We start from the raw sequence: 54,474 nt of genomic DNA, 5'->3' as shown, positions 1-54,474 counted from the left end.
AGTGACGGGCATCCACGCCCCCGCCTCGCTCAAGGGTTATGAGGACGTGCTGCTGTCCGAGCGCGAGCGCCTGTTCATCGAACAGGGCGGCCCGCGCTCCAAGTTCACGCTGGGCTTCGACTACGTGACCGGCGCGCTGGACACGGACCTGAAAGTGATCCACTACGGCCCGCAGACGCTGGGCACCTTCGACGGCACGGCCGCCGGCGTGCCCAACGCCCACTACGAAGCCAAGACCTCGGCCGACCTGGCGTTCACCTACACCATCAACAAGAACACCAAGTTCACCTTCGGCGGCACCAACATCTTCAACGTCAAGCCGACCGCGCAAGATCCGAACGAAACCGACAACGGCTTCAAGTACGACAGCGTGCAGTTCGGCCTGAACGGCGCTTCCTACTTCGGCCGCCTGTGGGTCAAGTTCTAAGCTGAACCGCGAACGGCCCCAAAATCGGGGACGGACTCCTATTTTCCCGCCAGGGAAAATAGGAGTCCGTCCCCGATTTTTTTAGTAACATTTGCTTACATCTTCCTAACTCAAGGCAACACCGGGCCGTCATACACTCGGCGCATGTCGGGGTCGTGTCGTACCCCGGCCCCCTGGAATACCTGGAGTTCTCATGCGCCGTACCCTGCTACCTTTATTCCTGTCGCTGTGGCCATTGCTGGCCTGCGGCTACGCCTACGCCGCCCTGGGCGGGGCCCCTTCCCATTTCGGCGCCACGCCAGCCCGGCTCACGGCGCGCAGCCTGGCCGCCGCCGGCGCGCCCGCCGCCTGGACCGTGAGCACCACCACCCTCGATAGCGGCACCGTGGTGCGCGAATACGTGAACCCGGCCGGCGCCGTGTTCGCCGTCAGCTGGAACGGCCCCTTCCTGCCCGACCTGCGCACCCTGCTGGGCCAGCATTTCGGCACCATGACGGGCGCCGCCGCCCAGCGGCCCAAGGCCGGCCACTCGCAACTGGCGGTCGAGCGGCCCGACGTGGTGATCATTGCGAACGGCCACATGCGCGCCTTCAGCGGCCGCGCCTGGATACCGGGCGAACTGCCCGCCGGTTTCAGCCCCGACAGCATCGAATAAGGAAGCGCGATGACGACACCAACGAGTCCACTGGTGCGCGCGCTGTCGTGGCGCGCGCGCGCCGCCGCCATGCTGGCCGCCGCCGGCTGCGCCCTGGCGCTGGCCGCCTGCGGTGGCGGGGGCGGCGGCACCAGCGCCGCGCCGGTCACGCCCACGCCCACGCCCGCCCCCACGCCGGCCGTGGTCAGCATCAGCGCCTCGCCCAGCACCGTCACGCTGGGCCAGGTGGTCAGCGTGACGTGGAGCGCCACCAACACCACCAGCAACGACTGCACCGCGTCCGGCGCGTGGAGCGGCACCCTGCCCACCAGCGGCACGGACGCCGTCACGCCATCGGCCGTGGGCACGGCCAGCTACACCATCACCTGCAGCGGCGTATCCAACACCACCAATGTGACGGTCAACCCGGCGCCGCTGCAGCCGACGGTGAGCCTGGCGCTCACCCCGGCCAGCGTGAGCAGCGGCCAGAGCGCGCAGCTGAACTGGTCGGCCACCAACGCCACGGCCTGCACGGCCAGTGGCGCCTGGAGCGGCAGCAAGGCCACCAGCGGCGCCGTGGCCGTGGCGCCCACGGCGGCGGGCACGTATCAATACGCGCTCAGTTGCAGCGGCGACGGCGGCAGCGCCACCGGCAGCGCCACCCTCACCGTGGCCGCCGGCTCCGGCGGCAACAACAGCACCGCGCTGCTGATCGATAACGGCCCGGCCGGCGCCGGCGGCGCCATCAACATCCCCTATGTGAACGTGACCGTCTGCCGTCCCGGCACCAGCGTGTGCCAGACCATCGACCACGTGCTGGTCGACACGGGCTCCTACGGCCTGCGCCTGCTGGCGCCGCTCGATCCCGCGCTGGCGCTGCCGCAGGTGACGACGGCGTCCGGCGCCAGCGCGGGCGAATGCAGCAAATTCGTCAGCGGTTACACATGGGGCGCCGTGCGCCAGGCCGATGTCAAGCTGGGGGACGAGACGGCGTCCGGCATCTCGATCCAGGTGATCGGCGACAGCGCGGCCAGCTTCGCCACCGTGCCCGCCGATTGCACCAGCAGCGGCAACAACCTGGGCACGCTGTCGGCGCTGGGCGCCAAGGGCATCCTGGGCGTGGGCCTGTTCAAGCAGGACTGCGGCGCCGGCTGCACGCGCTCCACGGCCGGCGGCATGTACTACGCGTGCACGCCGGCCGGCTGCACGGCCAGCACCATGGCGCTGGCGCGCCAGGTGAGCAACCCGGTGGCCTCGTTCGCCGCCAATAACAACGGCGTGCTGCTGGTGCTGCCGGCCGTGAGCGCGAACGGCGCCACCTCGATCAACGGCACCCTCGTGTTCGGTGTGGGCACCCAGGCCAACAACGCCATCAGCGGCGAGAGCATCTACCGCGCCGACAGCAGCACGGGGGACTTCAACACGACGTACAAGGGCAAGACCTACAGCGCCAGCTTCATCGACAGCGGCTCGAACGCCTACTTCTTCGCCGACACCAGCATCCCCGGCTGCACCACCAGCAGCGGCTTCTACTGCCCGCTGGGCACCTTGAGCCTGACGGCGACCAACGCCTCGTACGACGGCAGCAACGCCGGCGCCGTCAGCTTCATCGTGGTCAACATGGACGGCCTGTCGAACAGCATCACGGCCGCCTCCATCGGCGGCACGGTCGACAACCGCGGCAGCGTCTCGATCAGCAATGGCTTCGACTGGGGCCTGCCGTTCTTCTACGGCCGCCGCGTGTTCGTCGTGTTCGAAGGCAGCAGCGCCACGGCGGGCAACGGACCTTACTGGGCCTACTGAGTGTGTCACGTCCCCAATTGAAATCGGGGACGTAACACAACCACGTGCGCCGTTAGCGGCTGGCGCCCGTCTGCGCGTCCGGCGCGCGCTTCACGCGTGGCGCCGCCTGCGCCAGCGTGCCCGCGCGCGCGGCGCGGCCGCCGGCCCGCACCACCTCATCCTCGCTGAGCACCAGCGCACGCTGCTGGTGCTGCAACACGCCCATGCGCCCCTGGTCCAGCAGGAACAGGTCACGCAGCTCGAACGGGCCGCTGGCGCCGGCGATCAACTCCGGTGCGAACGTCAGCGCGATGTTGCCGCCGCCCGCTTCCAGCCACTGCGCCGCATCGGCCACACCGAGCGGCGCCAGCGCGCCGTTGACGGTCCCGTACAGCAGGCCGCGCACTTCATAGCGTCCAGCCGCCGCCGTCTGCACGCCCACGTCCAGGCGCACGCCGCCAGCGCCGTCCACCAGCGTCACATTGCGGTCCAGCTTCGCCACCGGCATGGCCACCGGGAACGCCAGCCGCAGCGAGCGTTGCACGGCCTGCCCCTGGACCGTCGCCTGCGCTTCGGCGCGCACTTCCCACAGGCCGGGCGCGGGCGCTTCGTTGGCGTCCAGCGCCAGGGTGGCGCGCAGGCGCCCGCCCGCGCCGGGCTGGAAGGTGACGGGGAACTGGCGTCCGGCCGGCGACACCACCACGCCCGTCAGCTTGCTCACGGGATGACGGGTGGGCGCGTTGGCGTCGCCTTCGCGCAAATCGGCCTGCAGCGTCAAGGTCTGGCCGTGCAGGTAGTGCGTGGCGCCGGCCTGCATGGTCAGCGTGTAGGGGCTGTCCGGTTCGACCACGTTGACCAGGTAGCGCTGCTGGCCCGACACGCCGTCCGCGCTCAGCTTGAACGTGCCCTTGCCCAGCGATGGGTGCAGCCGGAATGCGGAGGTGCCGGGCGCGAACGGCAGCTCGGCCTTGATCAGCTTATCGTCCGTCACCAGTTGCTCCATGCCGGCGCCCGCTTCGTAGCGCTTGCCGGCGCTGTCGGTCAGCGTCATCGACAGCGGATGGATGGCCAGCGCTTCGCGCGGGCTGGCCGCGTCCAGCGCCTGCACCCGCACCAGCGCGCGCGGCGAGGTGGTATGCAGCGGCACGCCGGCCGCCAGTTGGGCGCCCGTCACGCTGACGTAGGACTGGCGGCTTTGCGCCAGGTGCGGCGCGGGCAGCGGCGCCACGGCGTCGGTGGAGGCCCAGCTCAAGGCCACCGCCTCATGCGATGGCTGGGGCGCGCCGGCCAGCGAGGGCGCGGCGGCGGCGGTGGTGGGCGCCAGCACGGCCGCTGGCGACAAATCGCCCGCCTGTTCGGGCAGCAGTTCGCGCGGCGCGGCGCCGGCGCTGCCACTGGCGGCGGCCACGGCGGCCAGGGCCGACAGGTTCAGCAGGATGGTTTTCAGTTTCTTGGTGCGGTTCATATGGTGGTTTCCTCGGCGTTCACAGGTCGTTGCGCAGGATGACGTCCAGGCCGAAGCACTGGCGCCGGCTCTGGTTGTGCGACAGCGTCTCGGCGCCATCGGTGCGGTCCTTGTCGGAGAACCAGTGGCTGCCGGCCCCCTGCTGGCTGGTGCAGTTGAGGAAGCCATCGGAGCAGCTGTCGAGCCAGGCCTGGGTGATCTCCAGCCCCAGGTTCAGCGTGTAGCCGCCGCAGTAGCTGTCGCTGGCGAACGGGTTGCTGTGCACGTCCGTGCCCACCACGTTGTAGAAGCCCTTGGGCAGGGCCGGCCGGCCCGGCGTGCCATACAGCCAGGCCGCGTTGTAGCTGGCCATCCAGCTGGTCTGCTGCTGGCGCACGGCGTCCGTCTGGTAGCCCAGCAGCCAGCCGACGGCGTTCTCAAAGATGTTGCCGCTGATGGCCGCATCGGCCAGCGGCGTGCCCAGCGACGAGGGCGCCAGCGCGTTGGCCCAGCGGATGGCGTTGATGATGGTGGGGTAGCGGCTGTCCTGCGTGGGGTTGGACATCATCCAGCGCAGCACGTTGCCGCCGTTCGAGTGCGTCTCCACCACCAGGTCGGTGATGTTGTTGTTGACGATGAAGGGATACAGCTGGTCGGCCAGGCAGCCCACGGCGGGCGCCGTCCACATGTACTGGTCGAAATCGCAGTTGATCACGACGTACAGGTTGGGGTTGGGCAGCCCCTGGCGCACCGAGTTGATCATGTCCCAGGTCCAGTAGTTGGTGGCGGCGTCGGTCTGGTGTCCGGTGCCGTGCACAAACGCGACGCCCGTGTTGCCGGCCATCGCCGGCAGCGCCGCCGTCAGCGCCAGCGCGCTGCCCAGGGCAGCCCATCGCTTCGATAATTTCATGCCTTTGTCTCCATTATTGGCTTGTTATAGGAAAGGCGCGCTGCCATGCGCGCCGGCGGGCTGGCCCCGGAACGCAGCGACCAGACTAAGCAAGGTACGGGCGCCGGTATTGATCGAACATGACAGGAGCATTGTTAAATCGCGCCAACGAGCAGGCCCCGCGAGCCACAGCCCGGCGCGCCGGATTGTGTCTTGCAAGTGAGTTTTGCCACTGTCATCACCTTGTCATTTCGGCTAGTTAAAGTCGCCAGCTTTCTATCCCTGCGAGGTAACGATGAAAACGAATCTGGTCCTGTTGGCTGCCCTGACCGCAGCCGGTTTGGTGGCATGCGGCGGCTCCTCGACGCCGGACAACAGCGCCACCTCCCCCGTCGGCCCCACCGTCCCGGCGATCCCGGACGGCACCACCGTCACCCTGGCGCTGCTGGAGACAACCGACCTGCACTCGAACGTGATGAGCTACAACTACTACGCGCTGGCCGACGACACCAGCCTGGGCCTGGAGCGCACCTCCACCCTGGTGCAGGCCGCGCGCGCGGAAAACCCCAACAACGTGCTGCTCGACGATGGCGACGTCATTCAAGGCACGCTGCTGGCCGACCTGCAGGCCGTGGCCAAGCCCGTGGCCTGCTCCGACACGCTGGCCATCCACAAGGCCATGAACGCCCTCAAGTACGACGGCGGCGGCATGGGCAACCACGAATTCAACTACGGCCTGCCGTTCCTGAGCCAGATCACCAACACCGACTTCGGCATCCCCGGCGTGAGCAAGCCGGCCGGCAACTGCGGCGCGCCCACCTTCCCGCTGGTGCTGACCAACGTGACGGGCGTGACCAGCCAGAAGCCCATCCTGCCGCCGTATGCCCTGCTGCCGCGCGACTTCGCAGCCGTGGCGCCGGACGGCAGCAAGCTGACCGTCAAGCTGAACATCGGCATCATGAGCTTCGTGCCACCGCAAATCCTGGAATGGGACCAGAAGAACCTGGCCGGCAAAGTGGCCGTGACGGGCGTGCAGGAAGCGGCCAAGCAGTACCTGCCGGAACTGCGCAACAAGGGCGCCGACCTGGTGGTGGCCCTGTCGCACGGTGGCCTCGACACCAGCCCCTACAGCCCGAAAATGGAAAACGGCAGCTACCACCTGAGCACCACCGGCATCGACGCGCTGATGATCGGCCACTCGCACCTGGTTTTCCCCAAGGGTAAAGAGACGGGCGCGCCGGCGCTGGACGCCTCGTTCGCCGCCATTCCCGCCAGCGCCAACGTCGATGCCATCAACGGCTTCGTGAACGGCGTGCCAACCGTGATGGCGCAGAGCTGGGGCCGTCGCCTGGGCATCATCAAGATGACGCTGGCCCGCCAGGGTGGCAAATGGGTGGTGCAGCCCACCAAGACGACGGTCGAATCGCGCGGCTTCAAGTACACCGATGGCAGCACCGTGGTGAAAGCCGATCCGGCCATCGCGCCGCTGGTGGCGGCCGAACACGCGGCCACCATCGCCTACGCCAAGCAGCCGCTGGGCGTGGCGACCGACTTCGAAATGTCGGCCTACTTCGCACTGGCCGGCGACGTGAGCGCGATCCAGCTGGTGAACCAGGCGCAGATCGACTACGTGAAAAAATTCATCGCCGCCAGCACCGACGCCACCATCGCCAGCTACAAGAACATCCCCGTGATCTCGTGCAGCGCGCCGTTCAAGGCGGGCCGCAACGGCGCCTCCGACTTCACCGACGTGGCGCCGGGCGCCAGCGCGGCCGCGCCGGTGGGCCTGCAAGTGCGCAATCCGGGCGACCTTTACCTGTACAGCAATAACAACCTGCAGGCCGTGAAGATCAAGGGTTCCGACCTGAAGGCATGGCTGGAGACGGCCGCCAGGCAGTTTGGCCAGATCGATCCCGCCAAGACCACGGAACAGGACCTGGTACCGAGCTACGGCACCATCTACAACTACGACGTGTTCTACGCCGAGAACAACGCCCTCACCTACCAGATCGACGTGACCAAGCCGGTGGGCAGCCGCATCGCCAACCTGACGTACATGGGCAAGGCGGTGGCCGACACCGATGACTTCATCGTCGCCACCAACGACTACCGCGCCGGCGGCGGCGGCAACGTGCCCGGCATCGACGGCAGCAAGACCATCATCAAGTCGCCGGACGCGAACCAGGCCGTGGTCAGCAACTACCTGATCGCGCAAGGCCAGGCTGGCGGCAAGGTCACGCTGGCCAACAACGGCAGTGCGCGCAGCTGGAGTTTTGTGAAGGTGACGACGGCCGGTCCGGTGATCCTGCGTTCGGCGCCGGGCCACCTGGCGCTGGCGCAAAGCAGCGGCATCAAGAACATCGTGGCGGAAGGCGCGCAGGATGCGAACGGCTTCGCCAAGTATGCGGTGGACTTGAGCAAGTAAGCAACCCGCGCATCGACCAGAGTCAGACCCTCGCGCCCGCGCGAGCGGTCTGGCTCTTCGTTCAACGACGAATACTGAACCAGCCATGAACCACCACACCCGCAAGGCAAACGGCGGCCGCGCCGCTTACCTGTCCCTGTCCACGCTGGCGCTGACGCTGGCGCTGTCGGCGTGCCAGCTGAGCAAACCCGTGCCGGCAGCGGCGCAGATCGAGAGCATGTCCATGCGCGCCGCCCAGCAAGGCGACGTGGTGGCCGAAAGCCGCTTGCGCGATTGGGCGCAACGGCAGGTGCCCGTGGCCCAGCGCGAACTGGGGCTGCTGTACCTGGCGCGCCCGGACCAGCGCGCCGAAGCGCAGCGCCTGTTCATGCAGGCCGCCCGCGCGGGCGATACGGAAGCGGCGTTCCAATTGGCGCAGATGCTGCGCAACGGCGCGCCCGGCATCGCGGCCGCGCCGGATCAGGCGATTCCATGGTATCGGCAAGCGGCACAGCAAAAGCACGCCCGGGCGGCGCTGATGCTCGGGATGCTGTTCAATAACGGCGAAGGGGTCGGCGCGGATCAGGCGCAAGGCGCCCGGTGGCTGAGCGTGTCCAGCGACCTGGGGAACGCGCACGCCATGTTCCTGCTGTCGAACGCGTACCGCGAGGGCCGTGGCGTGGAGCGGAATGAAGCGCACGCCCGCCAGTTACTGGAGGAAGCGGCTGAACATGAATACCCGCCCGCCATTCAGGAACTGGCGATGGCGGTACAAACGGGCGATGCGCTCAGCGCCAGGGACGAACTACGCGCCGCCCACCTGCTCAAGGAGGCGGCCGAGCATCGGCATAACAACTGGAACCGCTTCTGAGCACCGCCATATGGCCCGCGCGATTCGCCGCGGCGGGCAACGTGACTGATAACAGGCGAAACGGGCCGGCAGCTTAATTGTCGTGTTGAACGTAACGCGCGAAGTTCTGCAATATCATGAGCGACAGTTGTTGCTCATCTGCGATGGAGTCTTCCGACTCGGCATTAAACACGACAGTGACGCCCACATTCTCCCCCAACCTCTCGAACTGCACGGAAGCCGTGCGGTCACCAAGCGAGAGCTCCAGCAGACTGTGAGGAACCAGCTTTGTAATTGTTCCTTCGAAATTTGAACCGGGGTCCTCCCCCTGAGACTTCATGCGCAGATGAAATTTCCCTCCCTCGCGCAAATTGACAGTGCATTCTGTCGCCTGTGACTCGTCGGACAGCGCGCTCCACCGCTTGATGTCGGCAGGCGTGGTGAATGCGTCCCAGACCGTGGCGACGGGGGCGGTGATAATCACTTCGGTCGTGATAGAGGTATCCATGATTTTCCCCATTTATTGCTCAATCAATAATTAAGCCACTGTACATGACTTCGGGGGCGTAAAAATACGTGCTTTGTAACGCACGCGCCTGCCAGGTCCTGCTCACCTCAGCCATCCGGTTACGCCGCCCCCCGCGTCATGTCATTCCTTCTGTGCCCCGTCAACGTCAGCAATTCGCGTCGATGCGATGCTGATCCAGGCCAGCAAAACTGGAATGGAGATCAATCATGTCAAGGCACGGACACACGCTTGCTCAAACGCACACGCATACCCGCTACCCCAAGCGACAGCCAGCTTACGTCGCCCACTTTGTAGCGCTACACGTCTACGACGCGAAAATTGTCGCTGCTCGTACTGGCATCCCAGCCGAAGTCGTACTTGCGCAGTCCGCGCTTGAAAGCAATTGGGGCAGAACGGTCAAGGGCAACGCTTACTTTGGGATAAAGGGCAAATCCGCATCAGGACGGTCGACGAAATTTTCCACACATGAGGTCACGCTATCCGGAAAACGAATCAGCGAAATCGATGAATTTCGTGCCTACAAGGGCTATGGTGAGGCGGCCGCCGATTACGCATCTCTGATACAGAAGAAATATCCGACCGCTTTGGCCTCTCGCAGCGATCCAGAAAAATTCGCCGAGACCGTTGCCAGGCATGGCTATGCGACCGACCCGTTGTATGCAAAGAAGTTAAAGTCAATCATTCGTTCGCACATCGCGCCACTGCTTAACGACAAGCAATTGAATATGCCATGAAGCCATTTCACTGGTTGCCTGCACTTGTTCTTTTTGTGTCGACAGTGGCATTTGCCGGACAAGTAAGAACCGCTGATGAAGCAACAAGGCTCGCCGCAGAAGCCATACACAAGTTCGCCTTAACGACGGTGAAAGATGAATGCGGAACCATCGTCGCGATTGAGAAGTCGTCCTACTTCGAAATCACTGTGCGCGAACGGCACACGCAAAACTGCGGCGGCACACCTGAAACCGGGCCACGTCTGTTTAACGTGCGAGTACGAAAGCAAGATGGTCGCCTGACCAGCGACGTTTACGATGGAACGACCTACAAGCCGGTCGATCACAAGCCGTAAGCTGCAAGCCGGGAGTCGCTGCCATCGATGAGGAAATACTGTTTATCGAGTTGGTCGAAGTGGCGATAGCTATACAGGCGGCGCTTGGCACAGCAGTCCACCTCAGCCCCCAAGTTGCCTCAATTCCCGCGTCATATTCTCGATCGCCCGCTCATTGTACTGGTCGGCGAAATACGCATTGCCGAACAAGCGCCCCTGCTCCGCCTTGCGCCGCAGATGGGCCAGCGCGCCGCCGCGCTGTTCGCGGTATTTCGCCTCCGTCAGGTGGATGTATTCCTGGCGGATGCCGCGCGCATAGTTCTGGTACACCTCCTCGTCCTGCCCCAGGATGGCCAGGTCCACGCTGAGCATGATGTCCTTCAGACGATGCTCGATGGCCGCTTCCTGGAAGTGGTCGGTGGCCCGTATCAGTTCGGCCGCGTCGCCCATGTCGTGACACAGGCTGCTGCCCAGCCATAGCTGCACGCTCGCTTCCTCGTTCGACACGTCGCCATGCACGGCGCCATATTCGGCGTCATGGAACCAGAACGCCTGCTTGATGATGTCCACATCGCGCGGGTCGGGCTGGGTGTTGGCGGCCCACACGCGGATCTCGCACAGGCCATGCACCAGGTGGTCCAGGTTGTGATAGTGGCGCGCAGGACCGCCGTAGGCCGTGCTGCCCGTCAGGCGCACGAACCACTGGTCGGCGTGCGCGATGGACGGCGCGTCCGCGTGCGCGTAGTCCCACAGCGCCTCCCACTCCTTGCGCAACCAGCTCAGCACCCAGGCGTGGTAGGCCGGACCGGGCACGAATTTTTTCATGATCCAGTTCCAGCCTATCGGCCCTTCCAGCGCCTTGACGAAACTGGAACTGACGGAGCCGAGGTCGCGCGGCGGCATCACGAAGATGGTCTTGGCGCCTTGCAGCACGTCGACGTTGGTTTGCTGGATCAGGTTTTCGTAGTCGAAATCGGCGGTGGTGCGGATGCCGCGGATCAGGCAGTCGGCGCCGTGCTTCTTGGCCGCGCGCGCCGTGTAGTCGCCCTTGACGATCACCACCTGCACGTTGTCCCAGCCCTGCTCGGCGCAGCTCAGGGCGATGATGCTCTTGCGCTCCTCGGCGGTGAACTTGGGCTTCTTGGCCGGATTCTCGGACAGGAACACCACCACCTCGTCCGCCAGCGAACGCGCTTCGCCGATCACCCACATGTGGCCGTTGGTGATCGGGTCCAGGGTCCCGGAAAATCCGATTTTCTTCATTCGCCGCTCCGCCGCATGTCGCGTATCAAAAGCGACATTCTAGCCGGAGCGGCAACTCAGGCCGCAGGAAATTCTATCCGCACCCGCAACCCGCCCAGGCGCTCGGACTGTTCCAGCGCCAGCGTGGCGCCGTGCCGTTCGGCGATGGCCTTGATGATGGCCAGCCCCAGGCCACTGCCACCGGCGCTGGCGCCGGGCACGCGGTAGAAGCGGTCAAATACGCGCTCGCGTTCCTCGGGCGAGATGCCGGGGCCACTGTCGTCCACGCACAACGTGACGGCGCCGTTGCCGGCGCGCCGCAGTTCCACGTCCACCGTGCCACCGGCCGGGGTGTACTTGATGGCGTTGTCCACCAGGTTACGCAGCAGGATGACCAGCGCGTCCGGATGGCCCGCCACGCTCACCTGGTCCGCGTGGTGCAGGCCCAGGTCGATCTGGCGCGCCTGCGCCAGGCCGGCCACGTCGCCCAGCGTGCGGCGCGCCAGTTCCGTCAGGTCCAGTGGCGCCAGCTTGCTGTCGTCCGCTTCCTGGCGCGCCAGCACCAGCAATTGTTCCACCAGGCGCGTGGCCCGTTCGATGCCGGCCGTGAGCCGGCCCACGGCCACGGCGCGGGCGCTGTCGTCGGCGGCCCGCTCCAGGCTCAGGACCTGCAGCTTGAGCGCGGCCAGCGGTGAGCGCAGTTCATGCGCGGCATCGGCCACGAAGTGCTGCTGGGCGTCGAACGCCGTCTTCACGCGGCCAAACAGCAGGTTCAGTTCCTGCACCAGCGGCCGCACTTCGTCCGGCAGGTCGGCGTCGGACACGGGCGACAAATCGTCGGCCCGGCGCGCCGCCACTTGCCGCCGCACCCGCGCCACCGGCGCCAGCGAGCCGCTCACTACCCACCACACCACCAGCATCAGCATCGGCGCCATGACGGCGATCGGCCCCACCGTGCGCAGCGCCAGCGTGCCGGCCATGCGCTGGCGCACGGCCATGTCCTGCGCCACCTGCACCGTCTGGTTGCTGGTGGCCACGGAGAAGATGCGGTAGGTGGTGCCGTTGGCGCGTACGTTGGAAAAGCCCAGCACGGCGCGCTGCGGCAGGTCGGCGTGCGACTGGGAGCGGAACAGCTGCACGCCGTCCGGGGTCCACACCTGCACCACCAGGTCGTCGTTGTCGGGATCGTTGTTGGGCGCACCGACGCTGTTGGCCAGCGGTGCGCTCGATCGCAGCGACAGCGCCATCTGCTGCATGTGGTAGTCGAAGATCTGGTCGGCGTCGTACAGCGCGCTGCGGTAGGCGATCATGGCCTGGGCCACGGCCGCCATGGTGATGGCCGCCAGCAGGAACCACAGCAGGCGGCCGCGCAGCGAGTGCGTGACGGGGACGCGCGGCACTTTCACCTTCATTCCTTGGGCACCATGTAACCGAGGCCGCGCACGTTCTGTATCAGTTCGCTGCCCAGTTTCTTGCGCAAGCCGTGGATGTAGACTTCCACCGCGTTGCTGTTGACTTCATCCTTCCAGCTGTACAGCTTTTCCTCCAGCTGGTGGCGCGACAGCACGATGCCGGGGCGGGCGATCAAGGCTTCCAGCACGGCCCATTCGCGGGCCGACAGGTTCACCAGTTTGCCTTCCACCGTCACTTCGCGCGTTTGCGGGTTGACCGTCACGCCCTTGTGCTCGAACACGGGTTCGGCCCGGCCGGCCGAACGGCGCAGCAGCGCGCGGATGCGGGCCAGCAGCTCGTCCAGGTCGTAGGGCTTGAGCACGTAGTCGTCGGCACCGGCGTCCAGGCCGGCGATGCGCTGTTCCTTGGCGTCGCGCGCCGTGGCCACCAGCACCGGCGTGAGCTCCTTGCGCGCGCGCATGGAGCGCAGCACTTCCAGGCCATCCTTGCGCGGCAGGCCCAGGTCCAGCAGCACCAGGTCGTAGGTCTGGGTTTGCAGGGCCGTGTCGGCCATGTCGCCATCCTTGACCCAGTCGACGGCGTAGTGCTCGGCCCGCAGCAGGTCGAGCACCACTTCGCCGATCATCGTGTCGTCTTCCACCAGCAGAAGCCGCATGTTTGTCCTTTCTGTTTTTGTTGTCGCGCCCCGCCGGTGGCGGAATCAGCCCAGTCGCACGGGAATGAAGATCTTCTCATCCCCGCGCTGGATCAGCAAGGCCACCGACTTGTCGGACTTGGCCACCACCTCGCGCACCTGCTCGATGCTGTTGACGGGTTTGCCGTTCACCGACAACAACACGTCGCCCGGCTGCACGCCCGCGTTGGCGGCCGCGCCGCCGGCGTCCTCGATCACCAGGCCACCGGCCACGCCCGCTTCACGCCTTTCCTGCGGGTCCAGCGGACGCAGGGCCAGGCCCAGTTTCAGCTTGCCGCTGGCGCCATGGGTGGGCTGGTCGGCGTCGGCCGTCTTGTCGGCGGCGTTGGCCAGGGTGGCCGTCAAGTCCACGGCCTTACCCTGGCGCCAGACTTGCAGCGTCACCTTGTCGCCCGGCGTGGACAGGCCCACGATGGCGGGCAGGTCGCCCGAGCTGACCACGGTCTGGCCATTGAGCTTGCGGATCACGTCACCGGGCTTGATGCCGGCCTTCTCGGCCGCGCTGCCGCGCTCCACGTTCGACACCAGCGCGCCTTCCGGCGTGGGCAGGCCGAACGAGTCGGCGAAGCCCTGGTTCACTTCCTGCACCGTCACGCCCAGCTTGGCGTGCACCACCTTGCCGGTCGAGACGATCTGGTCCTTGACCTTGTTGGCCACGTCGATCGGAATGGCGAACGACAGGCCCTGGTAGCCGCCCGTCTGGCTGTAGATCTGCGAGTTGATGCCCACCACTTCGCCGCGCGTATTAAACAGCGGGCCACCCGAGTTGCCGGGGTTGACGGCCACATCGGTCTGGATGAAGGGCACGTTACCGTCGGGCAGCGAGCGGCCCTTGGCGCTGACCACGCCGGCCGTCACCGTGCTCTCCAGGCCATACGGCGAACCGATGGCCAGCACCCATTCGCCCACTTTCAAGTCATTGGTCTTGGCCAGCGGCACCACGGGCAGGTTCCTGGCGTCGATCTTCAGCACCGCCACGTCGGTCTTGGGATCAGAGCCGAGCACCTTGGCGCGAAATTCGCGGCGGTCCGTCAGCTTCACGCTCACTTCGCTCGCATCGCGCACCACGTGGGCGTTGGTGAGGATCACGCCATCCGGGCTGATGATGAAGCCGGAGCCGACGCCATGGGTGGGCACTTCGCGCATGCCGCGCTGCTGGCCCTGGAAGCGGCGGAAGAATTCGAAGAACGGGTCGTCACCGAACGGGTCGCCACCACGGCGGCTGGCCTGGTCACCCATGTCCACGGCCGTCCTGGTGCTGCCGGTGACGCTGATATTGACCACGGCCGGCCCGTTGTGGGCGGCGATCACGCTGAAGTCCGGCAGCGTCATGACGGGCGCGGCCACGGGAGTGGCGCCCATGGGCGCGGCGGTGGACGCCACGGTCAGGCCGGGCGCGGCGGCGGCCACGGCATTGCTTTGATGAACAGCGATGGCACCTCCCGCGGCAAGCACGCCCGCGGCGGCCAGTGCCAGGGTAAGACGCTTGACGGTCATCGATCCGAACAGAGTAGGTTGAGACATTGCGGCACTCCTGAATTGAATGAGGTTGTTGACGTATCCAATATGGAGCACAAGACTTAGGCGCCGCTTAACCTTGAGCACCATCCGTTGCGGCCATGCAGGCCGGCGGCGGCACCAACGGCGCTGGCCGGACGAGCCGGCCAGGGTCTTGCTGCAAATTGTGGAAGGGGCACGGAGCGCCGTGCCCCGGCCTCGTCAGGCGGCCTGGCGCGGCTGCTCCAGCGAGGTCACGTTGTCGCCGCCGATGACGATCTTGCGGGGTTTGTGCGCCTCTGGCACTTCACGCACCAGCTCGATGGTCAGCATGCCGTTCTCGAACGCGGCGCCGGTCACCTTGACGTGGTTGGCCAGCTGGAAGCGCTGCTCGAAGTCGCGCGCCGCGATGCCACGGTGCAGATAGGTGCGCTCGACGCCGTCGCGCTGCTTGCGGCCCACGATATGCAGGGTGTCGCGTTCGGCCGTGATGTCGATCTCGGCGCGGTCAAAACCGGCCAGGGCCATCACGATTCGGTACTTGTCTTCCGACACCAGCTCGATGTTGTAGGGAGGATAGCTGGGCTGGCTGTCGCCACGCTGTGCGTCGTTGAGCAACTGGGCCAGACGGTCGAAGCCAATGGCGGAACGATACAGGGGAGTCAGGTCGAAAGTACGCATGGTGGATATCCTTTTCAAGTTAAGCGATATAAGGGAGCGGTCCCCTGCTGGGCGACCGCTGAGTCCCATATACGGCGTGCGGCGGGGGTTTCAAGATCTTGAAAAACGGCGCCACCATCCCCAGACGGCGAAAAATTTTCAAAAAAATTTACGTTGACCGCCGGCCATCATGATTGCGAGATTTATCAGTTTCTCCCGTGCTACACTCGCCAGCTTTCCATGCCGCCACCGTAACAACCATGACTGCGACCAAGACAGTATCCCCGCCCCGTCTGCCCCGCCCGCGCGCCACCGCGCTGCTGGCAGCCTTGCTGGCCACTGGCCTCGCGGCGCGCGCCGACACCATCCCGGCGCCCGCGGACCAGCCCTATCCGGGCACCATCGTCCTGCAAGTGGACGCCAGCAATACGGCCCAGCAAATTTTCCGCATCCATGAACGCATCCCCGTTCATGCCGGCAAGCTGACGCTGCTCTATCCTCAGTGGGTGCCGGGCAACCATGGCCCCAGCGGCCCGCTCAACCAGTTCGCCGGCCTCAAGCTGACGGCCGATGGCAAGCCACTGGACTGGCGGCGCGACACGATCAATGTGTACGCTTTCCATGTCGACGTGCCGGCCGGCGCCACCACGCTGGAGGCGGAGTACCAATACCTGTCGCCGGTGGAAGCGAACCAGGGCCGCACCACGATGACCGGCGACATCCTCGGCGTGCAATGGCACGCGATGGCGCTGTACCCGGCCGGCTACCGCACGCGCGCCATCACGGTCCAGCCCAAGCTGACGCTGCCGGCCGGCTGGCAATACGGCACGGCGCTGGAGACGGCCGAGCGCACCGGCGACGAAGTGGCCTTCAAGCCGCTGGACCTGGAAAAACTGGTCGACTCGCCCCTGTTCGCGGGCCGCTATTTCCGCCGCTTCGACCTGGCGCCGGGCGCCAAGGTCCCCGTGCACCTGGACGTGGTGGCCGACACGGCCGAGGCGCTGGACGCCAAGCCTGAACAGATCGAACTGCACCGCGCCATGGTCACGCAAGCGCTCAAGCTGTTCGACTCGCAGCATTACGCGCACTACGATTTCCTGTTCGCGCTGAGCGACGAATTCGGCGGCATCGGCCGCGAACACCACCAGTCCAGCGAGAATGGCTTGAAGACAGGCTACTTCACGGACTGGGCCAAGAACGAAGGCGAGCGCGGCCTGCTGCCCCATGAATTCACCCATTCGTGGAACGGCAAGTTCCGCCGTCCGGCCGGCCAGGATGTGCCCGACTTCAACACGCCGCTGCAAAATTCCCTGCTGTGGGTGTACGAAGGTCAAACACAATACTGGGGCGAGGTGCTGTCGGCCCGCTCCGGCCTGATCAAGCTGGAACACATGCGCGACCTGTTCGCCGCCATGGCCGCCCGCTACGACACGGTGCAGGGCCGCAGCTGGCGCGCCGTGCAGGACACAACGAACGACCCCATCATCAACGCCCGCCGTCCGCAGCCGTGGAACAACTGGCAACGCGCCGAGGATTACTACTCGGAAGGCGCGCTGATCTGGCTCGACGTCGATACCAAGATCCGCGAAATGTCGAACGAGCACCGCTCGCTGAACGACTTCGCGCGCAGCTTCTTCGGCGTGGACGATGGCGTCAGCGTGGCCAAATACTATACCTTCGAGGATGTGGTGCAGGCGCTCAATGCCATCCAGCCCTACGACTGGGCCAGCTTCCTGCGCGCGCGGCTCGACGGCCACGGCCCCGGCGCCCCGCTCGACGGTCTGGCCCGCGCCGGCTGGAAACTGGTGTACACGGACAAGCCGACCGACTTCCTGAAGATGCAGGAAGAGCTGAGCAAGTGGGCCAACTTCCAGTATTCGCTGGGCTTCTCGGTCAGCGCGGACGGCAGGATAGAGGCGCTGCGCTGGGAAGGGCCGGCATTCCGCGCCGGCCTGTCGGGCAACACGACGCTGCTGGCCGTCAATGGCCGCGCCTACAAGGCCGACCTGCTGCGCGCCGCCATCACGGCCGCCAGGGATGGCAAGCAGCCCATCGAACTGCTGGTCAAGAAGGGCAATCTGTACCACACCATCGCGCTCGACTACCGCGACGGCCTGAAGTATCCGCGCCTGGAACGCATCCCCGGCACGCCGGACCGGCTGAGCGCCATCTTGCAGCCGCTGAGGTAAGCAGCGTGAAACAGCCCGGCGGCGGCGCGGCCTGCGCCGCCGCCGGATGGTGTATGCTAGCAGCATGAACAAAGACACCGACATCCAGCTCAGCGGCCCCTTCAAGGCCACCGACGGCTCCGGCCGTGCCCACGACATCAAGGCCATCCGTATCTTCGACGAAGGGTATGGCGCCATCGATGTGTACGTGGATTTCGCCGGCTCCATCGCCGGCCTGCACAAGGACAAGACGCTGATCGCGGCCATCGTGGCGCAGTTGCGCACCACGGGCTACCAGGGCCCCCTGCTCACGCCGGGCGACGCCGTGCTGCAGGAAAACAAGCTGATGGTGCTGGAAGCGCCCGACGAATTCAACGCCTACGCGGCCGGCAAGGGTTGGAAAGACCTGGCCGAGGAATTTAACGACGACGAATAAGCACGACGGTATGCAGCGCACGGCGCAGCGCGCAGGGTATCCATGCGCGTCCGTGCTTCACTTGCCATGCCGTTGCAGCACCTCCCACGCGGGCGCCATCGGCCCCCGCGCAGCATCGCTCTCCCCCCTGTCACTACCCAAACAAGCCGTGCAAATACCAGCGCGGCTCGGCCTGCCCGTCCGCGCTGGCCAGGCGTTCACGGTAGACCCAGTAATGCGCGTGGTCCTGGCCTTCGGCGATGAAATAATCGCGGGTCTGGGTCTGGCTCCACCAGCCCGCCTCGATGCGCTCGCCACTCGACATCATTTTCAACGGTGAACCGTAGAACGGCCGGTGGTCGCGCATCAGCAGCGCGATCGGCTTGGCCAGCAGCCACGCCGGCCGCGGCAGGCTGGGCATGTCCGGCGGCAGCTGGGCGCGGGCGTCGGCCGGACGTATCTTTTCCTGCACGCTGACCCACTGGTTGGCCAGCTCCGGCCGGTAGTCGGCCAGCGGCGCGGCCTGCAGCACATTGTCCGGCCCCAGCCGTGCCACCAGCAATTCGAACAGCCGCTGCCGGTCTTCCTTGCTGCCACCCGGCTCGGGAAACAGCGATGCGTTGGGCGGCATCATGGGCCGCACTTGCGGCGCTTCCAGGCACAGGCCAATCACGGGCGCCTCCAGCACCAGCTTGCCCAGCCGCTCCTTGAGCAGGCGCAGCAGGTGCTCGGCGCGCCAGGTGGGTTCGGCCAGCACGATCTCCAGCATCGTGGGCGGCCGCGCCACCCTGCCCCGCTCATGCTCCAGCGCCAGACTCACGCGCTCGACGGCGAACTGGCGCGCGCACAGCCAGCCCGTCATTTGCAGCAACAGCCGGTGCGCGCCGAACAACAACGCTTCCGCGTGCTCGACCCGGTCGAACAGTTCCACCCTGGCGCGAAAACTGTCCGGCGCGGCCAGCCATTCGAACAGCTCGGCCGTCTGCCCATGCGCGCCGTCGAGCATGTCAAGCAAGGCCCGGCCGCAGCGGCGCTGCAGGCCGGGACGGGGCAGGCGGCGCAGCTCGCCCACGGTCAGGCAGCCGATGCCTTCCAGCCAGGTCAGGTAAGGCCGCGCGGGCGGCAACAGACTGCACGGCAGCCGCGCCAGGCGCCGTTCCAGCGTCGCCATCTTGACACTGCGCCCGCCGCCGCTGCGGGCCAGCAGCCAGGCGCCGCGCGCCGTGGGCGCGCAGCCCAGCGCGGCCGTGAAGCCCAGCGCCTGCAAGCTGGCCAGCACTTGCCGGCACAGGGCGCGCACGCCGCCGAACAGGCGCAGGCTGGCGCCCACATCCATCAACAACGTCGCCTCCTCGCCCTCGGCCACCTGGGGCGTGAATTGCAGCAGCGCCATCGCCACGGCCTGCAAGGCCTCGGCCTCCAGCGTGGGCGCGCGCTGGTGTAACTGGGCCTGCGGCGCCAGCATCAGCGCCCCGCCGCGCCGCATGCCCGGCAGCACGCCGGCCGCCTGCGCCTGCGGCGAGGCGACCAGCACGCGCTCCTGTTCCAGCACCACGCTGCCCTGGTCAACCGACCAGCGCGGGCAAAACACTTCGAGCGGGAGCCGGGGCAGGTAAAGGCCGATCCAGAGACGCATGGCGCTGCAACAAGGAAGGAGTGAGGGGCAGGAACAGCGGCGCATCGCGCTGCGGTCCCCGGCGCTTGACGAAGCCGAGCTCGATGCCGCCGGCCGCCGGGCGCAGCGACAGCCGCAGCGGCGCCGGTGACGCATCCTGCGCGGCCGCCAGCGGACGCAGCATGCAGAACAGGGTGTCGCCGCTCTGGGCCGCCAGATGCAGCCGGCGCAGCGTCTCGCCGCGCGCGTGGGTCTGCCACAGCAACAGCGCGCCGCAGCAGCCGCTGCGCAGCACCTGCTCCGCCGCCCACAGCGCATCGCCGCTTTTGGCGCCGCTGCGTATCCAGATCAGCTGCGACGGCGGCAAGCCCAGCGCGGCCAGCGCCAGCGCCTGCGGCACATGGGGCGGCTGCAGCAGCACGATGGAACGCTGGCCCAGGCTGGCCAGGGCCGGGCGCAGCAAGCGCAACTCGCCGCTGCCGGGCTGCTGCACCAGCAAGTCGATCAGCGTACCCAGCGGCCAGCCGCCGCCGGGCAACTGGGCCGACAGGGCGGCGTAGCCCGTGTCGACGCAGCGGGTGCTGCTGTGCGCCAGTTGCGAAGCGAGCCATAGCGACGGGTGCACGGCTTCGGGCGCGGCAATGGGAGCGGAGCGTGACATGGGATGTGAGGAGTGGAACAAATATGAGTCAAATGTGGGGCAAATTCAAAAGCAAAAAACTACTGTATAAATACACAGTACTATTTGCTCCGCATTTTGGCAAGGACTATCTGCGGCCGAGTGTGCTTCGGTATTGGCAAGCTTATCCATGCTGTAACATGCTGGCGATATCCTTGACCAACAAATCAACCATGAATACGATGCAACTGATCGGCGCAGCCCTGTTCGGCCTGGCGCTGCTGCACACCTTCGCCGCCAAGTCATTCGAGGTGCTGGCCCACCGCCACCCGCGCCACGCCGGCCTGTTCCACCTGCTGGGCGAGGTCGAGGTGGTGTTCGGCTTCTGGGCTTTCGTGCTGGTGGCGGCCATGGCCTTGCTGCAAGGCGGCCAGGCCGCCATCGATTACGCCGAAACGCGCCAGTACACGGAACCGCTGTTCGTGTTCGTCGTCATGGTGGTGGCCGCCTCGCGGCCCGTGCTCGACATCGTGCAGCGCACGCTGCGCGCGCTGGCCCGGCTGCTGCCGCTGCGCACGGAACTGACGCTGGTCTGGTTCGGCCTGGCGCTGGTGCCGCTGACCGGTTCGCTGATCACGGAACCGGCCGCCATGACGTTGGCCGCACTGATGCTGGCGCCGCTGGTGTTCCGCCAGGGAATGCCGGAATGGCTGAAGTATGGCGCGCTCGGCGTATTGTTCGTCAACGTCTCGATCGGCGGCACGCTGACGGCCTATGCCGCGCCGCCCGTGCTGATGGTGGCCGCCACCTGGCAATGGGACAGCGCCTTCATGGCCAGCCACTTCGGCTGGAAGGCCGCCCTGGCCGTGCTGTGCAACGCCACCGCCGTCACCTTCCTGCTGCGCCGCCATGTGGACGGCGCCACCGCGCAGTCGGGCGACGCGGCGCCGCCGGTGCCGCTGGCCGTGGCCGCCATCCACCTGGCCTTCCTGGCCGCCGTGGTCGTGCTCGGCCACCACCCGGTGCTGTTCCTCGGCATCTTCCTGCTGTTCCTCGGTTTTACCCAGGCGTATGAACGCTACCAGCAGCCGCTGATCGTCAAGGAAGGCTTGCTGGTGGGCTTCTTCCTGGCCGGACTGGTGGTGCTGGGCGGCATGCAGCAATGGTGGCTGCAACCGATCGTGTCGAGCCTGCCGCCGGTGGCGCTGTTCTTCAGCGCGCTGGGCCTAACGGCCGTGACCGACAATGCGGCCCTGACCTACCTCGGTTCGCTCATTGCCGGCATCTCGCCCCAGTCGCAGTACATGCTGGTGGCCGGCGCCGTGGCCGGCGGTGGCCTGACCGTGATTGCCAACGCGCCCAATCCGGCCGGCGTGGCGCTGCTGCGGCGCGGCTTCCAGGATGCGTCGATCGGCGCGCCGGGCCTGCTGCTGGGCGCGCTGGCGCCCACGGCCGTGGCGGCGCTGGCGTTCCTGCTGTAGCCATCACGCGGGCGCGCGCCGGTGGCGCGCAAAGAAATCGAGCATCATCTGGCCCGCGTCCGGGCCACCGCCGGCATGGAACGGCACGGCCGGGTCGCCCCCGCTCCAGGCATGCTCAAGCTGGGCGATCCGCGCCACCCTGAGCACCAGCGAGCGGCCCGCGTAATAGTCCTGGATCTGCTGCGCCTTGCGGCTGCCGGCACGGCCGCCCGGCACACTGCCGGCCTTGCCCGCCATGCCAGCCGGCAGCCCGTTCAGCAACAAGCCCTGCTCCAGCAACTGGCCCTGATTGATGGGCCGGACCACGCGATCCCCCTCGCCCTGGATCAGGATGGTCGGCATGCCCGGAAACCCCGGCCGCCGCTGCAATATGTCGTGAATGGCGCGCTCGCCGCGGGCGCCGGCGCCGTGCTGCAACACCCCCAGCGCGCCCATCACGCTGTGGCCGGCGCCGAACGCCGGGCCGGAATGCAGGCCCACCGCCGCAATCAGATCGGGATGGTTGAGCGCGACGATATGCGCCATGCCCGCGCCGGCCGACATGCCGGCGATATAGATGCGGCTACGGTCGAACCCATACTGGCGCTGCACCTTGTCGATGATGCCCACGATCATGGGCACATCACCACCGCCCAGCTGGGTGGCATGGTCGAACCACTTCCAGCAACGCTGCGCGTGGCTGCTGACGCGCTGCTGTGGATACAACACGGCGCAGCCGCTGCGCTCGGCCAACTGGTTCATCCGCGTCCCTTGCGCCAGCTGGGTGGCCGTCTGCTGGCAGCCATGCAGCAGCACCACCAGCGGCAAGCCGGCGCCGCTGGCCGGATCAGGCATCCGCTCGGGCAGGTAGAGCCAGTAGCTCATGCGCCGCGCCGCGCCCGCGCCGGCCAGCGCAGGCGCCGTGAAATGCGACGCCAGCCATTTGCCGGGCGACGCCGGCACATGGGGCGCCGCCACTTTTGCCGGCACCGATGCCGGCGCGGCGGCCGCCTTCCGCGCCGGCCGCACGGTCGACTTGGCCGTTGGCCTTGGCTTGGCCTTGGGCGCCGCAAACAGCTGTGCCACGACCTTGCTGACGACGCGCTGCTGTGCCTTACCCGACCGCATCAGACTACGCAGCAACCGCAAGCCAGCGGCACGTTTGACCATCATGTTCACCGCCGCATGCTGTAAGGAACAGGCAATGTAACGTGGACCCGGCACCGCCGTCCGTACGCTGGAGCACTTACCGCCGCGCTAACGTGAGCACGATTGAACGAATCAAACGCGCGCCAGGCTAGCGGCGTATCCTGACCGAATCCGCTGCATTCCGGAGCGGTATATTGCACATAAGGAGACCAACATGAGCTACCTCGACCGTGACGTTTTCGGTATCTACAAGCACTCGGACAAGAGTGGCCCCGGCCCTCGCCTGATGGGTGCAGACACGCTGATTGGCGAAGACGTGTACAACCAGAACGATGAAGACCTGGGCGACATCAAGGAAATCATGCTCGACATGCAGACCGGCGAAGTGGCGTACGCCGTACTGTCGTTTGGCGGCATTATCGGCATCGGCGAAAAACTGTTCGCCGTACCATGGGACAGGCTGTCGCTCGACACCGTCAACAAGCGTTTCGTGCTGGACGTGGACAAAGAGACGCTGAAGAACGCGCCCGGCTTCGACAAGGACAACTGGCCCGACATGACCATGGATGACTGGGCCAACCAGGTGCACACGTTCTACGGCACCGGGCCAGGCACCAGCCACCACTGATGCCCGCACCTCCGGCGCGCCCGTATGTGACAGGGCGCGCATGCCGGTGACCAGCGGCGCCATGGCTGGCGCCGGCGCTTAACGCTGCATCGACTCCCACACTTTTTGCAGCCGCTTGACGGACACGGGCATCGGCGTGCGCAACTCCTGCGCGAACAGCGACACGCGCAATTCCTCCAGCATCCAGCGGAACTCGACCATCTTCGGGTCCGTGTTCTTGCCCGCGTGGCGGTCCTTGCTGGCCCGCAGATAAGGCGTCGCGGCGAGCTGCCACTCGGCCATCAACTTGGCGTCGCGTGCCGGATCGGCGCGCAGCTTTTCGATGCGCACATTGATGGCCTTGAGGTAGCGCGGGAAATGCGCGAGCTGGCTGTACTCGTTCTCGGACAGGAAGCGCTTGTGCACCAGGCCTTGCAGCTGGCTTTGCATGTCAGCCGCCGCTTGTGGCTGCAAGCCTTGCAGGCGCTTGGGCAGGCCATGGAATTCCGTCAGCACTTGCGCCAGCAGGCGGGCGATCTCGTTTACCAGCAGCACCAGCCGAGACTTGCCCTCGTCCTTGCGCTTGGCGAACGAAGCGGCGTCAATCGGCAGCGGATCCTGCAGGCAGGCGATGTCGAGCGCCTTGTTGATGATCTCGTCGCGCAACTCTTCCTGCGTGCCCATGGCCATGTACTGCATGCCCATCTGCTGGAGACCGGGGATGCTTTTTTCGATGAACTTGATCTGGTCCTTGAGCTGCAAGGCGAACAGGCGGCGCAAGCCCACGCGATGGGTGCGCGCGGCCACGGTCGGGTCGTCGAACACTTCCAGGTCGCAGTGGGTGCGCTTGTCCACCAGCGCGGGGAAGCCGATCAGCGTCAGCTTGCCTTGCGCGATTTCCAGCAGCTCCGGCAATTCGCCAAAGGTCCAGCTGGTCAAGCCGGTCAGCGTGATGCCGTCGGTGGAAGTCCCTTGGCCTCCACCGGCCGCATCCGCCGCGCCAGCGGACGCGCCGCCCTTGCCGGCGCCCGGTGCGGCCGAACCACCCGCTCCACCTTGGGGCGGCTTGCCAGCGCCAGCACGTGCGCCCTGCCCCGCCGCTGGCGCGGAGCCACCCGTGCCCAACGCGCGCATGCTTACGCCCTGCGCGCCGGACGCTTCGGCCATCTTCTGGAAGCTCTCGCGCGCCTGGGTACCGAACTCCGCCTGCAACGTGGCCAGGTTGCGGCCCATCTCCAGCTGGCGACCATGCTCGTCGATCACCTTGAAATTCATGAAGTGGTGGGCCGGCAGCGTTTCCGGCTTGAAGTCCGTGGTCAGCACGGAAATCGTGATCTGCGCGCGGATGTCGGCAATGATGGCGTCGATCAGGTCGCCGCGCCCGAAGGTGCCCGCCTCCTGCACCCGCTCGCAGAATTTGGCCGCATACTCGGGCAGCGGCACGCAATGGCGCCGCAGCTTTTGCGGCAGCGACTTGAGCAGCAGGTGCACCTTCTCTTTTAACATGCCCGGCACCAGCCATTCGCAACGCTCGCGCGGCAACTGGTTCAGCGCGTACAGCGGCACGGCCATGGTCACGCCGTCGCGCACGCTGCCCGGCTCGAAGTGATAGGTCAGCTGCATTTCCAGGCCCGTCACCGCCATCGTTTTCGGGAACAGGTCGGTGGTCACGCCGGCCGCCTCATGGCGCATCAGCTCGTCGCGGTTGAGGTACAGCAGCTTCGGTTCGGCCGCCGTGGCCTCCTTGTGCCATTTTTCGAAACCGGCGCCGTTGACCACGTCGGCCGGGATCAGCTTGTCGTAGAAGGCGGCGATCAGTTCATCGTCCACCAGCACGTCGAGCCGGCGCGACTTGTGCTCCAGGTTCTCGATCTCCTTGACCAGCTTGTGGTTGTGCGCAAAGAACGGCGCGCGCGTGTCATAGTCGCCGCCGACCAGCGCATCGCGGATGAAGATTTCGCGCGCCTCGGCCGGGTTGAACTGGCCGTAGTTGATGCGGCGCTGGCTGTACACCACCAGCCCGTACAAGGTGGCGCGCTCGGACGCTGTCACCTGCGCGGAACGTTTTTCCCAGCGCGGCTCGCCCCACGATTTCTTCAGCAGGTGGCCGCCCACCTTTTCCAGCCACTCGGGCTGGATCTGGGCCACGCAGCGCGCGTACAGGCGCGTGGTGTCGACCAGCTCGGCGGCCATGATCCACTTGCCCGGCTTTTTCAGCAGCGAGGAACCGGGCCAGATGTGGAACTTGATGCCGCGCGCGCCGAGGAAACCGGCGCCCGGCTCGTCCTCGGACTTGAAGCCGATATTGCCCAGCAAGCCGGTCAGCAAGGCCAGGTGCAAGTTTTCGTAGGTGGCCGGGGTATCGTTCAGGCGCCAGCCCTGCTCCTTGACGATGGTCAGCAGCTGCGAGTGCACGTCGCGCCACTCGCGTAATCGCAACTGGGACAGGAAGTTGCTGCGGCAATTGTCCTGCAACTGGCGGTTGGTCTTCTTGTGTTCGATGGCGGACTCGAACCACTTCCAGATCTTGATGTAGCTGAGGAATTCGGACTTCTCGTCGGCGAACTTCTTGTGCGCCTCGTCGGCCGCCTGCTGGTATTCCAGCGGCCGGTCGCGCGGGTCCTGCACCGACAGGGCCGAAGCCACGATCAGCACTTCGTTCAGGCACACGTTGTCGAGCGCGGCCAGGATCATGCGGCCCACGCGCGGGTCCAGCGGCAGCTTGGCCAGCTTCTTGCCCAGCGCCGTCAGCTGGTTGTACTCGTCGACCGCGCCCAGTTCCTGCAGCAACTGGTAGCCGTCCGCGATCGCGCGCGCCAGCGGCGGCTCGATGAACGGGAAGGTCTCCACGTCCGTCAGGTGCAGCGACTTCATGCGCAGGATGACGGAGGCCAGCGACGAGCGCAGGATTTCCGGCTCGGTGAACTTGGGCCGTTGCAGGAAGTCCTGCTCCTCGTACAGGCGGATGCAGACGCCATCGGCCACGCGGCCGCAACGGCCGGCGCGCTGGTTGGCGGCCGACTGCGCGATCGGCTCGATCTGCAACTGCTCGACCTTGTTGCGGTAGCTGTAGCGCTTCACGCGCGCCAGGCCCGCGTCCACCACGTAGCGGATGCCGGGCACGGTCAGCGACGTTTCCGCCACGTTGGTGGCCAGCACGATGCGGCGCGCGTTGGTCAGCTTGAACACGCGCTCCTGCTCCTCGGCCGACAGGCGGGCGAACAGCGGCAGGATTTCCACGTGCGGCGGATGGTGCTTGCGCAACGCCTCGGCCGCGTCGCGGATTTCGCGCTCGCCGGGCAGGAATACCAGCACGTCGCCGGAACCGATGCGGCACAATTCGTCCACGCCATCGACCACGGCATCCATCAGGTCGCGCTTGTCGCGGGCATTGTCACGTGCCGGCGCGCCCTTGGCCGCCGGCCTGGGCGCGTCGCCCGTCACCAGGTCGCGCTCCACCGGGCGATAGCGCACTTCCACCTGGTACAGGCGGCCCGACACTTCAATCACGGGCGCCGGCTTTTCCGGCGTGCCGAAGTGGCGCGCGAAGCGCTCGGCGTCGATGGTGGCCGAGGTGATGATCACTTTCAGGTCCGGCCGGCGCGGCAGCAGCTGCTTCAGGTAGCCGAGCAGGAAGTCGATGTTGAGGCTGCGTTCGTGCGCCTCGTCGATGATGATGGTGTCGTAGCCCTTGAGCAGCGGGTCGGTCTGGGTCTCGGCCAGCAGGATACCGTCCGTCATCAGCTTGACGGACGCGCCCCGGTTCAGCGTGTCGGCGAAGCGCACCTTGAAGCCCACGTGCTCGCCCAGCGGCGAACCCAGCTCCTGGGCGATGCGCTTGGCGGTGGACGAGGCGGCGATCCGGCGCGGCTGGGTGTGGCCGATCAGGCCGGCCTGGCCGCGGCCCAGCTCCAGGCAAATCTTGGGCAACTGGGTGGTCTTGCCCGAACCCGTCTCACCGGACACGATGATGACCTGATTATTTTGCAGCGCCTCGGCGATCTCGTGGCGCCGGCCCGAGACGGGCAAGTCTTCCGGATAAGTGATCGGAGGCAGCGGATTGCGGAACGCCGCCTCGGCCGCCCTGGCCGCCTGTTCTTCCGGCGTCAGGCGCGCGCGGCGCCCGTCACGCCCCTGCCCGCCCTCGCGCGCCTGCGCCGGCGCCGTCCCCTCCCGGCGCGGCTGTCCCTGCGGACGCGGCGTTCCCTCGCCTTGCGGCTGCCCTTGCGCACGCGCCTGTCCCTCACGGCGAGGCTGCCCCGGCGCACGGTTCGCGGCGTCGCCGCGCGGCTGGCCCTGCGGGCGCGGTGCCCCCTCGCCTCGCGCCTCTTGCGGACGGGCCTGTCCCTCCCTGCGCGGCTGGCCCTGCTCCGGCTGGTTGCGGGGCGCTTGCGGCTGGCGGGGATGGGCGGCTTGCTGGCGGTTAGGCGTGGTTTGGGGCTTGTTGCTGGCTTCTGACATTGTTTTTTACATGTATTTGGCGCGGGACGTCGCGCAGCGAATTATAATGCGCCAAATGGAAAATCCTACCCAATTCGTCCAATGGCTGCGCTCCGTCGCGCCTTACATCCACGCCTTCCGCGGCAAGACCTTCGTGGTCGCCTTCCCCGGTGAACTGGTGGCCGCCGGCGCCCTGCAGGTGCTGGCGCACGACTTGTCTTTATTGCACGCACTGGACATCAACGTCACCGTCGTCTATGGTTCGCGCCCGCAGGTGGCCGAGCAACTGGCCTTGCGTAACGTGGAAGGCCGCTTCCACAACGGCGTGCGCATCACCGACCCGGCCGCCATGGAGTGCGCCAAGGAAGCGGCCGGCGAGCTGCGCCTGGACATCGAGGCTGCCTTCAGCCAGGGTTTGCCCAACACGCCGATGGCGCACGCGGCCATCCGCATCATTTCCGGCAACTTCATCACGGCCCGTCCGCTCGGTGTGATCGACGGTGTGGATCTGGAAATGACGGGCATCACCCGCAAGGTCGATGCCGAAACCATCCATTCCATCCTCGGCTCGGACGGCCTGGTGCTGCTGTCGCCGCTGGGCTTCTCGCCCACCGGCGAGGCGTTCAACCTGACCATGGAAGACGTGGCCTGCAGCGCCGCCATCGCCCTGCACGCCGACAAGCTGATCTTCATCACGGAAACGGAGATGATGACCGACGCCGGCGGCACGGAAATCCGCGAACTGTCCTCGCACCAGGCGCAAGCCGTGCTGCAGGCCGGCTTCCTGCCCGACGCCACCGCGTTTTACCTCAAGCACTGCATCAAGGCGTGCGAGAACGGCGTCGAACGGTCCCACATCGTGCCCTTCGCCATGGACGGCTCGGCCCTGCTGGAACTGTTCACCCACGATGGCGTGGGCACCATGATCAGCCACGAGAACCTGGAAAGCCTGCGCCAGGCCACCATCGAGGACGTGGGCGGCATCATCAAGCTGATCGAACCGCTGGAGGCGGACGGCACGCTGGTCAAGCGCGGCCGTGAACTGATCGAGCGCGAAATCGACTACTTCTCCGTCATCGAGCACGATGGCGTGATCTTCGGCTGCGCCGCGCTGTACCCGTTCCCGGAACAGAAGATGGCCGAAATGGCCTGCCTGACGGTCAACCCCGAAGTGCAGGCCCAGGGCGACGGCGAGCGCATCCTCAAGCACATGGAGAACCGCGCGCGCGCCATCGGCCTGACCAAGCTGTTCGTGCTCACCACCCGCACCTCGCACTGGTTCCAGAAGCGCGGCTTCGTGCCAGCCACGGTGGACGCGCTGCCGAAAGACCGCCAGCGCATGTATAACTGGCAACGCAAATCCCAGGTCCTGATTAAGTCTTTATAATCCCTGGAGCTTGTTTCAACATGACCGTGGCAAGGCGTGGCGACGAAGGCAGTGCGCCTGCACGGCGAAGAGCCACAACGACGCCACGGGCTTGTTGAAACGACCTCTTATTTTCCTTACCGCTTTAGGAGCAACTCAGATGGCCCGCACCGTGCATTGCATCAAACTCAACAAAGAAGCCGAAGGGCTGGATTTCCCGCCGTATCCTGGCGAGTTGGGCAAGAAGATCTATGAATCCGTCTCGAAGGAAGCCTGGGCTGCCTGGCTCAAGCACCAGACCATGCTGGTCAACGAGAACCGCCTGAACCTGGCCGACCAGCGCGCCCGCAAATACCTGGCCACGCAGATGGAAAAACACTTCTTCGGCGACGGCGCCGACGCGGCCCAGGGCTACGTGCCGCCCACCGAGTAAGACGCGCAGACACCGGATCCGGACGCGGATCCGGCCCGCATCACATGGCCTTGCACTGGCGCAGTTCGCAGCGGGCCATGAAGACCTTGCCATTATCGCAAGCCATGCGATAGATTTCGACGGGACCCGGCGCGCTGACCAGCCCCGCCCCCAGGCCGCCCACGCAATCGTGCTGGCGCGCCAGCCGTTCCACCGTGACTGACGACACGCCAGCCTGGAACGGCACTTTCTCGATTTCCACGCCATCGAAACGCACCAGCGGCGTGCCATCGGCCGCCACCGTGCGCGGCGCCGGCTGGCGCGCGGCCTGCGCCTGGGCGGCCGCAGCGGCCTCGTCGCGTGCGCGCGACGGCAGCCAGGAACAACCGCCCAACAACAAACTGCTCAGCAAACTGCAGGACAACAGCACGGCTAACGATGGTTTCATGGACGGGCTCGACAAAGACGACGGGGAGGAAATGCGCCGGGACAGGCGGCCAGTCACCGCCGCGCCCACCAACACGGCGGCGCGGCGGCGGCCAGCGCCTTAGAAGGCCAGCTTGCGCACGCCTTCAGGCGTGCCGAGCAGGCAAATGTTGGCGCCGCGGGCGGCGAACAGGCCATTGGCCACCACGCCCACGATCTGGTTGATCTGCTGCTCCAGCGACAGCGGATCGGCGATCGCCAGGCCGACCACGTCGATGATCTCGCAGCAGTTGTCGGTGATGAAAGCCTGGTCGGAACCGGCCTGCACGCGCAGGCGCGGTTCGCCACCGAGCGTGGCCAGGCGGCGCATGACGGCCGAGCGGGCCATCGGCAGCACTTCCACCGGCAACGGGAACTTGCCCAGCACCTCGACCAGCTTGGAGCCGTCGGCGATGCACACGAACTGGCGCGCCACGGAGGCGACGATCTTCTCGCGCGTCAAGGCCGCGCCGCCGCCCTTGATCATGGCGCCGCTGGCCGTGATCTCGTCGGCGCCGTCCACGTAGACGGAAATCTCGGGCACATGGTTCAGGTCATACACGGCGATGCCATGGCCGGCCAGGCGCGCCGCCGTCGCTTCCGACGACGCCACGGCGCCCTTGATGCGGTGCTTGATCTTGGCCAGTTCGTCGATGAAGAAATTGGCCGTGGAACCGGTGCCCACACCGATGATTTCGCCGTCGACCACATAGTCGATGGCGGCGCGGGCGACCGCCTGTTTCAGTTCGTCTTGAGTCATGATTGCTTCTAAGTGGGTAGGAAAATGGCGCTATTTTAACGGATCGCCCGCCGCCAGCCCCGTTTTGCCACAAAAATTGCGCTTAAACAACCCCACGCGCCGCCACTGTCGCACACTTGCACAGGTTGCGATCGTGCTTGTCCTGCCGCCGGCGCGATTGTGCGAGAATGGGTCATGCCCCGTCCCCACCAGGAACCCTCATGGAGCCACGCAAAACCATATTGATCGTCGATGACAGCCGCGTCTCGCGCATGATGGCGCGCCAGTACATCTCGGCCCGGCATCCGCACTGGGCGATCGAGGAGGCGGCCAGCGGCGAGGAAGCGCTGGCGCGCGCGCCAGCGCTGGCGCCCGACCTGATCTTAATGGACGTCAACATGCCCGGCATGGGCGGCGTGGCCGCCGCCGAACAGCTGCGCCAGCAATTCCCCGACACGGCCATCTCGCTGCTGACGGCCAACGTGCAAAGCGCCACGCGCGAGCGGGCGGCCCAGATCGGCGTGGGCTTCATGGAAAAGCCCATCACCGAGGCCCGCATCGCCCAACTGGTCGCCGTGCTGGAAGCCTGAGCGCCATGTTCAACCTGAGCGAACTGGAAAACGACGCGCTGGTCGAAATCTTCAACATCGGCGTGGGACAGGCGGCATCGGCCATGAGCGCCATCGTCAACGAGGAAGTGCGCATGTCCGTGCCCTCGATCCGCTTCATGCAGCGCACGGCCGCGGCCCGCCTGCTGGGCGGGCAGGATGTGCCGGCCGAACGCATCTGCGGCGTCAGCCAACACTACGCGGGCGCGTTCGACACGGAAGCGATCCTCATGTTCCCGGAGGACAAGAGCCTGGAGATCGTGCGCCTGATGGTGGGCGAGGCCGTGCCGCTCAAGGAATTGACGGAGATGGAGCAGGAAGCCCTGTGCGAGATCGGCAACATCATCCTCAACGCCTGCGTGGGCACGCTGGCCAACATCTTCCAGCGCGAACTGCATGGCTCGCTGCCCGAATACCACGTGGGCACCAGCGACGAGATCCTCACGGCCTCGGGCAGCGTGGCCGACGCCATCGTGCTGATGCTGCACATCGACTTCGTGCTGGAAAAGCACCAGATCCACGGCTACGTTGCCTTCATCCTCGACATTTCCGCCCTGCATGACCTGAAGGAACAGATCAACCTCTACATCGCGCGGGCGATGGGCCAGGCCTGACGCCATGGGCACGGACGGCGAGCGCCTGATGCTGCTGCAGCAAGTGCTGGGCAACCTGAACGTGGGCGCCATCGTGCTCGATGGCGAGCGCCGCATCGTGCTGTGGAACCACTGGATGGCACGCCGCACGGGCCGCAGCGCCGACAGCGTGGCCGGCAGCGACTTGCTGGACGTGTTTCCCGAACTGCGCGGCCAGCGGGTGGAAGCGGCCGTCACCCAGGCGCTGCACAACAACTTCCCCTCGCTGCTGTCGCAAAGCCTGAACAAGGCCCCGTTCCCCCTGTACGCGAGCGCGGCGGCGGCCGCGCGCGGCGAACGGGTGCAGCAGGCGGTGGAAGTGACGCCCATCGCCGTAGCCGGCGCCGCCCGCCACTGCCTGATCCAGATCAACGACGTCAGCCTGGCCGTGGGGCGGGAAAAACTGCTGCGCGAACAGACCATGGTGCTGCGCTCGCAAACCTTCTCCGACGGCCTGACGGGTATCGCCAACCGCCGCCACTTCGACATGGCGATCGAAAAGGAGCACCGGCGCGCGCGGCGCGGCAGCTTGCCGCTGTCGCTGCTGATGATCGACATCGACAGCTTCAAGGCCTACAACGACCACTACGGCCACCCGCAGGGCGACCAGTGCCTGATCCAGGTGGCGGCCGCGCTGGCGGCCATGTTCAAGCGGCCGTGCGACCTGCTGGCCCGCTACGGCGGCGAGGAATTCGCCGCCATCCTGCCCGACACGGACGCCGAGCAGGCGCGCCAGATGGCCGAGGCGATCAGGCTGCGCACCATCGAACTGGCGATCCCGCACCTGCCCGGCGGCGAGGGGCAACTGGTCACGGTCAGCATCGGCATCGCCACCCGCCACGCCGACAGCGCGGCCGACGCGGCAGCCCTGATCAGCGCCGCCGACCGCGCCCTGTACCAGGCCAAGCGCGACGGCCGCAACCGCGTAGTGGCCCAGGCGCTGGCTTGACTTCCGCCCCCCACCCAACTGACATGATTGCAGACCATACGTCCTTGACGTATATTGAAAATGCTCACGATCGTCGAAACCCCGACTTTCTAGGCAGACGCCGATCGGTTCTGGACCGAACAGGAACGGGCTGAACTCTTCGTCTGGCTGGCTGCACGCCCCGAAGCGGGCGAAGTCATTCCTGGCAGCGGAGGATGCCGGAAATTGCGTTGGTCCAGGCCTGGAAAGGGCAAACGTGGTGGCGTTCGGATTATTTACTTTGTGCGCACGCGCGCCGGCGAGCTATGGTTACTCATGGCCTATGCAAAATCCACACATGACAACATTCCCGCGCACATTCTGAGGGCAATCCGGCAGGAGTTAGAACATGACTAAAGACAAACAATCCGCCGATACACAAGCAGAAGCGGAAGCATTTGGACAACGCTTGTTGCAATCCATACGAGAAATGAAAGCGGGTAACGCTGCACGTGTCACGACGGTGGTGCTGAACGACGTGGTCGCAGCGCGGCAGCAGCTAGGTTTATCTCAAGCACAGTTTGCCGCAGCGCTCAGCATTTCCAAACGCACCTTGCAAGAATGGGAGCAAGAGCGGCGTACGCCATCGGGCGCAGCACAGGCATTAATGCGCATAGCGCGACAGCACCCGGAATTGGTGCGAGCGGCCCTGGTGAATGAGCAGCACGCTCACAAGGCCGCCAACGATGCTTGAAAACGAATATATATTCGCTTAAAATGCCGACATGAAACCGAAAGACGAGAAAAAGCTGGCCGCCATCGCCGCCGCCACCTACGCGCTGGTGGGCGAACGGGGCCTGGCCGGGCTGACCCTGGCCGACATCGCCCGCCGCGCCGGCGTGGCCACCAGCACGCTCTACGTCTATTACGATTCCAGGGAAGCCCTGCTCGACACGCTGTACCACAACGCCAAGCAACTGACCTTCCAGCGCTGGCTGGCGCAGGACGACGCCAACGCCCCGTTCAAGGCCAGGCTGCGCGGCATCTGGCACAATATGCTCGCCCATCGCCTGGAACGGCACGCGGAATGGCAGTTCCAGGAGCAGTACCACGGCGCCCACATGGCCAGCGTGGCCAACCGCGAACTGAGCGCCCGCTTCAGCCAGTTCTTCGCCGACTTCCTCGCCGGCGGGCAGCGCGCCGAAGTGATCAAGCCCGTCCCCGTGCCGTTCCTGATCGCCAGCATCAGCGGCTCGGTCAAGGAAACGGCCAGCCAGATCCGCGCCGGCGCGCTGCCGGACGACGAGGCCACGCGCAGCACGGCGTTCATGTTGTGCTGGGATGCGCTCAAAGCTTGAGCGTGTTTTTTTAACCTTTAACCGAATAAATATTCGTCAAAACATGAAAAAGATCATCCTCATCACCGGTTGCTCCAGCGGCATCGGCCGCGCCAGCGCCCAGTTGTGCGCAGCCCAGGGCTGGCAGGTGGTGGCCACCATGCGCGACACCAGCCAGGCCGGCACGCTGGCCGGCCTGCCCCATGTGGACCTGCTGCCGCTCGACGTGAGCGATCGCGCCTCGATCGCCGCCGCCTTCGCTGCCATCGAAAGCCGCCACGGCCGGCTGGACGCCATCGTCAACAACGCCGGCTTTGGCGCCTTCGGCCCGTTCGAGACGGCCAGCCGCGAGCTGATCGAACGCCAGCTGGCCACCAACCTGAGCGGCATGATGGACGTCACCCGCGCCGCCCTGCCCCTGATGCGCGCCCAGCGCGGCGGCACCATCGTCAACATCGCCTCCATCGGCGGCCTGGTGACGATGCCGCTCAACGCCATCTACCACGCCACCAAGTACGCCGTGGTGGGTTTCACCGAAGGCTTGAGCTACGAACTGGCGCCGTTCAACATCCGCGCCCGCTACGTGGCGCCGGGCGGCGTGGCCACCGACTTCGCGGGCCGCTCGCTCAGCACGACGTTCGAAGGCGACGACCATCCCTACGCCGGCACGGTGGCCAAGGTGCTGGCGGCCTTCCGCCAGCGCAGCGGCAGCTATTCAACGCCGGAACAGATCGCGCAAGTGGTGCTGCAAGCGGTGACGGACGAAGGCCCGCAAGTGGCCTACGTGGCCGGCGAAGACGCGCAAGCGCTGCTGGCCGCCCGCGCCCAACTGGGCGAGCAAGACTATCTGCGCATGATGGCGCAGCGTTTCGGCCTGGCCGGCTGATTGGCTGCCGTCAGCCGTGGATGGCATCGAGCGGCAGCGTCACCGTGAAGACCGTGCCCTTGCCCACTTCGCTCCGCACGGCGATGCGCCCATCGAGCACGCCGCGCACCAGGTTGTAGACGATGTTCAGGCCCAGCCCGGAACCGCCCTTGCCCAGCTTGGTGGTGAAGAAGGGGTCGTAGATGCGCCCCAGGTGCGCGGGCGCGATGCCGACGCCATCGTCGCGCACTTCCAGTTCGACCCAGCCGTCGTCGCGCACGCGCGCGCACACGGCCACGCAACCGCCGTGGGCGCCGTCGAAGCCGTGAATCACGGCGTTGTTGACCAGGTTGGTCAGCACCTGCCCCAACGCGCCCGGATAGCTGTGCATGCTGATCCCGGGCGGGATGTCATGCGAGATGGTGACCCCGCAATTTTTCAGCGATGGCCACAAGGTCAGCATGATTTCCGTGACCACCTCGTCAAGCAGGAACTGGCGCCCTTGTGAACTGGCGCGGTCCACCGCCACCTGCTTGAAACTGGCCACCAGGTCCACCGCCCGGTTCAGGTTGCGCAACATGATCTCGGCAGCCTGGTTCACCTCCGCCAGGTGCGCGTCCAGCGCCGACTTGCGCAGGCCAGCGGCCACCTCGCGCTCAAAATTGCGCAGATGGTCGGCCAGCGAACTGGCCGCCAGCAGCCCGTTGCCGATCGGCGTATTCAGTTCGTGCGCCACGCCGGCCACCAGTGCGCCCAGCGCCGCCAGCTTCTCGCTGCGCACCAGGTCATCCTGCGTCATCTTCAGCGATTCGAGCGACTGCTCCAGTTCCGCATTGGTCTCCTGCAGCGCGAAGCTGCGCTCCTCCAGCCGGTCGCGCATGACCTTCATCGCATACAGCAGGCTGGCCCGGTCGCGTGGCGCGATGGCGATCTCGATGTCCATCTGGCCGGCGGCGATCTGGCGCGCGATGGCCGTCGCGTAGTCGGGCTCACCGCCCAGTTGCCGCAGCAGCGAGCGGGTGATGCCGAACGTGATGGCGACGCTCAGCAAGGCGGCGAAGCCGCTGAGCGCCAGCATGCGGACGCGTGCCCGCTGGTAGGACGCGTCGATTTCGCGCCTGGCCTGTTCCATCAGGGCGCTCTCATGCTGCTGCAATTTTTCCAGTGCGCAGAAATAGTCGCCCTGGTAGGGGTCCAGGTCGACCAGCAGCAGGTTCTTGGCCTCGCCATGCCGGCCATCGGCCAACAGCGCGATGAACTCGTCCTGGTTGAAGGTGTAAGCCGAGCGGATGATCTCGATCTGCTGCAGGATCTCCACGCCGGCCGGATCGCGCACGTTCAGGGTCAGCTGGCGCATCAGCGCCGTCACGCGCAGCTTGGCGCGCGCGATATCGGCCAGCTGCGCCTTGACCTGGTCCGGCTCGCTCATGATGAGGGTATTGCGCATGGCGCGCGCGACCGCCCCAAGTTCGAAGATCACTTCATTGACCAGCACCGTGTTCGGATATTTGTCCCGCAGCGCCGCGTCGGTGGTGCGGCTCAATGCGCCCAGCCTGGCCACCCCCACCAGCGTCATCGCGATCAACAGCACAATGACAAACCCGTACCCGAACGCCAGGCGCTGGCCTATCTTCAGGTGCGGGAGGCGCATGGCCACAGTGGCTGCTGGCTATTTGGCGGCGATGCCAAACACGGTCTTGTTCGCCACAGGCATCAGCTGCTCGATGTTCCTGCTGGTCGCCACCAGGATAGGCACGGTGATCTGCTTGGCCGGCACCTTGCCGTGCAGGCTCTCCACCAGCGCTTCGGCCGACTTCACGCCCATCAGGTAAGGCTGCTGCATGCCGCACGCCACCAGCGGCCCGGCCTTGAGCAGCTCGGCCACCTCGGGCATGGCGTCGAACGATCCAATCAACACCTCGTTCTGTTTTTTCGCGGCCTTGATGGTGTGCAGCGCCCCCATCGTGGGCTGGTCGGTCTCGATGAAAATGCTGCGCGGCCTGGGCGTGGCCGCCAGCAGGCTCTTGACAAAGCCGCTGGTCTCGTCGGCCGAATAGTTCTGCATCTGGCGCAGTCCCCCTTCGTGGCTGATGCCCGCATCCTTCATCGCGTCGCGAAAACCGTTGGTGCGATCCTGGCCATTCTTGCGCGCCAGCGAAATGGTCACCAGCGCGAACGGATCATGCTGCCAGCCCCGCTCCTTGAGCGCGGCCGCCACCGCCGTGCCCACCTCGTAGGCGCCGCGGTAGTTGTCGGACTTGATGTAGGAGACATACTGCCCGCTGTTGGTGCCGATATCGGCGATCACCACCGGCACGCCGGCCCTGCGCGCCAGCTCCAGCGTGTCGGGCGCGGACTGGCTGTCGACCGGCGAGATGACGATGCCCGCCACGCCACGGGCGATGGCCTCGCGCGCATGCTGGAGTTGCATCTGCGGATTGAGCTGGCTGTCCATCGCGCTGTAGGTATAGCCATTGGCCAGCGCCACCGATTCCACGCCCTTGCCCAGCGTGCCCCAGAACGGCAGGTCAAGCTTGGCGGTGATGTAGACGATTTCCTTGCTGGCCGCGCCGGCTGGGCCACACCAGAACAAGGCGCTGAACGACACGGCGCACGCCGCGCCACGCAACAGGAACGAGCGACGCTTCATTGTTGCGCTCCCATGGGTAGTGCCAACAGGACGGATTTCACGGCGCCGTCCCTGGCGAAGAAAGTTCGCATGTGCAAGTAGTGTTTTACTCCCGGCATGGGTGGTCGTCAAACAAAACTTCAATTATGTGCATGCAAGAGACGATTCTTACCAAGAACTAAACAAGGACAGATTTTCAAGCCCGCGCAAGAAAAAACGACGCCCATGGCGTCGTTTTTTCTTGTACCCAGCGCGCTTAACGCAGGCTGCTGGCCGCCTTGGCCAGGTCCGTGATGCGGTCCCAGTTGCCGGCCGCGATGGCGTCCTTCGGCGTGAGCCAGGAGCCGCCCACGCAGGCCACGTTCTTGAGCGCCAGGAACTGCGACGCCGTCTCTTGCGAAATACCGCCCGTGGGGCAGAACGTCACGTCCGGCAGCGGGCCGCCGATGGCACTCAGCATGCCCACGCCGCCGGCCGGCACGGCCGGGAACAGCTTGAGCTGCTGGAAGCCATGCTCGCGCGCGGCCATCACTTCGGACGGCGTCATCACACCCGGCAGCAGCGGCAGGCCGCTGCTCTTGGCGGCGGCGATCAGGGCCGGCGTCAGGCCGGGCGAGACGCCGAACACGGCGCCCGCGTCGCGCGCGGCGGCGAATTCCTCGGGCTGGGTCAGCGTGCCCACGCCGACGATGGCCCCTTCCACCGCCGACATGGCGCGGATCGCGCCCAGGCCATGCTTGGTGCGCAGCGTCACTTCCAGCACGCGGATGCCGCCGGCCACCAGCGCGCGCGCCAGCGGTACGGCATGGTCAGGATCATCGATCGCGATCACGGGGATCACGGCCGAGGTACGCATAATGTCGAGCAGAGTCATGGTCATGGCTTAGGCTTCTTTCTTCATCGAGTAGTCTTCATCGGAACCGGGCACGGTGTTGCCCGGCGTGTCGACGTCATGCAGGCCGACCGTGGTCGGAATCGGCGACGGCAGCGGGAACGTGGTGGCGCCCTGCTCGGCCGCACACACGCTGGCGCGGAACATCGAGAACAGTTCGCGCCCCATGCCCACGGCGTTGGGCGACAGGTCGGCCGTGGCCAGCGCGCGCGCGCACCACACGTCCGACGGCACCAGCGCTTCCAGCGTGCCGCTGGCCGCATCCAGGCGGATCATATCGCCGTCGCGCACCAGGCCCAGCGGACCGCCGGCCAGGATTTCCGGCGACACGTGGATCGCGGCCGGCACCTTGCCCGACGCGCCCGACATGCGGCCGTCCGTCACCAGCGCCACGCGGCGGCCGGCATCCTGCAGGTTGGCCAGCGCCGGCGTGAGCGCGTGCAGCTCCGGCATGCCGTTGGCGCGCGGGCCCTGGAAGCGCAGCACGGCCACGAAGTCGCGATCGAGCTTGCCAGCCTTGTACTGGGCCATGAAATCTTCCTGCGAGTTGAACACCAGCGCCGGCGCTTCCACCGTGCGGTGCTGCGGCTTGACGGCCGACACCTTCATCACGGCGCGGCCCAGGTTGCCCTTGACCAGCACCATGCCGCCGTCGGCCGAGAATGGCGCGCCGGCCTTGCGCAGCACGGCCTCGTCGCCCGATTCCAGCGGCGACGCCTGCCATACCACGCCCTTGCCGTCGTCCGACAGGAACGGCTCGCCGCAGTGCGCGCGCAAGCCCTTGCCCAGGATGGTGGTGACGTCGTCGTGCAGCAGGCCGGCGTCCAGCAGTTCGCGGATCACGAAGCCGGTGCCGCCGGCGGCGTGGAAGTGGTTCACGTCCGCTTCGCCGTTCGGGTAGATGCGGGCCAGCAGTGGCACCACGGCCGACAGCTCATTGAAATCGTCCCAGTCGATCACGATGCCGGCCGCCTTGGCAATGGCCACCAGGTGCAGCGTGTGGTTGGTGGAACCGCCCGTGGCCAGCAGGCCGACGACGGCGTTGACGATGCACTTCTCGTCAACGATGTGGCCAACCGGCAGGTAGTTGTCGCTCTGGGCCGTGATCTGGGCCGCGCGCTTGGCGGCAGCCGCCGTCAGCGCGTCGCGCAGCGGCGTGCCAGGGGTGATGAAGGCGGCGCCCGGCAAATGCAGGCCCATCACTTCCATCAGCATCTGGTTGCTGTTGGCGGTGCCGTAGAAGGTGCAGGTGCCGGCGCCGTGGTAGGACTTGGCCTCGCCTTCGAGCAGTTCCTCGCGGGTGGCCTTGCCTTGCGCGTACAGCTGGCGCACCTTGGCCTTGTCGGAGTTGGACAGGCCGCTGGTCATCGGGCCAGCCGGCACGAACACGGCCGGCAAATGGCCGAAGTGCAGCGCGCCGATCAAGAGGCCCGGCACGATCTTGTCGCACACGCCCAGGTACAGGGCCGAGTCGAACATATTGTGCGACAGCGCCACGGCCGTGCCCATGGCGATGGCGTCGCGCGAGAACAGCGACAGCTCCATGCCAGGCTGGCCCTGGGTCACGCCGTCGCACATGGCCGGCACGCCGCCGGCGAACTGCGCCACGGCGCCCACTTCGCGCACGGCGTCCTTGATGATGCGGGGGAAGCTCTCGAACGGCTGGTGCGCCGACAGCATGTCGTTGTAGGCCGAGACGATGGCCACGGAAGGCTTCTTCACTTCCTTCAGCACCAGCTTGTCGTTGGCCGGGAAGGCGGCGAAGCCGTGCGCCAGGTTGGTACACGACAGCGCGCCGCGCTGCACGCCCTTGACGCGGGCCGCCTCCAGGTGGGCCAGGTAGGCGCCGCGCGAAGGTTTGCTGCGCTGGATAATCCGCGCCGTTACGGTTTCAAGTACAGGATGCACCGCCATGATCGTTCCTTATGAATGAAGAATTCGGTGAAATTTTACTACAAAAAATCCGACAATCCGATCTTTTATCGCATCTTTTTTATCACAGCCATGCAAAAACACCCGGCCCCACCAAGAGAGTCGGGAGGAGGAAACCCAGGCAGCATAAGGCCGCGCACGAAAGTGTAGTGAATTTACCTGTTTTTCATGTATTATTAGCCATCCGGACCGCACCCGCAGTTGCGCGGTGCCTTTTCCAACCCAGCCACACGACGACGCCAACCATTATGCGCCAGCCCGCCCTCCCCGCCACGGCCAGCTTCCAGGCCCTCCAATCCCACGCCGCCACGGCCCGCCAGTGGACACTGCGCGACCTGTTCGCCCAGGATGCCCAGCGCTTCCCCAAGCTGACCGTGGACGCGGCCGGCCTGTTCCTGGACTATTCCAAGAACCGGCTGGACGCCAGCACCATGGAACTGCTGCTGGACCTGGCGCGCGAGCGCGGCGTGGAGCGCCAGCGCGACGCCATGTTCGCGGGCGAGAAGATCAATCTTACCGAGCAACGCGCCGTGCTGCATACGGCCCTGCGTATGCCGCGCGGCAACAAATTGGTGGTCGATGGCCAGGATGTGGTGCGTGACGTGCACGCCGTGCTCGATCACATCAAGGAGTTCACGGACCGCGTGCGCAGTGGCGCCTGGACCGGCCACACGGGCAAGGCCATCACGGACGTGGTCAACATCGGCATCGGCGGCTCCGACCTGGGCCCGAAAATGGTGTGCCTGGCATTGCGCTCGTACGCGCACCCGCGCCTGAAGATGCACTTCGTCTCCAACGTGGACGGCCACGACATGGACGCCGTGCTGGAACAGGTCACCCCTGAAACGACGCTGTTCATCGTCGCCTCCAAGACTTTCGTCACCGCCGAGACCATGCTCAATGCGCAGACGGCGCGCAACTGGTTCCTGCGCGGCGCCAGCGAGGATGGGCTGGCGCGCCACTTCGTGGCCGTCTCCACCAACACGGAAGCGGTCCGGGCCTTTGGCATCGACCCGGCCAATATGTTCCCGTTCTGGGACTGGGTGGGCGGCCGCTATTCCGTGTGGTCGTCGATCGGCCTGGCCGTGGCGCTGTCGGTGGGCTTTGGCTACTTCAGCGATTTCCTGGCCGGCGCCCACGCGCTGGACGAACATTTCCGCACCGCGCCGCTGGCCGAGAACATGCCGGTGCTGCTGGCACTGGTGGGCTTCTGGAACCGCCAGTTCCTCGGCTGCAGCTCGCTGTCGATCGCGCCCTACCACCAGGACCTGAGCCGTTTCCCGGCCTACCTGCAGCAGCTCGACATGGAGAGCAACGGCAAGCGCGTCACGCGCGACGGCGCCGACGTGGGCGTGCCCACCTGCCCCGTGGTGTGGGGCGAATGCGGCACCAACGCCCAACACGCCTACTTCCAGCTGCTGCACCAGGGCACGGACGTGACGCCGATCGACTTCATCGCCGCGCTGCGCCCCACCCACGACCTGGCGGGCCACCACGACGCGCTGCTGGCCAACTGCTTCGCCCAGTCGGAAGCCTTCATGACGGGCAAGACGGCCGACGAAGTGCGCGCCGACCTGCGCGGCCAGAACCTGAGCGCCGAGCAGATCGAAGCGCTGGTGCCGCACAAGACCTTCCCCGGCAACCGCCCCAGCAACACCATCCTCATGGACCAGCTCACGCCGCCCCTGCTGGGCGCCCTGATCGCGCTGTACGAGCACAAGACCTTCGTGCAGGGCGTGCTGTGGAACGTGAACAGCTTCGACCAGTGGGGCGTGGAACTGGGCAAGGTGCTGGCCAAGAACATCCACGCGGAGCTGACGGGCGAGATCGCCCCCGAACGCCACGACAGCTCGACCAATGGCCTGATCGTCATGGCCAAGGCCGCGCAGCACCTGTAACTCTCAACGAACAACGCTATGAGCAAATACGAGATCATTCCCGCCTTCGACGCCGTCATGCAGGTCGGCGAATGCCCGCTGTGGCATCCCGAGGAACAGGCCCTGTACTGGGTCGATATCGAAGGCTGCGCCGTGCACCGGCTGGCGCCGTCCACCGGCGCGCACCGCAAGTACCCGATGGCGAGCGAACCGTCGGCGCTGGCGCGCAACGAGAATGGCGGCCTGATCGTCGCCCTGCGGCGCGGCTTCGCGCACCTGAACACGGACAGCGGCGAACTGACCGACATCGCCCCCGCGCCCTACGACACGGCCACCACCCGCTTCAACGATGGCCGCGCCGACGCGGCGGGCCGCTTCTGGGTCGGCACCATCTACGAGCCGCGCGACCGCCAGGCGGCCGAGATGTACGTGCTGGAACGGGGCGAAGTGCGCAAGGTCTGGTCGGGCGGCATGACGGTCTCGAACGGCCTCGGTTTCAGCCCCGACCAGCACACCATGTACCACAGCGACACGACGGCCCACCGCATCACCCGCTACGCCTACGACCTGGCCAGCGGCAGCGTATCCGAACCGCGCACGCTGATGCAGTTCCCGACCGACCGCACGAATAACTACGGCGGCCGTCCCGACGGCGCGGCCGTGGACAGCGAAGGCAACTACTGGTGCGCCATGTTCGAAGGGGCGCGCGTGCTCAAGCTGTCCCCGGATGGCGCCATCCTCGACGAGATTCCCCTGCCCGCCCGCTGCCCGACGATGGTGGCGTTCGGCGGCGCCGACCTGCGCACGCTGTACATCACCAGCGCCAGCTACAAGCGCCCCGCCGGCGAGGCCGAGCAGTATCCCCACACGGGCCGCGTCCTGTCGGTGCGGGTGGATGTGGCAGGCCGGGTCGAACCGGCCTACATCGAGTAAGTCCGCATGGCGGCGCCGCAACGCGCCGCCCAGATTGTAGTAAATTTTCTTGCGTTGCGGCTTTTCGTGTAGTAAATTTACATTGAGGCAGCACCCTTCCGGCACCACCACTTTTGCGATCACACACATATTATGGCTCTTACCGATTTTGACCTGGTTCTGTTTGGCGGCAGCGGCGATCTGGCAATGCGCAAACTGCTGCCAGCGATGTACGCGCGCGACGTCGCCAACGACTTGCCGCCAACGGCGCGCATCATCTGCGTGGGCCGTCAGGACTACGGCCAGGACGCCTTCCTGCACACGGTGGAAACCACCTCGCGCCCGCACATCAAGTCGCCGGCCGTGACGGCCGAGGCGTGGGCCCGCTTCACGGCACGCATCGTCTATGTGTCGCTGAGCGCCACCGACGTGGACAGCTACGGCCCGCTGATCAACGCGCTGCGCGAAGACCCGGCCCTGACCCGCGTGTACTACCTGGCCACGCCGCCGCACCTGTTCTCGCAAATCTGCGACAACCTGGCCGCCAACGGCCTGGTCACGCCCAACTCGCGCGTGGTGCTGGAAAAACCGCTGGGCCGCGACCTGGCCTCGGCCAAGCAGATCAACGCCGAAGTGGGCAAGGTATTCGCCGAATCGCAGATCTACCGGATCGACCACTACCTGGGCAAGGAAACCGTGCAGAACCTGCTGGCCCTGCGCTTCGGTAACATCCTGTTCGAGCCGCTGTGGCGCCGCGAATGGATCTCGGACGTGCAGATCACCATCGCCGAGAAACTGGGCGTGGGCAACCGCATGGGCTACTACGACACCTCGGGCGCGCTGCGCGACATGCTGCAGAACCACCTGCTGCAACTGCTGTGTATCGTGGCCATGGAGCCGCCCACCTCGATCGCGCCGGATGCCGTGCGCGACGCCAAGCTGCAGGTGCTGCGCTCGCTGAAGAAATTCACCCCGACCACGCTGGCGCAGAACATCGTGCGCGGCCAGTACCGCGCCGGCCACGTGGACGGCAAGGCCGTGCCGAGCTACCGCGACGAACCGGATGCGCCGGAAATGTCGCGCACCGAGACCTTCGTCGCCATGAAGGCGGAAATCGACACCTGGCGCTGGGCCGGCGTGCCGTTCTACCTGCGCACCGGCAAGCGCATGGCCGATTCGCTGGCCGAGATCGTGGTGCGCTTCAAGCACATCCCCCATTCGATCTTCCACCAGCCCACGTCGAGCTTCCAGCCCAATTCGCTGGTGATCCGCCTGCAGCCGGACGAAGGCCTGCGCATGAACCTGATGGCCAAGACGCCCGGCGACGGCATGCGCCTGAAACCGGCCGAGCTGGAGCTGGACTTCCGCGAATCGTTCAAGTCGCCCCGCATGGACGCCTACGAGCGCCTGCTGCTGGACGTGCTGCGCGGCCAACTGACCCTGTTCATGCGCGGCGACGAACTGGAAGCGGCATGGGAGTGGGTCGAGCCTATCCTGAACAACTGGGAGCAGGACGACACCATGCCGATCCCCTACGCCGCCGGCACCTGGGGCCCGGCCGCCGCCTCGGCCCTGATCGGCCGCGATGGCTTGCAGTGGCGCGAAGAAGCCCTTCCTGAAGACTAAGAATGGAAGGGCAAGGAGTCTGGCCATGCATGGCCAGACCGTTACGCAGGCGCGGTGCCGTGCACCGCGAAACCCCTGTTTCACCCTTGCCGGAAGACTGATTCAATAATGCTGCTCGATTCCATCCGCACCCAGCTCGACTCGCTGTCCAAGTCCGAGCGCAAGGTCGCGCTGGCTGTGCTGGAACAGCCGGCGCAGACGGTCAACCAGAACATCACGGCGCTGGCCAAGAGCGCCCAGGTGTCCGAGCCGACCGTGGTGCGCTTTTGCCGCACGCTGGGCTACGACGGCTGGCATGAGTTCAAGCTCAAGCTGGCCCAGGGCCTGGCGCTGGCCCTGCCGGGCCTGAACGAGCAGCCGGCCCAGGACGACCTGGCCGCAGACCTGGTCAACAAGATCTGCAGCCGCTCCATCAACACCCTGCTGGACCTGCGCAACAACCTCGATCCGGAAGCGATCCAGAAGGCGCTCGACATCCTGTCCAAGGCCAACAAGATCGAGTTCTACGGCCAGGGCACCTCTGGCATCGTGGCGGCCGACGCGCAGCACAAATTCTTCCGCTCCGGCGTGCCGACCGTGGCCTACGCCGACCCGGCCATCCACGCCATCGCGGCAGCGCTGCTGCGCACCGGCGACGCCGTGGTGGCCATCTCCCAGCGCGGCAACAGCCCGCCGCTGGTGCGCTCGGCCAAGCTGGCGCGCCGTGGCGGCGCGGACGTGATCGTGATGGCGCCTTCGGGCACGCCGCTGGCCGAGGAGGCGACGGTGCTGATCCCGATCGACCTGATCTTCAACACCGACCCGTACACGCCAATCTCGGCGCGATTGGCCTACCTGGTGGTGATCGATGTGCTGGCGGTGGGCCTGGCCCTGCAACGCGGCCCCGAGTTCCGCAAGAAGATGCAGAACGCGCAAAAAGCGCTGCAGGAATTCGACCTGCAGTTCGACTCCTTCATCGGCTAAGCAAACTAGACGCGCTCCGCGATCACCGTATCGAACGCCTTCACCGTGCCGCCCGGCGCGGGGAAGCTGCGCGGTTCGTGCGCGAGGATGCGCCAGCCGTCAAACTGCGCCAGCAGCTCGCCCTGTTTGAACAGGCAGTGTCCTTCTGGCGAGAACATATCCATGTAAGTTGTTCCCTCGGTCAGCACGTTGACCACGGCCACGCCGCCCGGCCGCAGCAGCGACTGCAAATGCGCCAACTGGCTGAGCGCCGTGGGGCAGTCGAAGAACGTCAGCAGGCCGATGCAGACCACCGTGTCGAACTGCTCCTGCATGCGCATCTCGCGCAGGTCCGCCACCGCCGCACGCAAGGGCAACGCCTCGTCGCGGGCCACCTGTTGCAGGTGGGCGATGGCGGCCGGGCTGGCGTCGTAAGCGACGACCTCGTGCCCGACGCGCGCCGCATGCAAGGCCAGGTTGCCCATACCGCAGCCAAAGTCCAGTATCCGCCCGCGCAAATGGGGCAGCGCGGCCTGCTCGAACGGGTTGAGCGCGAATTCGTGCTGCGCGATCTGGCGCTGGAACTGGGTATCGAAAAACGCCACGCTGGCATGCAGGCTCACGATGAACTCCTTCAGGATGACTGGGCGCCAAACACTATACCAGCGCTGAAACCGAGCTGCTTGGCGAAGCACACGGCCAGCGGATTGCCCGCATACTTCCCGTAGTTCTCAATCGGCGTGTAGCCGGCCGCCGTGTAGAACTGCACGGCGCGCCGGTTGACCGCGCGCGTCTCCAGCCACATTTCGCGGTAGCCCCGTGCCGTCGCCTCGCGCTCCAGGAAGGCGAGGATGGCCCGCCCCGTGCCCGCGTTGCCCGCGCGCGCGTACATGCGCTTGACCTCGGCCACGCCCGGCTGCAAGGGCCGGAACGCGCCGCAGCCGATCGCCACGCCCTGCAGGTTGCGCGCCACGGCGAAGCAGGCCGTCTCGCCGCGCACGTCGGCCACGTCGAACGAAGCCTTGCCGCTGCTGCCCGTGATCCCGGCCAGGATGCCGGACAATTCGTCCATCAACAGTTGCGCGTCGGCCGTCTCCGGGTCTTCCTGGGCGATCGAAATCTGGTTGCCCAACTGCTCCATCAGGAAGGCGATGAACAGCTTGGTGCGCGCCGGCAGGTGGCGCGTGTCCGTGATCGCGTACACATGGGTCGGTTCCAGCTGCCAGTCCGGCAGCACGCGCACCAGCCGCCCCGCTTCCACGTCCTGCCGCACGATGCGCGGATCGAGGCCGGCGATGCCGATGCCGCTGGCGGCCATGGCGCGGTTCACCTCCGCGCTGTTGCTGACGAAACGCGAGCCGCCCATCACTTCCACCGTCTCGCCGCCGCGATGCAGTCGGCGCCACACGTCCGTCTCGCGCGCCGCGCCCCGGCCCACGCACAGCGAATGATTGGACAGGTCGCTCGCATGCAGCAGCTTGGGCGCCCGCGCCAGGTATTCGGGCGCCGCGTACAGGTAGCGCGGCAGCGTGGCGATCTGGCGCACCACCAGCGAGTTGGGGCCGGCCGGCGGACGGCCCATGCGGATGGCCAGGTCGATCGGCTCCGTCTGCAAATCGACGGGCCGCACCGTGATGTCGAAGTTGAATTTGATGAGCGGATAAGCGCGCGCGAAGTCACCGAGAATGGGCGCCAGGTAGCCGATGGCGAAGTCGGACGTCATCGACACCCGCAAGGTGCCGATGGGCCGCTCGGATACGTCGCGCAGCGCCTGGTGCGCCGACAGCGCTTCCTCGACGATGCTCTGGCAGCGCTTGAAATACACTTCGCCGGCCGCCGTCAGCTCCACTTTGCGGGTCGAGCGGTTCAGCAGCCGCAGGCCGATGATCTTTTCCAGTTCCGCGATATTGCGCGACAGCGTGGAGTTGGGCATGTCCAGCGCGTCGGCGGCGGCGCGGAAGCTCTTGCGCCGGGCCACTTCCACGAACAGCCGCATGTAGTTCAGCACATCCAATCATTGCTCCATTTTTGGAATACTCAATTCGATTATACGTATTTATCCCACCGCAGGAACAGTAGAAAATAAGCAAACCAAATCGACAAGGAGTTCAAGATGGCAACACTGCTCAACGCGAACCACACGCCAGTCCCCTGCGCGCCCCTTTCCACCCGTCCCGCCAGCGTGCGTCCCGCCGCCGCCCCGGGCGCTGCCAGTCCAGCCACGCCGCCCTCGGACTTCCTGCGCGAACTGCACCACATCCTCGCTGCCCTGGCCCACAAGTAGGCGCCGCGCAACGGCACGGAGCGTGACATCACGCGCTCCGTATTTATCATTTGACCAAGCATGAGGACAATAAGCTAAGATACTCTTTGCAATTTCGCTTACCTCTATTGGCACCGCACATGAATCAACTCGAACAGCTCAAGCAATTCACCACCGTCGTCGCCGACACTGGCGATTTCCAGTCGATGAAGGCCTACACCCCGCGCGACGCCACCACCAACCCGTCGCTGATCCTGAAGGCGGTGCAGAAGGACGAATACAAGCCACTGCTGGAAAAGGCCGTGCGCGACAACCCTAACGCCAGCACCGGCGACGTGATCGACCACCTGCTGATCGCCTTCGGCGGCGAAATCCTGAAGATCGTCTCCGGCCGCGTCTCGACCGAGATCGACGCCCGCCTGTCGTTCGACACGGAAGGCTCGGTGGCCAAGGCCCGTGAACTGATCCACCTGTACGAGACGGCCGGCTTCGACCGCGAGCGCGTGCTGATCAAGATGGCCGCCACCTGGGAAGGCATCCGCGCGGCGGAAATCCTGGAGAAGGAATGCATCCACTGCAATATGACGCTGCTGTTCTCGCTGGGCCAGGCCATCGCCTGCGCGGAAGCGGGCGCCCAGCTCATTTCGCCGTTCGTGGGCCGCATCTACGACTGGTACAAGAAATCGACCGGCATCGAGTACGCGCCGGCTGAGGATCCAGGCGTGCAGTCCGTCAAGCGCATCTACAACTACTACCGCAAGTTCGGTTACCAGACCGAGGTGATGGGCGCCAGCTTCCGCAACACGGGCCAGATCCTGGAACTGGCCGGCTGCGACCTGCTCACCATCAGCCCTGACCTGCTGCAGCAACTGGCCAGCAGCGACGCTCCCGTCACGCGCAAGCTGTCGGCCGAATCCGCGCCGGCCGCCGCCGTGGGCAAGATGTCGCTGGACGAGAAATCGTTCCGCTTCATGCTCAACGAAGACGCCATGGCCACGGAAAAACTGGCCGAGGGCATCCGCGCCTTCTGCGCCGACTCGGGCAAGCTGAAACAGATCATCTCCGGCATGCGCTGATCGGCCCAGCCCAGCTTCCTCGCCAGCGGGGACGGCGCACGTGGCCCGGCACATGCCGGGCGCGGGTGCCGTCCCCGCTGCCATTTCCAAAGTTGTCGGCTACAAAACGTTACACGAATTGCTGTATTACAATGCTGCAACCCACCCCGCCCCTATCACGCGCCGGGGACCAGTACAGCCAACCATTCCAACTTACGAGACATCCATGAGATCAGTCCCGCGCTGCACGTCTGTCGCCCTCTCCCTCCTGACCCTGGCCACGCTGGCCGCCTGCGGCGACAAGGCCGCCGGCAACGGCAGCCCGCCACCGCCGCCCACAGTCGCCACCATCACCGTCGCCCCCGCCGCCGTTACCCTGAGCACCGAGCTGCCGGGCCGGCTGGAAGCGTCGCGCACGGCCCAGGTACGGGCGCGCACGGCCGGCATCGTGCTGCAGCGGGTCTACACGGAAGGCAGCGACGTCAAGGCGGGACAGGTACTGTTCCGGATCGATCCGGCCAGCTTCCAGGCTTCCTACGACAGCGCCCAGGCGGCCGTCTCCAAGGCCGAAGCGAACCTGGCCCAGGCCGACCTGAAAGTGAAGCGCTACAAGCCGCTGCTGGCCGCCCAAGCCGTGAGCCAGCAGGAATACGACGACGCCGTCACGGCCCAGAAGCAGGCCAGCGCCGACGTGGCCACGGCACGGGCCGCGCGCCAGAACGCCAGCCTCACGCTCGGTTACGCCACCGTCACCGCCCCCATCTCCGGCCGCGCCAGCCGCGCGCTGGTGACGGAAGGCGCGCTGGTGGGCCAGGGCGAAGCGACGCCCATGGCTACCGTGCAGCAGATCGATCCGATCTACGTCACCATCACCCAGTCGTCCACCGAGCTGCTGAAATTGCAGCGCGCGCTGGCCAGCGGCAAACTGACCAGCGCCGGCAAGGGCCAGGCCAAGGTCACGCTGGTGACGGAGGATGGCCAGACCTATCCGCTGCCGGGCAAGCTGCTGTTCTCGGACGTGTCGGTCGATGAAAGCACGGGCGCCGTGTCGATGCGGGCCGAGTTCCCGAATCCCCAGCACACCCTGCTGCCGGGCATGTACGTGCGCGCGCGCCTGGAGCAAGGCGTGCGCGAGGCCGCCATCACCGTGCCGCAGCAGGCCGTGGTGCGCGGACCGGAAGGCGCCTCCGTGCTGGTGGTGGGCGAGGACAACAAGGTGCAATCGCAGCCCGTGGTGGCCGACAACGCCCAGGGCCAGGACTGGGTGATCAGCGCCGGCCTGAAAGGCGGTGAACGCATCATCGTGGAAGGCTTCCAGAAGGCCAAGCCGGGCGCGCAGGTCAAGCCGCAGCCGTGGACCGGGCCCGCTTCAGCTTCGGCTTCGGCTTCGGCTTCGGCCTCCGCTCCGGCTGGCGCCGCGCCGGCCACAGCCAAATAAGCGCGGGGAGCACAGATGCCTAAGTTCTTCATCGATCGCCCCGTTTTCGCGTGGGTGATCGCGCTGTTCATCCTGCTGGGCGGCGCGCTGGCCATCACCAAGCTGCCGGTGGCCCAGTATCCGACCATCGCCCCGCCGTCCATCGTCATCACGGCCAACTACCCCGGCGCCACGGCGCAGGTGCTGGACGACGCCGTCACCAGCGTGATCGAGCAGGAAATGAACGGCGCCGACGGCTTGCAGTACGTCGAGTCCCAGAGCGAAGCCAACGGCGCCGTCACCATCACCGTCACCTTCCAGCCGGGCACCAATCCGGACCTGGCGGCGGTGGACGTGCAGAACCGCATCAAGCGGGTCGAGTCGCGCCTGCCGGCCGCCGTCACCCAGCAGGGCGTGCAGGTCAACAAGGCGCGCTCCAACATCCTGATGTTCGTCGGCCTGTCCTCCACCGACGGCAAGCTCGATCCGACCGCGCTGGGCGACTACCTGGCCCGCAACGTCGTCAACGAGATCAAGCGCATTCCCGGCGTGGGCCAGGCCCAGTTGTTCGGCACCGAGCGCGCCATGCGCATCTGGATCGACCCGGCCAAGCTGGTGGGCCTGAAGATGACCATGGCCGACGTGACGGCCGCCATCAAGGCCCAGAACGCGCAGGTGGCCTCCGGCACGCTGGGCGACTTGCCCAGCCCCGCGCGGCAGACGTATTCGGCCCCCATCGTCGTCACCGGCCAGTTGTCCTCGACGGACGAATTCGGCCGCATCGTCCTGCGCGCCAATCCCAACGGCTCGCTGGTGCGGTTGTCGGACGTGGCCCGCATCGAGATGGGCGGCGCCAGCTACAGCATCAACGCGCGCCTGAACGGCGCGCCGTTCTCCGCCATCGGCGTGCAGCTGTCCCTGTCCGGTAACGCGCTGCAAACGGCGACGGCCGTGCGCAACAAGATGGACCAGCTGGCCAAATACTTCCCACCCGGCGTGAAGTACACGGTGCCTTATGACACCTCGCTGTTCGTCAAGATCTCCATCGAGGAAGTGGTGAAGACCCTGCTGGAAGCGGTGATACTGGTGTTCCTCGTGATGTATCTGTTCCTGCAAAACATACGCTACACGCTGATCCCCACCATCGTCGTGCCGGTGGCGTTGATGGGCACCTTCGCCACCATGCAGGTGTTCGGCTTCTCGATCAACGTGCTCACCATGTTCGGCATGGTGCTGGCGATCGGTATCCTGGTGGACGACGCCATCGTCGTGGTGGAGAACGTCGAGCGCATCATGAGCGAGGAAGGCCTGTCGCCGCGCGACGCCACCCGCAAGGCCATGAGCCAGATCACCGGCGCCATCATCGGCATCACGCTGGTGCTGATCGCCGTGTTCATCCCGATGGCCTTCTTCGGCGGCGCCGTGGGCGCCATCTACCGCCAGTTCTCGCTGTCGATGGTGTCGGCCATGGTGTTCTCGGCGCTGATGGCGCTGTCGCTCACGCCAGCCCTGTGCGCCACCATCCTGCAGCCGGTGGAAGCGGGCCATCACCACGAAAAGCGCGGCTTCTTCGGCTGGTTCAACCGCCGCTTCGCCGTCACCGCCACCGGCTACCAGGGCATGATCGCGAAAATCCTGACGCGCACCGGCCGCTATCTCGTGATCTTCGCGCTGATCCTGGGCGTGGTGGGCTGGCTGTACGCGCGCCTGCCTTCGTCGTTCCTGCCCAATGAGGACCAGGGCTATCTGATCACCAACGTACAGCTGCCGGCCGGCGCCTCCACCAGCCGCACGGCCGCCGTGCTGGCCAAGGTGGACGCCTACTTCCGCCAGCAGCCCGGCGTGGCGCGCACCATCGCGGTGGCCGGCTTCAGCTTCTCGGGCAATGGCCAGAACGCCGGTTTGGTGTTCGTGCCGCTCAAGGACTGGAGCGAACGGGGGCCCGACCAGTCGGCCACCGCCATCGCGCAACGCGCGTTCGGCGCCCTGTCCGGCATTTCGGACGCCATCGTGTTCCCGCTCAGCCCTCCGCCCATCCGCGAACTCGGTAACGCCACCGGCATCACGGCACGCCTGCAGGACCGCAGCGGCCAGGGCCACGCCGCCCTGCTGGCCGCCCGCAACCAGTTGCTGGAACTGGCCGGCAAGAGCAAGGTGCTGAAAGGCGTGCGCCCCGAAGGCCTGGAAGACGCGCCGCAACTGCAACTGGACATCGACCGCGAAAAAGCCAACGCGCTGGGCGTGGCCTTCGCCGACATCAACAGCATGTTGTCGATCTCGCTCGGCTCGTCCTACGTGAACGACTTCGCCAGCGCCGGCCGCCAGCAGCGCGTGATCGTGCAGGCCGACGCGCCGCAGCGCCTGCAGCCGGAAGACCTGATGAAGCTCAACGTGCGCAGCGCCAGCGGCGCCATGGTGCCGTTCGCCTCGTTCGCCCGCTCGCACTGGATCAACGGTCCCGTGCAACTGGTGCGCTACAACGGCTACCCCGCCATCAAGCTGACCGGCGACGCGGCCCCTGGCCGCTCCACCGGCGAAGCCATGGCCGAACTGGAACGGCTGGCCGAACAACTGCCGCCCGGCTTTGGCATCGAGTGGACCGGCCAGTCGCTGGAAGAAAAGACCTCCGGCTCGCAGGCCCCTGCCCTGTTCGCGCTGTCGCTGCTGGCGGCCTTCCTGGTGCTGGCCGCGCTGTATGAAAGCGAATCGATCCCGGTCGCCGTGCTGCTGGTGGTGCCGCTGGGCGTGCTGGGCGCGCTGTTGGGCGCCACCTTGCGCGGCCTGCCCAACGACGTCTACTTCAAGGTCGGCCTGATCGCCATCATCGGCCTGTCGGCCAAGAACGCGATCCTGATCATCGAGTTCGCCAAGGACTTGCAGGCGCAAGGCAAGGGCCTGATCGAATCGACGCTGGAAGCGGTGCACCTGCGCTTCCGCCCCATCATCATGACCTCGCTGGCCTTCATCCTCGGGGTGCTGCCGCTGGTGGTGGCCAGCGGCGCCGGTTCGGCCAGCCAGCGCGCCATCGGCACCGGCGTGATGGGCGGCATGATCACGGCCACCGTGCTGGCCGTGTTCCTGGTGCCCGTGTTCTTCGTCGTGATCCGCCGCATATTCAAGGGCAGCGAACGCCAGCGCCGCCTGGCCGCACATGAACTGGACCTGCCTGTGGAGAAAAAACATGACTAAGCCCGGCCACACCCTGTTGACCGCGCTGATGGCGGCCGGCCTGTTGTCGGCCTGCTCGCTGGCGCCCACCTTGCAGACCCCGGCCGCGCCGGTGGCCGCCACCTGGCCCGAAGCGTCGGCCGCCGACAGCGCCGCCAATGGCAAAGCCGCCGCCGACACGGGCTGGCGCGACTACTTCGCGGATGTCCGCCTTCAGCAGCTGATCGCCACCGCGCTGGAACACAACCGCGACCTGCGTACGGCCGCGCTGCGCATGGAGGAAGCGCGGGCCCAGTACGACATCCAGTCCGCCGACCGGCTGCCCAACGTGAACGCCAGCGTGGCCGACACGCGCGCCAAGACGCCCGCCTTCCTCACCTCCAGTGGCCATAGCACCATCGGCAAGCGCTACGACGCGGGCCTGTCCATGCCGGCCTTCGAGCT

General features: G+C 66.3%; 47 protein-coding genes and 1 pseudogene (1 of these 48 cut by a window edge). 28 read left to right on the top strand and 20 right to left on the bottom strand.

What is annotated here, in order from left to right:
• The 3 genes and pseudogenes from H3H36_RS09620 to H3H36_RS09610 form a co-directional block, all read left to right on the top strand.
• Positions 1 to 427: pseudogene (locus tag H3H36_RS09620) on the top strand (TonB-dependent receptor); the annotation flags it as partial.
• Between the two features lie 193 nt (positions 428 to 620).
• Positions 621 to 1,082, top strand: a complete 462-nt coding sequence (locus H3H36_RS09615) for a DUF2844 domain-containing protein (RefSeq protein WP_182216706.1) — start codon at positions 621 to 623, stop codon at positions 1,080 to 1,082.
• 9 nt (positions 1,083 to 1,091) lie between these two features.
• Positions 1,092 to 2,864, top strand: a complete 1,773-nt coding sequence (locus H3H36_RS09610) for a DUF3443 domain-containing protein (protein ID WP_229219828.1) — start codon at positions 1,092 to 1,094, stop codon at positions 2,862 to 2,864.
• Between the two features lie 52 nt (positions 2,865 to 2,916).
• Here the strand turns inward: H3H36_RS09610 and H3H36_RS09605 are convergent, their stop codons facing one another.
• Entirely contained in the window at positions 2,917 to 4,308 is a 1,392-nt protein-coding gene (locus H3H36_RS09605) for a DUF4785 domain-containing protein (RefSeq protein WP_182216704.1), read from the bottom strand.
• A gap of 19 nt (positions 4,309 to 4,327) precedes the next feature.
• The gene (locus tag H3H36_RS09600; RefSeq protein ID WP_182216702.1) at positions 4,328 to 5,197 is read right to left on the bottom strand and encodes a hypothetical protein; all 870 of its coding nucleotides are present in this window, start codon (positions 5,195 to 5,197) and stop codon (positions 4,328 to 4,330) included.
• Between the two features lie 274 nt (positions 5,198 to 5,471).
• Between H3H36_RS09600 and H3H36_RS09595 the strand changes: the two genes are divergently transcribed.
• Both H3H36_RS09595 and H3H36_RS09590 read left to right on the top strand, forming a co-directional pair.
• The gene (locus H3H36_RS09595) at positions 5,472 to 7,601 is read left to right on the top strand and encodes a bifunctional 2',3'-cyclic-nucleotide 2'-phosphodiesterase/3'-nucleotidase (protein ID WP_182216700.1); all 2,130 of its coding nucleotides are present in this window, start codon (positions 5,472 to 5,474) and stop codon (positions 7,599 to 7,601) included.
• Between the two features lie 85 nt (positions 7,602 to 7,686).
• Positions 7,687 to 8,451 (top strand): tetratricopeptide repeat protein, encoded by a 765-nt coding sequence (locus tag H3H36_RS09590; RefSeq protein ID WP_182216698.1) that lies wholly within the window; start codon positions 7,687 to 7,689, stop codon positions 8,449 to 8,451.
• Between the two features lie 73 nt (positions 8,452 to 8,524).
• Here H3H36_RS09590 and H3H36_RS09585 read toward each other — a convergent pair whose 3' ends face one another.
• Positions 8,525 to 8,938: an SRPBCC domain-containing protein gene (locus H3H36_RS09585; protein ID WP_182216695.1), complete on the bottom strand. Its 414-nt coding sequence runs from the start codon at positions 8,936 to 8,938 to the stop codon at positions 8,525 to 8,527.
• A 227-nt stretch (positions 8,939 to 9,165) separates the two neighbouring features.
• On the opposite strand from H3H36_RS09585, the gene H3H36_RS09580 reads away from it, so the two are divergent.
• Complete coding sequence (locus H3H36_RS09580) at positions 9,166 to 9,693, top strand: glycoside hydrolase family 73 protein (RefSeq protein WP_182216693.1); 528 nt, start codon at positions 9,166 to 9,168, stop codon at positions 9,691 to 9,693.
• On the top strand, positions 9,690 to 10,028 hold the full coding sequence (locus H3H36_RS09575) for a hypothetical protein (RefSeq protein WP_182216690.1): 339 nt from the start codon (positions 9,690 to 9,692) through the stop codon (positions 10,026 to 10,028). Before H3H36_RS09580 ends, H3H36_RS09575 begins: the two co-directional genes overlap by 4 nt.
• A 102-nt stretch (positions 10,029 to 10,130) precedes the next feature.
• Here H3H36_RS09575 and coaD read toward each other — a convergent pair whose 3' ends face one another.
• From coaD to H3H36_RS09550, 5 genes are all read right to left on the bottom strand, one after another.
• Positions 10,131 to 11,270 carry a pantetheine-phosphate adenylyltransferase gene (gene coaD, locus H3H36_RS09570; RefSeq protein ID WP_182216688.1) on the bottom strand — a complete coding sequence of 380 codons (1,140 nt, stop codon included), beginning with the start codon at positions 11,268 to 11,270 and terminating at the stop codon, positions 10,131 to 10,133.
• A gap of 56 nt (positions 11,271 to 11,326) precedes the next feature.
• Entirely contained in the window at positions 11,327 to 12,661 is a 1,335-nt protein-coding gene (locus H3H36_RS09565; protein WP_182216686.1) for an ATP-binding protein, read from the bottom strand.
• The gene (locus H3H36_RS09560) at positions 12,658 to 13,317 is read right to left on the bottom strand and encodes a response regulator (protein WP_182152158.1); all 660 of its coding nucleotides are present in this window, start codon (positions 13,315 to 13,317) and stop codon (positions 12,658 to 12,660) included. The genes H3H36_RS09565 and H3H36_RS09560 overlap by 4 nt, the downstream gene beginning before the upstream one ends.
• A gap of 45 nt (positions 13,318 to 13,362) precedes the next feature.
• The gene (locus H3H36_RS09555) at positions 13,363 to 14,880 is read right to left on the bottom strand and encodes a DegQ family serine endoprotease (protein WP_182216684.1); all 1,518 of its coding nucleotides are present in this window, start codon (positions 14,878 to 14,880) and stop codon (positions 13,363 to 13,365) included.
• A gap of 195 nt (positions 14,881 to 15,075) precedes the next feature.
• Complete coding sequence (locus H3H36_RS09550) at positions 15,076 to 15,534, bottom strand: Hsp20 family protein (protein WP_182216682.1); 459 nt, start codon at positions 15,532 to 15,534, stop codon at positions 15,076 to 15,078.
• 239 nt (positions 15,535 to 15,773) lie between these two features.
• On the opposite strand from H3H36_RS09550, the gene H3H36_RS09545 reads away from it, so the two are divergent.
• Positions 15,774 to 17,702 (top strand): M61 family metallopeptidase, encoded by a 1,929-nt coding sequence (locus tag H3H36_RS09545; protein ID WP_182216679.1) that lies wholly within the window; start codon positions 15,774 to 15,776, stop codon positions 17,700 to 17,702.
• A 64-nt stretch (positions 17,703 to 17,766) separates the two neighbouring features.
• Positions 17,767 to 18,117 (top strand): hypothetical protein, encoded by a 351-nt coding sequence (locus H3H36_RS09540; protein WP_182216677.1) that lies wholly within the window; start codon positions 17,767 to 17,769, stop codon positions 18,115 to 18,117.
• A gap of 133 nt (positions 18,118 to 18,250) precedes the next feature.
• Here the strand turns inward: H3H36_RS09540 and H3H36_RS09535 are convergent, their stop codons facing one another.
• A complete protein-coding gene (locus H3H36_RS09535; RefSeq protein ID WP_182216674.1) occupies positions 18,251 to 19,732 on the bottom strand; it encodes a Y-family DNA polymerase in 1,482 nt (493 codons plus the stop codon).
• Positions 19,662 to 20,372 carry a translesion DNA synthesis-associated protein ImuA gene (imuA, locus tag H3H36_RS09530; protein ID WP_182216672.1) on the bottom strand — a complete coding sequence of 237 codons (711 nt, stop codon included), beginning with the start codon at positions 20,370 to 20,372 and terminating at the stop codon, positions 19,662 to 19,664. The genes H3H36_RS09535 and imuA overlap by 71 nt, the downstream gene beginning before the upstream one ends.
• A 191-nt stretch (positions 20,373 to 20,563) precedes the next feature.
• Between imuA and H3H36_RS09525 the strand changes: the two genes are divergently transcribed.
• Positions 20,564 to 21,811 (top strand): putative Na+/H+ antiporter, encoded by a 1,248-nt coding sequence (locus tag H3H36_RS09525; RefSeq protein WP_182216670.1) that lies wholly within the window; start codon positions 20,564 to 20,566, stop codon positions 21,809 to 21,811.
• Between the two features lie 3 nt (positions 21,812 to 21,814).
• Here the strand turns inward: H3H36_RS09525 and H3H36_RS09520 are convergent, their stop codons facing one another.
• On the bottom strand, positions 21,815 to 22,963 hold the full coding sequence (locus tag H3H36_RS09520) for an extracellular catalytic domain type 1 short-chain-length polyhydroxyalkanoate depolymerase (protein ID WP_311196615.1): 1,149 nt from the start codon (positions 22,961 to 22,963) through the stop codon (positions 21,815 to 21,817).
• 190 nt (positions 22,964 to 23,153) lie between these two features.
• Between H3H36_RS09520 and H3H36_RS09515 the strand changes: the two genes are divergently transcribed.
• Positions 23,154 to 23,567 carry a PRC-barrel domain-containing protein gene (locus H3H36_RS09515; protein WP_182216668.1) on the top strand — a complete coding sequence of 138 codons (414 nt, stop codon included), beginning with the start codon at positions 23,154 to 23,156 and terminating at the stop codon, positions 23,565 to 23,567.
• A gap of 78 nt (positions 23,568 to 23,645) precedes the next feature.
• Here the strand turns inward: H3H36_RS09515 and hrpA are convergent, their stop codons facing one another.
• Positions 23,646 to 28,007 (bottom strand): ATP-dependent RNA helicase HrpA, encoded by a 4,362-nt coding sequence (hrpA, locus tag H3H36_RS09510; RefSeq protein ID WP_182216665.1) that lies wholly within the window; start codon positions 28,005 to 28,007, stop codon positions 23,646 to 23,648.
• A gap of 55 nt (positions 28,008 to 28,062) precedes the next feature.
• Here hrpA and argA point away from each other — a divergent pair, with 55 nt between their 5' ends.
• Positions 28,063 to 29,373 carry an amino-acid N-acetyltransferase gene (gene argA, locus H3H36_RS09505; protein ID WP_182216663.1) on the top strand — a complete coding sequence of 437 codons (1,311 nt, stop codon included), beginning with the start codon at positions 28,063 to 28,065 and terminating at the stop codon, positions 29,371 to 29,373.
• Between the two features lie 139 nt (positions 29,374 to 29,512).
• Positions 29,513 to 29,785, top strand: coding sequence for an oxidative damage protection protein (locus tag H3H36_RS09500; RefSeq protein WP_182152168.1), 273 nt, complete (start codon positions 29,513 to 29,515; stop codon positions 29,783 to 29,785).
• Between the two features lie 40 nt (positions 29,786 to 29,825).
• Here H3H36_RS09500 and H3H36_RS09495 read toward each other — a convergent pair whose 3' ends face one another.
• Positions 29,826 to 30,212 carry a hypothetical protein gene (locus tag H3H36_RS09495; protein WP_182216661.1) on the bottom strand — a complete coding sequence of 129 codons (387 nt, stop codon included), beginning with the start codon at positions 30,210 to 30,212 and terminating at the stop codon, positions 29,826 to 29,828.
• Between the two features lie 99 nt (positions 30,213 to 30,311).
• On the bottom strand, positions 30,312 to 30,989 hold the full coding sequence (gene rpiA, locus H3H36_RS09490) for a ribose-5-phosphate isomerase RpiA (RefSeq protein ID WP_182216659.1): 678 nt from the start codon (positions 30,987 to 30,989) through the stop codon (positions 30,312 to 30,314).
• Between the two features lie 200 nt (positions 30,990 to 31,189).
• Here rpiA and H3H36_RS09485 point away from each other — a divergent pair, with 200 nt between their 5' ends.
• The 6 genes from H3H36_RS09485 to H3H36_RS09460 all read left to right on the top strand — a co-directional run bounded on the left by H3H36_RS09485 (position 31,190) and on the right by H3H36_RS09460 (position 35,338).
• The gene (locus H3H36_RS09485) at positions 31,190 to 31,558 is read left to right on the top strand and encodes a response regulator (protein WP_182216657.1); all 369 of its coding nucleotides are present in this window, start codon (positions 31,190 to 31,192) and stop codon (positions 31,556 to 31,558) included.
• A gap of 5 nt (positions 31,559 to 31,563) precedes the next feature.
• On the top strand, positions 31,564 to 32,190 hold the full coding sequence (locus H3H36_RS09480) for a chemotaxis protein CheC (protein ID WP_182216654.1): 627 nt from the start codon (positions 31,564 to 31,566) through the stop codon (positions 32,188 to 32,190).
• Positions 32,191 to 32,194: 4 nt separating this feature from the next.
• A complete protein-coding gene (locus H3H36_RS09475; RefSeq protein WP_182216652.1) occupies positions 32,195 to 33,157 on the top strand; it encodes a sensor domain-containing diguanylate cyclase in 963 nt (320 codons plus the stop codon).
• A gap of 367 nt (positions 33,158 to 33,524) precedes the next feature.
• Entirely contained in the window at positions 33,525 to 33,869 is a 345-nt protein-coding gene (locus tag H3H36_RS09470) for a helix-turn-helix domain-containing protein (RefSeq protein WP_182216650.1), read from the top strand.
• Positions 33,870 to 33,900: 31 nt separating this feature from the next.
• On the top strand, positions 33,901 to 34,473 hold the full coding sequence (locus H3H36_RS09465) for a TetR/AcrR family transcriptional regulator (RefSeq protein WP_182216648.1): 573 nt from the start codon (positions 33,901 to 33,903) through the stop codon (positions 34,471 to 34,473).
• A 43-nt stretch (positions 34,474 to 34,516) separates the two neighbouring features.
• Positions 34,517 to 35,338, top strand: a complete 822-nt coding sequence (locus H3H36_RS09460; RefSeq protein WP_182216646.1) for an SDR family oxidoreductase — start codon at positions 34,517 to 34,519, stop codon at positions 35,336 to 35,338.
• A 10-nt stretch (positions 35,339 to 35,348) separates the two neighbouring features.
• On the opposite strand, the gene H3H36_RS09455 is transcribed toward H3H36_RS09460, so the two are convergent.
• The 4 genes from H3H36_RS09455 to edd all read right to left on the bottom strand — a co-directional run bounded on the left by H3H36_RS09455 (position 35,349) and on the right by edd (position 40,752).
• Positions 35,349 to 36,968, bottom strand: coding sequence for an ATP-binding protein (locus H3H36_RS09455; protein ID WP_229219836.1), 1,620 nt, complete (start codon positions 36,966 to 36,968; stop codon positions 35,349 to 35,351).
• An 18-nt stretch (positions 36,969 to 36,986) separates the two neighbouring features.
• On the bottom strand, positions 36,987 to 37,967 hold the full coding sequence (locus tag H3H36_RS09450; protein WP_182216642.1) for a substrate-binding domain-containing protein: 981 nt from the start codon (positions 37,965 to 37,967) through the stop codon (positions 36,987 to 36,989).
• A 235-nt stretch (positions 37,968 to 38,202) separates the two neighbouring features.
• Entirely contained in the window at positions 38,203 to 38,826 is a 624-nt protein-coding gene (gene eda / locus H3H36_RS09445) for a bifunctional 4-hydroxy-2-oxoglutarate aldolase/2-dehydro-3-deoxy-phosphogluconate aldolase (RefSeq protein ID WP_182216639.1), read from the bottom strand.
• 3 nt (positions 38,827 to 38,829) lie between these two features.
• Entirely contained in the window at positions 38,830 to 40,752 is a 1,923-nt protein-coding gene (gene edd, locus H3H36_RS09440; protein WP_182216637.1) for a phosphogluconate dehydratase, read from the bottom strand.
• Between the two features lie 266 nt (positions 40,753 to 41,018).
• Here edd and pgi point away from each other — a divergent pair, with 266 nt between their 5' ends.
• The 4 genes from pgi (at position 41,019) to H3H36_RS09420 (ending at position 46,148) form a co-directional block, all read left to right on the top strand.
• Positions 41,019 to 42,668 carry a glucose-6-phosphate isomerase gene (gene pgi / locus H3H36_RS09435; protein WP_182216635.1) on the top strand — a complete coding sequence of 550 codons (1,650 nt, stop codon included), beginning with the start codon at positions 41,019 to 41,021 and terminating at the stop codon, positions 42,666 to 42,668.
• A gap of 18 nt (positions 42,669 to 42,686) precedes the next feature.
• Positions 42,687 to 43,580, top strand: coding sequence for an SMP-30/gluconolactonase/LRE family protein (locus H3H36_RS09430; protein WP_182216633.1), 894 nt, complete (start codon positions 42,687 to 42,689; stop codon positions 43,578 to 43,580).
• Positions 43,581 to 43,712: 132 nt separating this feature from the next.
• The gene (zwf, locus tag H3H36_RS09425; RefSeq protein ID WP_182216631.1) at positions 43,713 to 45,185 is read left to right on the top strand and encodes a glucose-6-phosphate dehydrogenase; all 1,473 of its coding nucleotides are present in this window, start codon (positions 43,713 to 43,715) and stop codon (positions 45,183 to 45,185) included.
• 108 nt (positions 45,186 to 45,293) lie between these two features.
• The gene (locus H3H36_RS09420; protein ID WP_182166481.1) at positions 45,294 to 46,148 is read left to right on the top strand and encodes an SIS domain-containing protein; all 855 of its coding nucleotides are present in this window, start codon (positions 45,294 to 45,296) and stop codon (positions 46,146 to 46,148) included.
• A 5-nt stretch (positions 46,149 to 46,153) separates the two neighbouring features.
• Here the strand turns inward: H3H36_RS09420 and H3H36_RS09415 are convergent, their stop codons facing one another.
• Together H3H36_RS09415 and H3H36_RS27520 are read right to left on the bottom strand one after the other, a co-directional pair.
• Complete coding sequence (locus H3H36_RS09415) at positions 46,154 to 46,750, bottom strand: SAM-dependent methyltransferase (protein WP_182216629.1); 597 nt, start codon at positions 46,748 to 46,750, stop codon at positions 46,154 to 46,156.
• Between the two features lie 11 nt (positions 46,751 to 46,761).
• A complete protein-coding gene (locus H3H36_RS27520) occupies positions 46,762 to 48,135 on the bottom strand; it encodes a GNAT family N-acetyltransferase (protein ID WP_311196616.1) in 1,374 nt (457 codons plus the stop codon).
• A 105-nt stretch (positions 48,136 to 48,240) separates the two neighbouring features.
• Between H3H36_RS27520 and H3H36_RS09405 the strand changes: the two genes are divergently transcribed.
• From H3H36_RS09405 to H3H36_RS09385, 5 genes are all read left to right on the top strand, one after another.
• Positions 48,241 to 48,411 (top strand): hypothetical protein, encoded by a 171-nt coding sequence (locus tag H3H36_RS09405; protein WP_182216624.1) that lies wholly within the window; start codon positions 48,241 to 48,243, stop codon positions 48,409 to 48,411.
• 119 nt (positions 48,412 to 48,530) lie between these two features.
• Positions 48,531 to 49,466: a transaldolase gene (gene tal / locus H3H36_RS09400; protein WP_182216622.1), complete on the top strand. Its 936-nt coding sequence runs from the start codon at positions 48,531 to 48,533 to the stop codon at positions 49,464 to 49,466.
• 205 nt (positions 49,467 to 49,671) lie between these two features.
• Positions 49,672 to 50,883 carry an efflux RND transporter periplasmic adaptor subunit gene (locus H3H36_RS09395; RefSeq protein WP_182216619.1) on the top strand — a complete coding sequence of 404 codons (1,212 nt, stop codon included), beginning with the start codon at positions 49,672 to 49,674 and terminating at the stop codon, positions 50,881 to 50,883.
• Positions 50,884 to 50,898: 15 nt separating this feature from the next.
• Positions 50,899 to 54,051 carry an efflux RND transporter permease subunit gene (locus tag H3H36_RS09390; RefSeq protein WP_182216617.1) on the top strand — a complete coding sequence of 1,051 codons (3,153 nt, stop codon included), beginning with the start codon at positions 50,899 to 50,901 and terminating at the stop codon, positions 54,049 to 54,051.
• A protein-coding gene (locus tag H3H36_RS09385) for an efflux transporter outer membrane subunit (RefSeq protein ID WP_182216615.1) crosses the window boundary here: on the top strand, positions 54,044 to 54,474 show its 5' end (the start). 1,039 nt of this gene lie beyond the right edge of the window; 431 of the gene's 1,470 nt are visible here — the first part of the coding sequence; it begins with the start codon at positions 54,044 to 54,046; the stop codon falls past the right edge of the window. Before H3H36_RS09390 ends, H3H36_RS09385 begins: the two co-directional genes overlap by 8 nt.

The organism is Rugamonas fusca, assembly GCF_014042365.1.
Taxonomy (GTDB): Bacteria; Pseudomonadota; Gammaproteobacteria; order Burkholderiales; family Burkholderiaceae_D; genus Rugamonas; species Rugamonas fusca.
The sequence above is the reverse complement of the archived record's forward strand: the minus strand, read 5'-3'. Positions and strand labels throughout refer to the sequence as shown.

Bases quoted from the DNA above. Each gene is read 5' to 3' on its own strand.
- imuA (WP_182216672.1), bottom strand. From the start codon at position 20,372: ATGTCACGCTCCGCTCCCATTGCCGCGCCCGAAGCCGTGCACCCGTCG.
- H3H36_RS09535 (WP_182216674.1), bottom strand. From the start codon at position 19,732: ATGCGTCTCTGGATCGGCCTTTACCTGCCCCGGCTCCCGCTCGAAGTG.
- H3H36_RS09605 (WP_182216704.1), bottom strand. From the start codon at position 4,308: ATGAACCGCACCAAGAAACTGAAAACCATCCTGCTGAACCTGTCGGCC.
- H3H36_RS09420 (WP_182166481.1), top strand. From the start codon at position 45,294: ATGCTGCTCGATTCCATCCGCACCCAGCTCGACTCGCTGTCCAAGTCC.
- H3H36_RS09500 (WP_182152168.1), top strand. From the start codon at position 29,513: ATGGCCCGCACCGTGCATTGCATCAAACTCAACAAAGAAGCCGAAGGG.
- edd (WP_182216637.1), bottom strand. From the start codon at position 40,752: ATGGCGGTGCATCCTGTACTTGAAACCGTAACGGCGCGGATTATCCAG.
- hrpA (WP_182216665.1), bottom strand. From the start codon at position 28,007: ATGTCAGAAGCCAGCAACAAGCCCCAAACCACGCCTAACCGCCAGCAA.
- tal (WP_182216622.1), top strand. From the start codon at position 48,531: ATGAATCAACTCGAACAGCTCAAGCAATTCACCACCGTCGTCGCCGAC.
- H3H36_RS09555 (WP_182216684.1), bottom strand. From the start codon at position 14,880: ATGTCTCAACCTACTCTGTTCGGATCGATGACCGTCAAGCGTCTTACC.
- H3H36_RS09515 (WP_182216668.1), top strand. From the start codon at position 23,154: ATGAGCTACCTCGACCGTGACGTTTTCGGTATCTACAAGCACTCGGAC.
- H3H36_RS09540 (WP_182216677.1), top strand. From the start codon at position 17,767: ATGAACAAAGACACCGACATCCAGCTCAGCGGCCCCTTCAAGGCCACC.
- H3H36_RS09450 (WP_182216642.1), bottom strand. From the start codon at position 37,967: ATGAAGCGTCGCTCGTTCCTGTTGCGTGGCGCGGCGTGCGCCGTGTCG.
- H3H36_RS09430 (WP_182216633.1), top strand. From the start codon at position 42,687: ATGAGCAAATACGAGATCATTCCCGCCTTCGACGCCGTCATGCAGGTC.
- argA (WP_182216663.1), top strand. From the start codon at position 28,063: ATGGAAAATCCTACCCAATTCGTCCAATGGCTGCGCTCCGTCGCGCCT.
- H3H36_RS09550 (WP_182216682.1), bottom strand. From the start codon at position 15,534: ATGCGTACTTTCGACCTGACTCCCCTGTATCGTTCCGCCATTGGCTTC.
- eda (WP_182216639.1), bottom strand. From the start codon at position 38,826: ATGACCATGACTCTGCTCGACATTATGCGTACCTCGGCCGTGATCCCC.
- pgi (WP_182216635.1), top strand. From the start codon at position 41,019: ATGCGCCAGCCCGCCCTCCCCGCCACGGCCAGCTTCCAGGCCCTCCAA.
- H3H36_RS09470 (WP_182216650.1), top strand. From the start codon at position 33,525: ATGACTAAAGACAAACAATCCGCCGATACACAAGCAGAAGCGGAAGCA.
- H3H36_RS09575 (WP_182216690.1), top strand. From the start codon at position 9,690: ATGAAGCCATTTCACTGGTTGCCTGCACTTGTTCTTTTTGTGTCGACA.
- H3H36_RS09405 (WP_182216624.1), top strand. From the start codon at position 48,241: ATGGCAACACTGCTCAACGCGAACCACACGCCAGTCCCCTGCGCGCCC.
- H3H36_RS09495 (WP_182216661.1), bottom strand. From the start codon at position 30,212: ATGAAACCATCGTTAGCCGTGCTGTTGTCCTGCAGTTTGCTGAGCAGT.
- H3H36_RS09480 (WP_182216654.1), top strand. From the start codon at position 31,564: ATGTTCAACCTGAGCGAACTGGAAAACGACGCGCTGGTCGAAATCTTC.
- H3H36_RS09565 (WP_182216686.1), bottom strand. From the start codon at position 12,661: ATGAAGGTGAAAGTGCCGCGCGTCCCCGTCACGCACTCGCTGCGCGGC.
- H3H36_RS09485 (WP_182216657.1), top strand. From the start codon at position 31,190: ATGGAGCCACGCAAAACCATATTGATCGTCGATGACAGCCGCGTCTCG.
- H3H36_RS09610 (WP_229219828.1), top strand. From the start codon at position 1,092: ATGACGACACCAACGAGTCCACTGGTGCGCGCGCTGTCGTGGCGCGCG.
- H3H36_RS09390 (WP_182216617.1), top strand. From the start codon at position 50,899: ATGCCTAAGTTCTTCATCGATCGCCCCGTTTTCGCGTGGGTGATCGCG.
- H3H36_RS09475 (WP_182216652.1), top strand. From the start codon at position 32,195: ATGGGCACGGACGGCGAGCGCCTGATGCTGCTGCAGCAAGTGCTGGGC.
- H3H36_RS09600 (WP_182216702.1), bottom strand. From the start codon at position 5,197: ATGAAATTATCGAAGCGATGGGCTGCCCTGGGCAGCGCGCTGGCGCTG.
- zwf (WP_182216631.1), top strand. From the start codon at position 43,713: ATGGCTCTTACCGATTTTGACCTGGTTCTGTTTGGCGGCAGCGGCGAT.
- H3H36_RS09460 (WP_182216646.1), top strand. From the start codon at position 34,517: ATGAAAAAGATCATCCTCATCACCGGTTGCTCCAGCGGCATCGGCCGC.
- H3H36_RS09455 (WP_229219836.1), bottom strand. From the start codon at position 36,968: ATGCGCCTCCCGCACCTGAAGATAGGCCAGCGCCTGGCGTTCGGGTAC.
- H3H36_RS09545 (WP_182216679.1), top strand. From the start codon at position 15,774: ATGACTGCGACCAAGACAGTATCCCCGCCCCGTCTGCCCCGCCCGCGC.
- rpiA (WP_182216659.1), bottom strand. From the start codon at position 30,989: ATGACTCAAGACGAACTGAAACAGGCGGTCGCCCGCGCCGCCATCGAC.
- H3H36_RS09595 (WP_182216700.1), top strand. From the start codon at position 5,472: ATGAAAACGAATCTGGTCCTGTTGGCTGCCCTGACCGCAGCCGGTTTG.
- H3H36_RS09525 (WP_182216670.1), top strand. From the start codon at position 20,564: ATGAATACGATGCAACTGATCGGCGCAGCCCTGTTCGGCCTGGCGCTG.
- H3H36_RS09615 (WP_182216706.1), top strand. From the start codon at position 621: ATGCGCCGTACCCTGCTACCTTTATTCCTGTCGCTGTGGCCATTGCTG.
- H3H36_RS09585 (WP_182216695.1), bottom strand. From the start codon at position 8,938: ATGGATACCTCTATCACGACCGAAGTGATTATCACCGCCCCCGTCGCC.
- H3H36_RS09590 (WP_182216698.1), top strand. From the start codon at position 7,687: ATGAACCACCACACCCGCAAGGCAAACGGCGGCCGCGCCGCTTACCTG.
- H3H36_RS09395 (WP_182216619.1), top strand. From the start codon at position 49,672: ATGAGATCAGTCCCGCGCTGCACGTCTGTCGCCCTCTCCCTCCTGACC.
- coaD (WP_182216688.1), bottom strand. From the start codon at position 11,270: ATGAAGAAAATCGGATTTTCCGGGACCCTGGACCCGATCACCAACGGC.
- H3H36_RS09520 (WP_311196615.1), bottom strand. From the start codon at position 22,963: ATGATGGTCAAACGTGCCGCTGGCTTGCGGTTGCTGCGTAGTCTGATG.
- H3H36_RS09465 (WP_182216648.1), top strand. From the start codon at position 33,901: ATGAAACCGAAAGACGAGAAAAAGCTGGCCGCCATCGCCGCCGCCACC.
- H3H36_RS09580 (WP_182216693.1), top strand. From the start codon at position 9,166: ATGTCAAGGCACGGACACACGCTTGCTCAAACGCACACGCATACCCGC.
- H3H36_RS09560 (WP_182152158.1), bottom strand. From the start codon at position 13,317: ATGCGGCTTCTGCTGGTGGAAGACGACACGATGATCGGCGAAGTGGTG.